Source organism: Sagittula sp. S175 (assembly GCF_049800975.1).
GTDB lineage: Bacteria > Pseudomonadota > Alphaproteobacteria > Rhodobacterales > Rhodobacteraceae > Sagittula.
The window spans coordinates 1-52,969 of sequence record NZ_JBNAGB010000022.1 but is presented as its reverse complement, the minus strand read 5'-3'; the positions used below and the strand labels follow the sequence as shown (position 1 = coordinate 52,969).

Below are 52,969 nucleotides of genomic sequence, written 5' to 3'. Positions count from 1 at the left end.
GGGGGTTTGATATATTAATTTTTAACAAAATCCCGGGGGGGGGGGGGGGGCCCCCCCCCCGGGGGGGGGGGGGCCCCCCCCCCCCCCCGGTCGCCTGAGCGCAGCTCAGGCGAAAAGCCTCTGGACCATCGCAAGCGCAAGAGAAAGTGACAGGCCCCGACGCTTACCGCCCGCCGAAGATGTCCCGCAAGACGTCTTCCAGCTTGTTGTTCCCCACGCGCGGCTGTTCGCGTTGCGGCTGGGGGGCTGGTTGCGGCACGGGTTGCATCTGTACCTGCGGTACGGGAACCGGCTCCGGCGCGGGGGGCGGGGCAGGGGCCACGGGTTCTTCCATGGGCAGGGGGCGCGGCGGGATCCCGTCCTGGACGCGGGTCATGACCTCGGCCCAGATCTCGGCGGGCAGACCGCCGCCGGTCACGCCTTTCAGCGGCGTGTTGTCGTCGTACCCCATCCAGACGCCGGTGACGTAATCGGCGGTGAACCCCACAAACCACGCGTCCCGTGCCTCCTGCGATGTGCCGGTCTTGCCCGCCACCTGCCAGCCGTCCAGCCGGGCGCGGGTGCCGGTGCCCTCGGACACGACCTTTTCCATCATCCAGGTCAGCTGCTTCGCCGCGCCCTCTTGGATCACCCGCTCGCCGATGCCCCCGCCCGAGCCCATCAGCGCGTCCTGATCGCCCTTCAGCCGCAATTCGCGCAGCCCGTAGGGGGTCACGGAGGAACCGCCGTTGAGGATCCCCGCATAGGCGCCGGTCATCTCCAGCAGCGTCGCCTCGGAGGTGCCCAGGGCCATGGCGGGCGTGTCGTGCAGGTCGCGGTAGATGCCGAAATCGCGCGCCACCTTCATCACGAGGTCGCGCCCAACCGATTCCGACACCTTCACCGCCGGGATGTTGAGCGAGCGTTTCAGCGCCTCGGTCAGGGTCACCCGGCCGGCGTATTTCTTGGTGTAGTTCTCGGGGCACCATTCGCCCGAGCCGGGGATGTTCATGCAGTAGGGCTCGTCCGCCACCGTGTCATAGGGCGAATAGCCCAACTCCAGCGCCGTGGCATAGATGAAGGGCTTGAAGGCCGAGCCGGTCTGCCGCACGGCCTGGGACGCACGGTTGAACAGGCCCGTCGCATCCACGTCGCGGCCGCCCACCATGGCGCGCACCGCGCCGTCGGCGGACATGACGATCACCGCGACCTCGGCCTTTGATCCCGAACTGACCTTCTCGTTGAAGATCTTCAGCACCGCGTCCTGCGTCGCCTTCTGGATGCGCGGGTCCAGCGTGGTCGAGATCACCACGTCCTCGGTCGTGTCGCGGGTGAAGAACTCCGGCCCCGACTGCATCACCCAGTCGGCAAAATACCCGCCGCCCAGCGATTTCGCCTGGCTCGACAGGGTGGCCGGATTGTCCCGGTACTGCTTTGCCTCGGCGGCGGACAGGTATCCCTGCTCCTCCATCAGCCGAAGCACCGTGGCCGACCGGTCCTGGCTGCGCTTCAGGTTCGACGTCGGCGCCAGCGTCGAGGGCGCGGTCAAAAGCCCTGCCATCATCGCCGCCTCGCCCGCGTTCAGCTGCGCCGCGTGCTTGCCGAAATAGCGCTGCGCCGCGGCCTCGGCCCCGTAGGCTCCGCCGCCCATGTAGGCGCGGTTGAGGTAGATCGAGAGGATCTCGTTCTTGGTGTACTTGACCTCCATCGCCATGGCGAAGATCGCTTCGTTGATCTTGCGCTCCAGCGAACTGCGGCGGCAGTCCTCGACGAAATCGGCTTCTTTCTCCCATTCCTTCGGGTCGAACATGCGCCCGAGGCACAGCAGTTTGGCCGTCTGCTGCGTGATGGTGGACCCGCCGTGGCCGGACAAGGGGCCGCGCCCTTCGCTCAGGTTGATGCGGATGGCCGAGGCGATGCCGCGCGGGCTGAGACCGAAATGGCCGTAGAAGCGCTTGTCCTCCGTGGCGACCACGGCGTTCTTCAGGTGCGGGCTGACCGAATCGGCGGTGATCGCGCCGCCGAACTGGTCGCCGCGCAGGGCAAAGACCCGGTTGTCACGATCGAGCAGCGTCACCGACCCGCGCGCGCGCCCGTCCATGTAGGCGCTCACGTCGGGCAGGGTCGATTCGACGTACAGAACCCAGGACCCGATCCCCAGCGCGAACAGCACCACGACCGTCAGCGTCAGCTTGAACACCAGCCCCAGCAGCCAGCCCACGAAGGCCGCAATATACCCCAGGGGGCCGCGCGGCCCCCTCGGCCCGCGCTTGCGCGGTGCTTTCTTCGGTTTCGGAGCCGCTTTTTTCGGCGCTGCTTGCGCGGGTTTGCCGGCATACCGCCGATCCGCCACCAGCCGACCGGGCTTGCGCGTGGAACTCATGGAACTCAGGCCTGCTCATGTTCTTCGTTGGGGGCGACTCTACCTGCTCCACGGAGGAATGTTGACCACTTCCAACCCGTCCTCGCGTTTTTGTTTTGCGCAAAATATGGGCAATGATTTTAGTTTGCACAAAAAACAGACTTTCAGCCTTCGCAAACCGCCCGCTTTTTCGCCAAAGTCTTCAATTTGGCCCCGCCACAGCGTCTTGCTGCAGGGGCAAATTGCGGGACGCTCTCCCGCCAAGACCGAAGGGGAACAAGGTGAAACTGATCATTGCAACGATCAAGCCGTTCAAGCTCGAAGAGGTGCGCGAAGCCCTCACGGGCATCGGCGTGCGCGGCATGATGGTGACGGAAATCAAGGGCTTCGGCTCTCAGTCCGGCCATACCGAAATCTACCGCGGCGCGGAATACGCCGTGAACTTCGTGCCGAAGATCAAGCTGGAAATCGTCGTCAGCGCGGCCATGGCCGAGCAGGTCGTCGAAACCATCAAGACCACGGCACAGACCGGCAAGATCGGCGATGGCAAGATCTTCGTTCTCGACGTGCAGCAGGCTGTTCGCGTGCGCACCGGCGAAACCGACGCAGACGCGCTGTAAGAGAGTCCAAAGGGGATACAACGCAATGAAACTGTTCAATTCCGTTGCCGCGGCTGCGGTGCTGGTGGCCCTGCCCACCCTGGGCCTGGCCCAGGAAGAGGCAGCCGAGGTCCTGCCGGCAGCCACCGAGATCGGCTACATCTTCAACACCTTCATGTTCCTGGTCTGCGGCTTCCTCGTGATGTGGATGGGCGCGGGCTTCTCGATGCTCGAAGCGGGCCTCGTGCGCCAGAAGAACGTGACCATGCAGTTGATGAAGAACATCGCGCTCTTCGCCATCGCTGCGATCATGTACTACCTCGTCGGCTATAACCTGATGTACCCGGGCGACGCCTGGACCGTGACCAACATCCTCGGCGCCTTCGGCACCGCGCAGATGGAACAGGTCGGCGGCTCGCCGGAAACCGACCTGACCTATGCCTCCGTCGGTTCCGACTTCTTCTTCCAGCTGATGTTCTGCGCCACCACCGCGTCGATCGTGTCCGGTACGCTGGCCGAGCGCATCAAGCTGTGGCCGTTCCTGATCTTCGTGGTCGTGCTGACCGCGTTCATCTACCCGATCCAGGCCTCCTGGAAGTGGGGCGGCGGTTTCCTGAACGAAATGGGTTTCCTCGACTTCGCTGGCTCGACCGTGGTGCACTCCGTGGGTGGCTGGGCCGCTCTGACCGGTGCCCTGATCCTCGGCCCGCGTATCGGCAAGTACAAGGACGGCCGCACCATCCCGATGCCGGGTTCGAACCTGACCCTCGCAACGCTTGGTACGTTCATCCTGTGGCTCGGCTGGTTCGGTTTCAACGGTGGCTCGCAGCTGTACATGAACACTGCTGGCAACGTGGCTGACATCTCCCGCATCTTCGCCAACACCAACACGGCGGCAGCAGGTGGCGCGATCACTGCCCTGATCCTGACGCAGATCATGTACAAGAAGCCGGACCTCACCATGGTGCTGAACGGCGCGCTGGCTGGCCTGGTGTCCATCACCGCCGAACCGCTGACCCCGTCGCTGGGCGCAGCAACCCTGATCGGCATGGTCGGTGGCGTGATCGTGGTCTTCGCCGTGCCCTTCCTGGACAAGCTGAAGATCGACGACGTGGTCGGCGCGATCCCGGTTCACCTGATGGCGGGCATCTGGGGCACCATCGCAGTGGTCTTCACCAACGGTGACGCAACCATCGGCGTGCAGCTCTACTCCATCCTGGTGGTCGGCATCTTCACCATCGTCTTCTCCGGCGTGGTCTGGTTCATCCTGAAGCTGGTCATGGGCATCCGTGTCGGCGAGGAAGAAGAAATCATGGGCCTCGACATGGCCGAGCTGGGCATGGAAGCCTACCCCGAGTTCTCCAAGGGCTGAGGACCTCCCCCTCAACCCAAAGGCACTGGCCCGGGCGCGAAAGCGCCCGGGTTTTGCGTTTGCCGGCCTGCGGCCTTGGGCGCGAAAGCGCCGGGGTTTTTGCATTTTCACAACCTGCGGCCTTTGGCGCGAAAGCGCCCCCGGCTCCGCTTGCCGTGTCAGGCTGCTTCGAAATCCGCCGGAGCCTGGTCAGCAGGCGCCTTTCCAAAGTCCACATTGACCGAGGTCGGCAAGTCCGTTGGCACTTCGTCGAAGTTCACCACCGCGTCGACGCCGTATTTGCCCCAGAACTTGCCCTTCAGCTCGACGGAGGCATAGTGCACCTGTTCATTGTTCCCTGTTACCTTCAGGTCCGGCTCCATGGCGCTCAACAGCTTGGCCGCGTCTACCGAGCTCAGTTCCTTTCCGTCAGCCACCACTTGCACCAGGACGTGCAAGATGAAGTCGGTCGTGATGTTGTCGTAATACTCCACGAACATCGTCGCTTGTTTGCGCTCGCCTTTGGACACGCTCATTTCTGCCGACACGCTGAAGGTCTGCGTGCTGTCCTCTGTCCAGTCCTGCTGGGCACCTGCGGTCAGCCCGATCTCGGTCGAAAGGGTCACGGTGCCGGAGACGTTGCCCTTTGCCTCTGCAAGGAAGGGGATGTCTATGCCACCCGAGGCCCCGACCGTCACGGATTCCGACATGGTCTGGGTGACAGAGATGCTTTGCGTCAGGCCCCAGTGGAACTGCGCGTTGTAGGACCGCACCAGCTCTGCCGTGGCGGTCCCATCTGCGCCTCCGTTCACCTTCATGACGGCAGAGGCAGTGTGCTTTGGCGTCGGTTTCCCGCCCTCTGTCTGTGGGTAGGTGATGCCGTTGTAGGTGTACTTCAGCTCGATATCGCCCGGCATGACGTAGAAATCGCCTTTATCCTCGTGCGTGTAGCCGCCGGTCGTCAGGTCGGTGTCGTTCTTCGTATACAGGTGCAGCCCCTGCGCGTTGCTGCCGCGATAGATCCGGACCAGTCCCGGCGCGGGCTGTGTCCAGACGTAGCCGAGGATGTCACGGGGCTTTTCCGGGTAGTAGCCGGATGCCGCGGCTTGGGCCACGTCGTCCTGAGACCAGCAGTAAAAATGTTGGCCGTCGCCGTTGACCAGCCTGTGAAGCGGTTCTGTGCCCTCGATCTTGTCCTTCATCACGGTGAAGGCCACGCCCTGCCCGATGCAGCCCACCTGCGGCGACGCGGCGGCATCGTATTCGGTTTTGTCTGTGGTGTAGAAGTTGTCGTTATCGTGGGGATTGGTGGTGTGGTAAACGTTGATCGGGCAGTTCATCTGAAAGCATCCTCCATTATCAGGTGACGGCGATCAGGCTGGCACGTTGACGCTGCGTCAACTTGAATAAACAATCATTGGATGTGTGCGGATCTCCAGATCATTTCATTTCAATGGCTTCCGCCGCGTCGATGGTGGAATTCCTGCCCTTCTGGCGCAGGCATTCGAACGCGATGCGAGTGAGACGAGCCAAATGATTCGCAATGGCGCTGTCGCCCTGGGTGAAATCACGCTGGACTGGTGAATAACCGGCCGGTTCATAACCCGTTTCCAGCCGGGACTCAGCTTTCAATCAGGTTGATGTGCTTGGGTAATGCAGCGCGCGTTGCGTTCATTCCGGCCTATTCCGTGTGTTCGCGCATCCCGATCCGGCATCTCAGGCGGACGTAACAACAGCACGGCCAGAAATGCCCGAGGCGTTCAGGGAGCGCGGGACGCCCTGGCGCGCGGCTTTCAGCGGTCAGATTCCCTCTCCAACCGCTGCCGTGCGATGGATTCGTTTTTCTCGGCCTTGCGGTCGGCGCTCAGGGCTGCTTCGACAAAGTCCAGGTGCCGCTCCACCGCCGCCCGCGCGCCCGCCGCATCGCGGGCTTGCAGCGCCGCGTTGATCTCGCGGTGCTGGTCGAGCAACTGTTCGCGGGTGTTGCGCTGCTTGAACATGATCTGGCGGTTGTAGAACACGCCCTCGCGCAGCAGCTGGTACATGGACCGCATCATGTGCAGCATGATGACGTTGTGGCTGGCCTCGATGATCGCAAGGTGGAAATCCGCGTCCAGCCGGGCTTCCTCCGAGGGATTCCGCTTGCCGTGGGCGGCCTCCATCTTGGCCATCAGGGCGTCGATGACCTTCAGGTCCGTCTCGGTGCCGTTCTGCGCGGCGCGTTCGGCGGCGAGGCCTTCCATGTCGCGGCGGAAGGACAGGTAGTCGAACACCGCCTCGTCGTGGTTGGCAAAGAGGCCGATCAGCGCCTCGGAAAAGGCGCTGCCCAGCACTTCGGTGACAAAGATCCCCGCGTTGGCGCGGCTTTCCAGCAGGCCGCGCGTCTGGAGTTCGGCCACCGCCTCGCGCAGGGACGGGCGCGAGACCCCCAGTTTGTCCGACAGCTCGCGTTCCGAGGGCAGGCGTTCGCCCGGGCGCAGGATGCCGCGCAGGATCAGCTTTTCGATCTGGCGCACGACGGCGGCAGAGAGCTTTTCCGGGTGGACCTTCTCGAAGGGCATGGGCGTCTCCTGTGGTCTGAACTTCTTACCAACCGGGGCGCGTCCTGCAAAGGCGGCTTGGTGTCGGATTGGTTAACAAAAACCTTATGCGGGGCCAAATACCGCCATATTCGGCGACAAATCTGGCGGGGACCAAAGTATCCCGAGGCCCCCATGCTCACCGCTCTGATCGCTTCCCTTCTGGGCGCCATGACGATGGCCGCCATCGCACAGCCCAGCGAGGACCCTGCCACGGACAACGAACCGGACGTTCCGCTGAAGCAGCCGGACGACCATGACGGCATGTCGTTTCAGGCGGGTGAATGGTCCGATCTGGTGACCGGAGAGACCTCCGACGACTGGCTGGCCGGTGGCCGCAGCTGCGACACGATCGAGGGACAGGAGGGCGATGACACGCTGTACGGCGAGCGCGGCCGCGACCTGCTGGAAGGCGGCGCGGGCGATGACCTGCTGGACGGTGGCGCGTGGCACGATGCGCTGGATGGCGGCGAGGGCGACGACCTGCTGATCGGCGGCACCGGCATGGACACGCTCGTCGGTGGCGAAGGCGACGACACGCTGTCAGGCGGCGAATGGGACGACCTTCTGATCGGGGGCGCGGGCTCTGATTCCCTCTCTGGCGATGGTGGCGATGACCTGCTGTATGGCCATACGGCAGGGCTGCCGGGGTCCGAGGACATGACGGCGCGGGCCTTTCACGAGTCGCTGGAAGAGGTCTACGACAATGCCGAAGCCTTTGAGGCACTGACAGAATCCGCGCGCCAGATCGCGGCGGAGGCCTTGTTCAACACGATGGTCGAGCGCTACCCCGGAGCGGTTCCCGGCGCCGACGGTGCGGATACGCTCGACGGTGGGGCGGGCGATGACACGCTCTACGGCGGCGCGGGCGATTTGCTGATCGGCGGAGACGGCAACGACGATTTCCACGTCGCCGAGTGGACCGCAGACCCCGAGAGCTACGGCACGATGATCGACGACTTTGGCGCGGGCGACGACGACCTCGTGGTCGAATACGATGCGTCCACGGGGGCACTGCCGCCGACCATTGATGTTATCACATTCCAGAACGGCGACCAGCAAGTGCTGGCGGACGGGCTGACCGTCGCGACGCTTTATGCGCCGCTGGTGCAGCTGACCGCCGCGGATGTCCTGGTGGTCGGGTTGATGGCCTGACGGCGGCGGGCAAAGGTCACCAGCGGGTCAGGGCGTCCTCGTCCTCGTCGCGGGCAGCAACCCAGCCCGCGTCCTGCCCCACGTGCTCCTTCTTCCAGAAGGGCGCGCGGCTTTTCAGGTAGTCCATCAGGTATTCCGCCGCCTCGAAGGCATCCTTGCGATGGCGCGCGGCGGTGGCGACCATCATGATCTGCTCGCCACGCTCCATCCGGCCAAAGCGGTGGATCACCAGCACGTCGCCAAGCGACCAGCGCTCGGAGGCCTCGGTCGCGATCTTCTCCAGCGCCTTCTCGGTCATGCCGGGGTAGTGTTCGATCTCCATGGCGGACAGGCCACCGTCCACGTCGCGCACCACGCCGGTAAAGGTGACGATGGCCCCCATGTCTTGCCGCCCGGCGGCAAAGCCGGCCGCCTCGGCGCCAAAGTCAAAGGGGGCTTCCTGAACGACGATCCGCATCTCAGCCGCCCGTCATCGGCGGGAAGAACGCCACTTCGCGCACGCCCGAAAGCGGCGCGTCAAAGTCCACGAGGTCCTGATCCACGGCAACCCGCAGCGCGCTCAGATCTTCAAAGGCGGCAGCGTAACGGTCCTCGCGGGCGCGCAGTTCATTGACGAGTTCCATGACCGTCGCCGCCTGCGTGTCCACGGTCTCTTTGGCCACGCCGATCCGCTCGCGCACCCATGCGAAATAGAGAACCTGCATCACGACTCCTCCTTCAGGTGGGGCAGCGCCTTGCGCAAATAGTCCACCCCTGTAATCAGCGTCAGCGCGGCGGCCAGCCATAGAAGCGCGATGCCCAGAGGGGCGGCCCAGATCATGCCGAAGTATTTCCAGCCGAGGCCTTGCGTATCCTCGATGGTGCCGCGCAGCACGCCTTCGATGATCTGTTCATCCATGCCGATGGACGACACTCCGAAATAGTGTTCGAAAACACCATGGCTGAACAACACGGCGATGGCGACCATCTGGAACGTGGTCTTCCACTTCGCCAGTTTCGTCACCTTCAGGGTGCCCGCCACGTCGCCAAGGAACTCGCGCAGCCCCGAGACAAAGACCTCGCGGAACAGGATCACCGTCGCGGGCAGCACCAGCCACGGGCTGTAGGAATTGTAGGCCACCAGCACCATCAGCGCGATCACGACCATGGCCTTGTCGGCGATGGGGTCGAGCATGGTGCCCAACTTGGTTGTCTGGTTCCACGCCCGCGCGAGGTGGCCGTCAAAGAAGTCGGTGATCGCCGCCGACATGAACAGCACCAGCGCCAGCCAGTCCGCCAGCGGGCGCGAGAAATACAGGAACATCACCGCCACACCAGGGGCGGCGAGCAAGCGCAGGGCTGTGAGGATATTGGGCACGGTCCACTTCATTGCCGCATTCCTAAACCTTTCGCGTGAAAGGGGGAAGAGGTGCCCGTTGACGCAGATGGATCAACGGGCAGCATGGCGCGGCGGGATAAGGGAAGGGTAAACGCGGCGGTCGGTCAGCAGTCCCAGAAGCCGAGGAAGGCGGCCTCGGGGCCCTGGGACAGGCTGAAATTCAGTCGGGCATTGGCGCGCAGGTTGGGGCCGGGCAGGTATTCCACCGACATGTTCAGGCCATCGGCGGCCCATTTGCCCGGCTCGGTGGACGACAGCGGAACCAGAACGCCGTTCAGCTGCATGGCACCCGGACCGTCAAGCGCGGTCGTATACAGCACGGGATCCGCCGCGCGGGTATAGCGGAAGGTGCAATCGGCGGTCTGGGCGAGGATCTCGGCGGCCTGTTCCCGGCTCAGCGGCATCGGGTCGAGCGTCGACAGCAGGGTGTTGGACAGGGCGGCCTGCAGGTTGCCGACCTGCGGAGCGGGATCGGTATATGCGGTCTCGACGCTGCGGCCCGCTTCGAGGTCGGCGATCAGGGCGCGCATCTCGGCGATTTCCTTTTGCTGCGCGAGGGCAATGCCCTCTGCCAGCCCGCTGACCCGCGCGTCCGAGAACTGCGCTCGCGTCGAGGTCATCACCGCAATCGAATGGTGCGGGATCATCGCCCGCATGTAGCTGGCATCCTGAACGGTGATCTGCGACCGGACGAGGAACAGCGTCACGACGGCCACGACCGCGCCGCCGATCATGATCCCGAGGTTCACGGTCCGCGACGGGTACATGCCCATCATGAAGGCCATCATCACCACGGCCATCACGCCGCCCATCAGCAGCGCCATGTAGGTGCGCGTCTCGCTGTAGAAGACATGCTCCAGCGCGTAGGTGTTGAGGTACATGAGGCCGAACATGATGACCGTCGAGGCGAGGATCATCGCAGCGAAGCGACCGTAATTCATGGCAATTCCCTTCGTATCTGTCGAAGGGCCAACGCGGCTGTGCGGCGGATGGTTGCCTATTGATCGCGCGCGCGGATGCGGTCGATCAGGCGGGCGCGGGCCTCGGGCAGGGCCTTGTCCCCCATCTGGGGGGCAAGCCGGTGTTCCATGAAGTAGCCCGTGGTGCCAAGGGCCATCACGATTTCCGCGTCGCTGGCAGAGCCTTGGCCCAGCAGCACCGGGGGCAGCGGCAGAAGGTGGTGAATCCAGTTCCCCGCGCCCTCGGCGGTGACGGCGCGCCCGGATTTCGGAGAGACATAGACCAGCCCCTCGCTCCGCCCGGTGACGGCGCATTCATGAAGCGCGAGGGCAAAGCCCATGTCCTCGAGCAGCGCCAGTTCCCAGCGCAGGTAGGCCAGCGGCCAGAGGTCCGGCTGGCCGAGCAGGTCGAGCAGTTGTTCGGAGCGTTGGTACAGGTCGCCATGCGGCACACGCTCGGGCAGGCAGAAGCGCAGCAGCGCCGTGACGGCGTTCAGCCCCGCCAGCGCCAGCCGGTCGCCCATGGCATTGGCGGCGCGCGAGCGCTGCGGCTCGACGGTGAAAGCGCCGATATGGTCCTCCAGCCGCGCGCGCCAGCGCAGGTCCAGCTGCGCGCCGGGTTGCAGGTGAGGGGCCATCTTGCGCGAGGTGCCACCGCGCAGGACACCCGCATGCCGGCCCCGTTCGGGGGTAAAGACGTCGAGGATCAGCGAGGTCTCGCCGTGCCTGCGCGTCGCCAACAAGATGCCCGTGTCCCGCCACTCCATTTGCGGACAATTGAACATTTCCCGCGGCCTGGACAAGGGTTTCTCAACCCCGGTGAGCCATAAGGGGGCGACCTTCAGAAAGGGGGCCTCATGACGCGAAGCGTTGTTGCCGTGTTGTTTTTCGTGCTGTCGCCGATATGGGTGGCTGCGCAGACGATTTCGTTCGAGCCGCGCGGCGGTCTGGTCCCGGCGGGGCAGCCGTTGATCGGAGGTGGAGCGCGGGCGATCATCGGAACGAAGAACGAGGGGCAGGCGCGGGTCTTGCAGGTGAGCCTCGATCCGTCGGGGGCCGATGCCAGCCTGTTTGCCGGGCGGGCGGCGGCCTCTTTCTTTGCGCCCTATCCGGCGCGGGAGGGGCGGCGTGTCGCGCTGCTGCCGATGCGCTCGGGCGACGGTGGGCCGGTTGCGCAACTGCGCGATCTGATCGCTTCGGCCGAGGCGGGGAAGATGCAGTACGACGCAGTGCAGTACGGGGCACGGATCAAGCCGTCGAAGCCGCCGACACAGATGACGATTGCCGAGATTTATCAATGGATTGACGACACACCGGGGCAACCGCACGCGATCGGTCGCTACCAGATCATCCCCAAGACCCTGCGGGGGCTCGTGCGCAAGGCGGGGCTGGATGTGAACACGCGCTATTCTCCGCAGGTGCAGGACCAGCTGGCGGATATCCTGCTGGAGGAAGCGGGGCTGACGGCGATGCGTGAGGGGGTGATGACGCGGACGGCCTTCATGAACAATATCGCGAAGATCTGGGCGGGCTTGCCGAATTCCTCGGGGCGGTCGCATTACCATGGTTACGCGGGCAACGCGGCCTCGATGAGCTGGGCGCATTTCGAGGCGCAGATGGCGCGGATATTCCCGGCGTGATTCAGGCCCGGGGGAGTCGGGGTGTAACCCCGACCTACGCCTGTGGCTGCGGGGTGCCTAGGCAAGACCGTCCTGATCGAGCAGGTGGCGACCCTGCCGGTCCTCGACCTCGATGACCCAGAGGTCCGGGTCGAAAGAACGTTGTTTCGCAATGGCTTCGTCGACATCGCGCTCTGCGCCGGAGGTGAGTTCCGCCCAGTGGCGCGCGCCGGTCATCAGGTCGAAACTGCGGGTGAAGGCGCGGGCCTGACCGTCGAGCGTGGCGAGTTTGACCAGTACGGCACCTGCGGTGTCGTCGCCGTGGGCGGTGACGAAGGCAGGGATGTCGTAGAGGCGCAGGCGGGCGAGGTAGGCGTCGACCCAGAAGCGGGCGGTGAGGCGGGGGGACATGGCGATTCCGGTGCGTCGGCGGGTCTGTCGGAGGGGGGGCTCTGCCCCCGGCGCCTGTGGCGCCTCCCCCGAGGGTATTTGGGAAACCAAAGAAGCAGGAGAGGGCGGGTTCAATGAAGGTCGGACCGCCCGGCCCCGGGGGGTGTCAGGCGTTGCCGTCCTTGAAATCGAGGCCCATTTCCGAGTAGCGCTCGGCCTCCTCCAGCCAATTCTCGCGGACCTTGACCTGAAGGAAGAGGTGGACTTTTCGTCCAAGGAATTCAGAGAGTTCCTCGCGCGCGGCCTTGGAGATCGCCTTGATCGTCTCGCCCTTGTGGCCGAGGATGATGCCCTTGTGGCCGTCGCGGGCGACGTAGATCACCTGGTCGATCCGGGCGGAGCCGTCGTCGCGTTCGGTCCAGTGTTCGGTTTCCACCGTCAGCTGGTAGGGCAGTTCCTGATGCAGGCGCAGGGTGAGTTTCTCGCGGGTCATTTCCGCCGCGATCATGCGCATGGGCAGGTCGGCGATCTGGTCCTCGGGGTAGAGCCATGGCCCTTCGGGGATTTCCTGCGCCAGCCAAGTGCGCAGATCGTCCACGCCATAGCCGCGTTCGGCGGAAATCATGAAGGTCTTCAGGAAGGTGAAGGACTCGTTGAGCGCTTTTGACAGGGCCAGCAGCTCTTCGGCCTTCACGCGGTCTATCTTGTTGATTGCAAGGGCGATTTTGCGGCCCTTGGGCAGGTCTTGCAGACCTTCGAGGATGCGCTTTACGCCGTCGGTGATGCCGCGGTGCGCCTCGACCAGAAGGACCACAACGTCGGCGTCCGATGCCCCGCCCCAGGCGGCGGCGACCATGGCGCGATCGAGACGTCGGCGCGGCTGGAACAGGCCGGGCGTATCGACGAAGATCAGCTGGCTGTCGCCTTCCATCGCGACGCCGCGGATGCGGGCGCGGGTGGTCTGAACCTTATGAGTTACAATGGAAACCTTCGCCCCGACCATGCGGTTCGTCAGGGTGGATTTGCCTGCGTTGGGCTCTCCGATCAGGGCGATGAATCCGGCGCGTGTGGTCATGTCTGGGGTATCTGGTCCTGGAGTTGAAGGCGTCCCCATAGCGGGTTTCGCATGGTTTCGCCATAGCACAAAGGCTTTGCCTTGTCCGGTGCGCGCCGTGCGGGGCGTTAACTCGGGCAGGTTTACCGATTTTTAAGGTGAGTCCCGGCCGGTTTGGGGGGCTTTTCCGGCCGGTTGTTAAGGGGTTTGGCGCGCGTGGGAGCGGGGTCGAATCGGGAACCTGGCCTAAATCGCGTGCGGGGCGCGGTCAGCGGAGACATCGGCGGAATTGCCGCTCACGTTCGCGTGAGGCGCTGCGATTTCCGGCGTCGCCCGTCGCGGATCAGGGACCACGTGCCGGACCCGACGATCAGCGCCGCGCCCGCGAGGGTCAGCGCGTCCGGGCGTTCGTCGAACAGCGTGTAGGCCAGCACCAGCGCCACCAGCAGCCGCGAATAGCGGAAGGGCGCGACGACCGAGACTTCGCCCGTGCGCATCGCCCATGTGATCGCGGTGTAGCCGATCACGCCCGCGATGGCCGTGCCGCAGATGAGCAGCGCCGCATGGGGCGTCGGCAGGCTGGGCGCGCCCGGTTCGAACAGCAGGATCACAAGCCCGGCAAAGGTCACCACGGCAAAGCCCAGCACGCCCAGTTGCGCGGCATGGACATGCATCGGCGCGGTGCGCGTGGCGAGGTCGCGGCCTGCGAAGCCGATCATGCCCAGCACGGCGAGGATCGCGTCGGCGCGGAAGGCCTCGGGCGTTGGGCGGATGATGAGCAGCACGCCGACGAAGCCCACGGCCATGGCGAGCCAGCGCATCGGGCCGATGCGCTCGCCCAGGATCAGTCCCGCGCCGAGCATCACGACAAGCGGTGCGGCCTGCAGGATGGCGGAGGTGGTGGAGAGCGGCGTGTAGGCAAGGCTGAGGGCAAAGAACAGGCGGCCGAGGATCTCGAACCCGGTGCGGATCAGCAGGCCACGTTTGAGGTATTCGGGGGTCCAGACGGGGACGCCCTGTTGGCGGGCGTAAAGCGCGTAGAGGATCATGGCGGACAGGCCGAACTGCACGGTGCCCATGCCGGGGGTGATGCCCCCCGTGGCGGTGGCGGCCTTGAAGAAGGCGTCCTCGATCCCGAAGCCCAGCATGGCGAGGATCATGAAGAGGGAGCCGCGGAGGTTGTCGGTCATGGGCCTGTCCGTGATGCGCGTGACAGGGGTGTCACGGCGCGGGCGGTAGGGCAAGGGGTTGTGGCGCGGCCGCGTTTCAGGTCTTGTCTTTGCAGCATTTTAAAGAGGTGAAGTTTTCCGTGGTCGTTTGGATCGTTGCCGTCATTGTCATGGTTCTTGTCGTTGCTGTTGCGGTGATCCTGACGCAACAGGCGGAGCGAAAGCAGCAGGATGAGGACGCCGTCCGCCGCCGAGCGGAAGCGGATCGTCTGAGGGCGTCGGGTCACGGTCGACCTGCCCCACGACGGCATGTGACGCTCGAAACGATGCCATTGGGACGGCCGGGGCGGGAGCGGACGGATCGCATCCAATCCCGGGCGGAGGAGATCCTGGCAGACAAGTTGGCAGGCCGGTCCCAGCCGGGCGAGCGACGCCATGTGCCGCTGGAGACGACGCCTCTGGGGAGTCCGGGGAAGTCGTGGGGGAGGGCGATCCGTCGGCCTGTGCGCCCGGCCCGGTGCGCAAGATCCTGAAGGGCAAGGCCTGGGTGATCGACGGGGATACGATCGATGTGGCAGGGGTGCGTTTGCGGCTGTTCGGGATCGACGCACCGGAGTTGGATCATCCGCATGGGCTGAATGCCAAGCGGGCGATGATGCGGCTGTGCAAGGGGCAGATCGTCAGTGCAGAGGTGGTGGACGAGGACGCGCATGGGCGGACGGTGGCGCGCTGCCTGCTGCCCGACGGGCGCGACCTCTCGGCGGAATTGGTGAAGCAGGGGCTGGCGCTGGATTGGCCGAAGTTCTCGGGCGGGTGCTATGCGGCCCTCGAGGTTGCCGACGTGCGGCGCAAGTTGTGGTTGGCGGCGGCGCGGCAGAAGGGGCACATGCACGTCTGGGCGCAGTTCGAGGCGCGCAAGGGGGCGCGTGCCTCGGAGGCGGGCGGGGCGAAATCCTGACAGGATTTCGGGCCGGAACCTTTGCAAGGTTCCGGCCGCAGCGCAGGCCTCAGGGGCGGCGCTGGAACACGATCACCAGCATCGCCAGCAGCGACGACCCCAGCATCAACAGCAGCGAGACGGCGTTGAGCAGGGGGGTGGAGCCTTCCTTGAGCCGGTCGAACATGGCGATGGTCAGCGGCGCATCCGACCCCACCAGCATCAGCGTGGTGTTGAAGTTCTCGAAGCTCATGAGGAAGGCCACGACCACCGCGCCGACCATGGCCGGGGCGAGGAAGGGCAGGGTGATCGTGCGTACCGCCGTCAGCCGGTCCGCGCCGAGGTTCAGCGCCGCGTCCTCCAGCGTGCGGTCGAACTTTTGCAGGCGGGCGGAGATCACCAGCGTGGCGATGGTGGTGATGAAGCTGAACTGACCCAGCACCACCAGCAGCAGGCCGGGGCGCAGGGCCTGGATGTCCACCTGCGCCATGTCCCACAGCCCGTTGGCCAGCGTCGAGGAGGCCACGAGGATCGAGATGCCCAGCACGATGCCGGGGATCACCAGCGGCAGCAGCATCAGGACGTACAGCAGCCCCTTGCCGCGAAAGTCGTAGCGGTTGAAGAGGAAGGCGTTGGTGGTGCCGACCCCCACCGACAGCACCGCCACGCAGAGCGCGACGAAGGCCGAGGTGCCGATGGCGCGCAGGATGCCGCGTTCGTGGAACACGCCGATCTGCGGGCGGGTGTCGCCGAAGAACCAGTTCCACGTAAAGCCTTCCCAAGGCAGCGAGGGGAACTGGCTGTCGTTGAAGGCGAAGACCGCGACCACGGTCAGCGGCAGGGCGAGGTAGACGAAGAACAGCGCGACATAGGCGCCGTAGGTCCAGCGGAAGGCGCGGGAGGAGGGGATCGTCGGGATCATCCCATGGTCTCCTTCAACGTGCGGCCTGTCAGTTTCAGCATCCCCCAGACGATCACGGAGGACAGCAGCAGCAGCAGGAAGCCGAAGGCCGCGCCGAGCTCCCAGTTCGAGCGCACGATGAACTGGTTGTAGATCATCTCGGTGAACCAGAGGCTGTCCTTGCCGCCGAGCATGGTGGGCGTCAGGTAGTTGCCCAGCGACAGCATGAAGACCACGATGCAGCCCGAGACGATGCCCGGCATGGCGTGGGGGATGATGATCTCGCGCAGCACCGACAGCCCGTTGCCGCCGAGGTCGTAGCCCGCCTCGATCACGCTGTCGTCGAGGCTTTGCAGCGTTGTCACCAGCGGCACCACCATGAACAGCATGGAGGTGTAGACGAGGCCGACCATCATGGTGGCGTCGGTGTAGAGCAGCTCGACCGGCTGGTCGGCGAGGCCGGTCCATTGCAGCAGGTTCGACACGAGGCCGGTTTCGCGCAGCAGGATCATCCAGCCGAAGGTGCGCACCAGTTCGGAGACGTAGAACGGGATCAGGCAGAGCATGAAGAGCACCTGTTGCAGGCGTCCCTTGGCCATCTTGGCGATGTAATAGGCGACCGGGAAGGCGATCAGCAGGGTGATGAGGGTGGCCAGCACGGACATGACGGCGGTGCGCGCAAAGGTGCGCAGGTACAGCGGTTCGGTCAGCGCTTTCTCGTAATGCGTCAGGCTGGGTTCGTAGACGCCAAAGCTGATGCGTTCGCGCAGCGAGATCAGCGCCATGTCGATATGCGGGATGAGGATGAGCAGGCCGAGCCACAACACCAGGGGCGTCAGCAGCAGGTAAAACGCGATGCGGGACTGGCTGCGCATCAGGTTGCCCCGAAACAGGTCGCCCCGAAACAGGTGGCCTGCCCCGCGCCCCAGCCGATGTGCACCGTGTCGCCGCGCTTGAGCGCCGCGAATTCGCCGGATTGGGGCAGGGTGACTTCGAGCGTTTCGCCCGCGTCGTCCTGCACCAGCACGCGCGAGGCCGCGCCGTTGAAGAGGATGCTGGTCACGGTGCCCTGCAGGCGGTTGTCGAAGGTGGACAGCGCCTCGGCCGAGGCGGCGAGGCGGATGGATTCGGGGCGGACGAAGATCTCGGCCTCTGCGCCCTCGGGCAGGGCGGCGCCCGTGGCGCGCATGGCGAGGCCGGTGTCGGTGCGCAACTGCACCTCGGTGCCGGAGGCGCGCTCGATGCGGCCTTTCCAGCGGTTCGATTCGCCGATGAACCCGGCGACGAAGGGCGTGTCGGGGCGGTAGTACAGGTCCTGACCCGTGCCGACCTGTTCGAAGCGGCCATGGTTCATGACGGCGATCTGGTCGGACATGACCAGCGCCTCGGACTGGTCGTGGGTGATGTAGACAAACGTGGTGTCAAAGGCGGCCTGAAGCGATTTCAGCTCGACCTTCATGTGTTCGCGCAGCTTCAGGTCCAGCGCGCCGAGCGGTTCGTCCAGCAGCAGAACGTCGGGTTCCAGCACCATGCAGCGGGCGATGGCCACGCGCTGCTTTTGCCCGCCCGACAGTTCATCGACCTTGCGTTTGCCGATCCCCGGCAGGCCGATCCGGTCGAGCGCCTCGTCGACCTTGCGCGCGATCTGATCCTTCGGCAGACCCCGCCGCCGCAGCCCGTAGCCGATGTTCTCGGCAATGGTCATCATGGGGAACAGGGCCAGATGCTGAAACACCATGTTCACCGGGCGCTTGTTCGGGGGCGTGTCCAGCACCGAGCCGCCCTTGATCCGGATATCGCCCGAGGTCGGGTCGAGGAAGCCCGCGATCATGCGCATGATCGTCGTCTTGCCGCAGCCGGAGGGGCCGAGGATGGAAAAGAAACTGCCCGGCGGCACCGAGAAGGACACGTTGTCGACGGCGGTGGTCTCGTCGAACCGTTTTACCAGATCGACGCATTCCAGATCAGGGGTCATGGGGAGTCCGTTTGAAGGGGGGCGGCCCCGACGCAGGGGGCCGCCCGGATGGTCAGTTCGCCGCCTGGACGCGGTCCAGCACTTCGCCTTCGATGGCTTCGAGGCCCGCGGGCACCGGCGGATACCACTTGATGTTGTCGATGGCCTCCTGCGGGAAGCTGGCCTGATACTTGGCCTTCAGGCCCTCTTCGGCAAAGGCGTCCGACCCGGCGGAGGCGGTGAAGTTGCCCGCCGCTTCGGTGATCTTGGCCGCGATTTCCGGCTGCATCACGAAGTTGATCCAGTCATAGGCCGCCTGATCGGCCTGCCCCTTGGCGGGCAGCACGAAGGTGTCGATCCAGCCCAGCGCACCGGAGGCGGGCGCGACAAAGGTGATGTCCTTGTTGTCGTCGTTCAGCTTCCAGCCGCCGGTGTCCCATGCCATCGACGCGGTCACTTCGCCCGAACGCACGAGGTTCATCAGCTCGTCGCCGCCCCCCCAGTAGGTTTTGACGTTGGCCTTGCACTCGGTCAGCTTGGCCTCGACCTTTTCCATGATTTCCTTGTACTTCGCCTCGTCGCCATAGGCGGCAAAGGGGTCTTCGCCCATGGCGAAGGCAAAGCCGATCAGCGTCGGGCGCTTCAGGCGGTAGGACACCTTGCCCGCCACTTCCGGCGCGCAGAGGTCGGTATAATCCTTGACGACCGCGCCTGCCTCGGCGGTGTTCATCACCAGCCCGGAGGTGCCCCAGACATGCGGCACGCCGTAGACGTCACCGTTCACAGTGGTGTTCTCCATCGTCGCCTTCAGCATCGACGGGATGAACAGGTCCTGGTTCAGCTTGGACACGTCGATCGGCTTGTAGATGCCGAATTCCATCTGCGGACCCATGACGCGGTCCTGGCTGGGCTGCGCGAGGTCGAAGCCGCCGCCGCCGGTGGCGCGCAGCTTGGCGATCATTTCCTCGTTGTTGGACTTGGTGACCTCGACCGTGTGGCCGGTTTGTTCCTCGAACATCTGCACCACGTCGTCGGGCGCGTAGCCGCCCCATGTCAGCAGGCGCAGCGTGTCGGCCTGCGCAACGGAGGCGAGGCCCGCCAGCAGGGTGGTAGCGAGCAGAACTGTTCTGGTCATGGAGTATCCTCTCTGTCGTGTTTTCTTGTTCCGGTCAGCATGCGCGCGTCGGACCAATTGGTCAAATTTTTCGTTCGACGCGAAACGCGTCCTTGTCTCCGGTTTGTGCGACGGCTCTGTGACAGGTGGGAAAAATGGCCGGGCGGTCAGCGGCCCAGAGGGATTTCGCGCGTGTGCTTGATGCGCCGGAGGGCGAAGACGGTCGAGGTGCCCGCCACGCAGTCCAGTTCCAGCAGGCGGCGCATGAGAATGGCCTCGAAATCGGCGATGTCGCGCACGACCATGTGCAGCATGTAATCCCAGTCGCCCGAGACGGAGTAGACCTCGAGAATCGACGGCTCGTCGTCCACCGCGCGCTGAAAGGCGGCGCGGGCCGCGGCGTCCTGCGATTTCATCCGCACCTGGCAGTAGACATCCATGCCGCGTCCGACGCGGGCCGGATCGACAAGGCGCACGGGCGGACCGATGACGCCCCGGTCCTCCAGCGCGCGGATGCGGCGCCAGACGGTCGCCGGAGAGGTGTTGGTGGCCTCTGCCAGCTCGGCCACGCTGGCCGAGGCGTCGCGTTGCAGGATCGAGAGAAGTTTGGCTTCGGTTTCCGATATGTGATGTGGGTCTGTCATCTTGTGTTCAAATATGAAGGGATTGGATCAAAGTTTGCCTCGCGTTGCGACAGGTTGAAAGCCCTTTTCACGCGCGCCGGGCCAAGATGAGGGCGGAGGACATGTTTTCCCGAGGAGCCCCGCCATGACCGACCAGACGCCCATTCTGCGCGACTATGCCCTGAGCGACCGCTACACGAAGACCGAAGGTCGCGTCTTTCTGACGGGGACGCAGGCGATTGTCCGCATCGCGCTGGATCAGGCGCGGCGCGACCGGGCGCGGGGGCTGGACACGCGGGGCTATGTCTCGGGCTATCGCGGCTCGCCCGTGGGCGGGATCGACCTGGAGATCGGGCGCAACGCACAGCTGGTGGAGGCGGCGGGCGTGACCTTCCTGCCTGCGGTGAACGAGGAATTCGGCGCGACGCAGATGATCGGCACGCAGCAGGTGGAAAGCGACCGGCACAAGACCTGTCAGGCGGTGTTCGGCCTGTGGTACGGCAAGGGGCCGGGGGTGGACCGGGCGGGCGACGCGCTGAAGCATGGCAACGCCTACGGGTCCTCGCCGCACGGGGGCGTTCTGGTGGTGGCGGGGGATGACCACGGCTGCGTGTCGTCGTCCATGTCGCACCAGTCGGACGTGGCCTTCATGAACTTCTTCATGCCGGTGCTGAACCCGGCGAATGTGGCGGAATTCCTGCCCTTCGCCGAGTGGGGCTACGCGCTTTCGCGGTTCTCGGGGATGTGGGTCGGGTTCAAGGCGATCTCGGAGACGGTCGAATCGGGCATGTCCTTTGACCTCGCGCCGGACCGGGCATTCGTGATGCCGGACTTCGACGCCCCCGCGGACGGGCTGCACTATCGCTGGCCCGACCTGCCCGGACCGCAGATCGAGGCGCGGCTGGAGCACAAGAAGGCCGCCGTGATGGCCTTTGCCCGCGCCAACCCGATCGACCGGGCGGAATGGGGGCACGCGGCGCGGTTCGGCATCGTCACCACCGGCAAGGCGCATCTGGACGTGCTGGAGGCGCTGCGGCTGCTGGGCATCGACCGGGCCGGGGCCGAGGCGCTGGGCATCGACCTGTACAAGGTCGGGATGGTCTGGCCGCTGGAACACGAGGGCGCGCTGGACTTTGCCCGGGAGAAGGACGAGCTGCTGGTCGTCGAGGAAAAGCGCGGCATCATCGAGAGCCAGCTGAAGGAGTATTTCTACGACTTCCCCGGTCACAAACCACGCCGCATGGTCGGCAAGCGCGACGAGGCGGGCAAGCGGCTGATCCCCTGGACCTCGGAGCTGGGGCCGGTGATGTTGGCGCGGCACATCGCGGACCGGCTGGCGGTCAATGGCATCGCGGACCTGAGGGCGCAGGCCGCCCATGTCACAGATGCGCCTGCGCCGATCTCGATCCCCGGCGCGACGCGGACGCCGTATTTCTGTTCGGGCTGCCCGCACAACACCTCGACCAAGGTCCCCGAGGGGTCACAGGCCTTTGCGGGCATCGGCTGTCACTTCATGGCAAGCTGGATGGGGCGCAACACCACGTCGCTGATCCAGATGGGCGGCGAGGGCGTCAACTGGGTGGCGCGGTCGCGGTTCAACGGCAACCGCCATGTGTTCCAGAACCTTGGCGAGGGGACCTATTACCATTCGGGCTCGCTGGCGGTGCGGCAGGCGATTGCCGCCGGGACCAACATCACCTTCAAGATCCTGTTCAACGATGCGGTGGCCATGACCGGCGGGCAGACGGTGGACGGGCCGATCTCGGTCGAGGCGATTGCGCGGTCGGTGCTGGCCGAGGGGGCGAAACGGGTCGTGATGGTGTCGGATCAGCCGGAGGGCCTGCCGAAGGTGGCGGGCGTGCAGGCGTTTCATCGCAGCGAGATGGACCGCGTGCAGCGCGAGCTGCGCGAGGTGCCGGGGACCACGGTGCTGATCTACCAGCAGACCTGCGCCACCGAGAAACGCCGCCTGCGCAAGCGCGGGCGCATGGAGGACCCAAAGCGGTTTGCGGTCATCAACCCGCTGGTCTGCGAGGGCTGCGGCGATTGCTCGGTCGAATCGAACTGCCTCAGCGTCGAGCCGCTGGAGACGGAGTTTGGCCGCAAGCGGAAGATCAACCTCAACACCTGCAACAAGGATTTCACCTGCCTGAACGGGTTCTGCCCCAGCTTCGTGACCGTCGAAGGGGCGACCCTGAAGAAGGGTGCGCAGCGCGGAGAGGCGGCGTTCGAGCGGCTGTCCAGAACCTTGCCCGCGCCTGCGAAGCCGTCGCTGGAGGCGCCCTGGGACATCGTGGTCACGGGGGTCGGTGGCACGGGTGTCGTCACGGTCGGGCAGCTGATCGCCATGGCGGCGAACCTCGAGGGCAAGGGCGCGTCGGTGCTGGATTTCATGGGCTTCGCCCAGAAATTCGGCCCGGTCATCAGCTATATCCGCATGGCGCGGGACGCGGCGCAGGTGAACCAGGTGCGGGTCGAACCGGCCAGCGCCGATGCGTTGATCGGCTGCGATATCGTCGTGTCGTCGTCGCCCAAGGCCTCGCAGACCTTTCACGCGGGGACGCGCGGGGTGGTCAATACGGCGGTGATGCCGACGGGCGACCTGGTGCAGAACCGCGATGCCGACCTGAACGCTGGCGCGCGGCTGGAGGCCGTGGCGGCGCATATGGGCGCGCTGACCGCGCTGGATGCCAACGCGCTGAGCGAGGCTTTGCTGGGCGACACGGTCTTTGCCAACGTGATGATGCTGGGGGCGGCGTGGCAGGCGGGGCTGGTGCCGCTGTCGCTGGAGGCGCTGATGCGGGCCATCGACCTGAACGGCGTGAAGCCGGACCTGAATCGGCGCGCCTTTGGCTGGGGCCGGATCGCGGCGCAGGATGCGGTGGCGGTGGCCGAGGCGGCGGGTCTGGTCGCGGCCCCGGTGCAGACGCTCGACGAGCGGATCGCGCGGCGGGTGGCCTTTCTGACGGACTATCAGGATGCGGCCTGGGCCGGGCGGTACCGCGACGCCATCGCCCGCGTCCGCGAGGCCGAGACCCGCGTGACAGGCGCCCCCGGTGCGCTGACCGAGGCAGCGGTGAAAGGCCTGTTCAAGCTCATGTCCTACAAGGACGAATACGAGGTCGCGCGGCTGCACACGGCGACCGGGTTCGTCGAGGGGCTGAAGGACCGCTTCGAGGGCGCGTTCACCGTGACGCACCACCTTGCGCCGCCGATGCTGCCGGGCAGGGATGCGCGGGGACGGCCCATGAAGCGTGCCTTTGGCCCGTGGATACGGCCCGTGATGGCGGTGCTGGCCAGGGGCAAGCGGCTGCGCGGCACGGCGTTCGACCCCTTTGGCCGGACGGCGGAGCGCCGGATGGAGCGGCAGTTGATCGCCGCCTATGGCGCGATGCTGGACCGGCTGGTGGCCGGGCTGACGGCGCAGAACGTTGCCGGGGCGGCCGAGGCCGCAGGGCGTGTGATGGAGGTGCGCGGCTTTGGCCCGGTCAAGGAACAGGCCGCGCGCGAGGCTTTGGCCGGGATGCGGGCCGTGGGGTGAGACCTTGAACCTCGGGGGCATTTCGCGGGATAGGGCGGGGGCCTGCCCCGTCCCGCTGCCCCGTCCCGCTGTCCGGTCACTCTGTCCGGTCCCGCCAAAGGAAGCCTGCTGATGTCCACGACAGATCACCTTGTTACGGAGTGTTCGAAATGCGCGGCCCTGTGCTGCCTGACGCTGGCCTTTGACAAGGGGCGGGACTTTGCCTTTGACAAGAATCCCGGCGAGCCGTGCCGGAACCTGTCGGGCCATGGCTGCACGATCCACGAGCGGCTGACGCAGGAGGGCATGGCGGGCTGTGTGGCCTATGATTGCCTTGGCGCGGGGAACCGCGTGGTGCAGGAGGTGTTCGGCGGGCGGTCGTGGCGCGACGATCCCCGGCTGACGCGCCCGATGACCGAAGCCTTCGCGGCCATGCGCGAACTGCACAAGCGTATCGACCTGCTGCGCGCCGCCGGGGCCTGCGACCTGCCTGCCGGTGACGACCAGACACGGCGAGAGCTGCTGGCCCTGCTGGAGCAGCGTCACTGGAGCGGCGCGGAACTGAACGATTTCGAGGTCGGCATGGCGCTGGAAATCGACATGTTCCTCTATCGGCTCAAGCCCCTGCTGCCCGCGGAATTCGAAGATTGGGCCTAGGGGCATCGCGCCGGGCGTGGCGCGATGCGGTTGTTCGGGCGAACGGGCTCAGGCCGGGGCCGTGAGCAGGACCTTGAGCGCGCCTTCCTCGGCGGCATTGCCGAAGACCTCGTAGGCCTGAAGGATGTCGTCCAGGTCAAAGCGATGGGTGATGAGCCGCGACGGGTCGATCTGCCCGGCCTGAACCGAGCGCATCAATTACTGCATCGTGTCGGTGTTCACCAGACCCATGGAAATCGAGATGTTGCGGATCCACAGCTTTTCCAGCGCGAGGTCCACCTTTGTCCCATGCACGCCGATGTTGGCGATGCGGCCCCCCGGCGCGATGATGTCCTGACACAGCTCGAAGGTCTTCGGGATGCCCACGGCCTCCATCGCCACGTCGACACCGACGCCGTCGGTCATGGCCATGATGGCCTCGGCGGCATTGCCTTCGGAGACGTCGATGGTGTCGCTTGCGCCGAACTGGCGGGCCATGGCGAGGCGCTTGGGGTCCATGTCCACCATGATGATGCGCGCGGGCGCATAGAACTGCGCGGTGAGCAGCGCGGCCATGCCGACCGGGCCCGCGCCGACGATGGCGACCGTGTCACCCGGAGTGACCTTGCCAGACAGGACGCCGATCTCGAAGCCGGTGGGCAGGATGTCCGACAGCATGACGAGCGCCTCTTCGTCCATGCCTTCGGGGATGCGGTGCAGGCTGAAGTCGCCATGCGGGATACGCACGTATTCCGCCTGCGTGCCGTCGATCATGTGGCCCAGCTGCCAGCCGCCGCCATCGGTGCAATGCGCGTGCATACCCTTGCGGCAGTTCCGGCAGGAGCCGCAGGCGGTGATGCAGGCGATCAGCACGCGGTCGCCGGGCTTGAAGCCGCGAATGGCGGGGCCGACCGCCTCGACCACGCCGACACCCTCGTGGCCCAGCGTGATCCCCGGCGCGACGGTGGGCACGTCGCCCTTTAGGATATGCAGGTCGGTGCCGCAGATGGTGGTGGCGGTGAGCTTTACGATGACGTCCGTGGCGTCCCGTAGGGTGGGCATGGGCTTGTCCACCCACTCCTTTTGTCCGACGCCGTTGTAGATCAGTGCCTTCATGTCCCGTCCTCCCTGGGGTGTGGTCGTGGCAGGCTAGGGGCGGGTCAGGGGCGCGGTCTTGAATGTTCCGGGGATCGGTTTTGAAGGTTCCTGACCGCTGTCGGTTTCGTTCAAAGCAGGGGAACGGATCGTTCAATACAGGGGCCGCGCGGCGTCGTTAGCCTTGTCCCTCAGCACCGGTGTCGCGATGAGGAGATCGCGCCGGTTGCGATGACACAAGACGGGAGAGAGAGATGACGCGCAAGATTGATGCCCTCGTGATCGGTGCCGGCGTGGCGGGGCTGTACCAGCTTCACCAGCTGCGCGAGATGGGGATGGATGTGCATGGGGTGGAGGCCGCCTCGGACGTGGGCGGGACGTGGTACTGGAACCGCTATCCCGGGGCCAAGTTCGACAGCGAGAGCTATATCTACCAGTACCTGTTCGACGAGAGCCTCTACACCGACTGGACATGGTCCGAGCGATTCCCGGCCCAGCCGGAGATCGAGCGCTGGATGCATTACGTGGCGGACCGGCTGGACCTGCGGAAGGACATCACCTTTTCGTCCAAGGTGACAAAGGCGGTTTACCGCGCGGCCGAAGGGCGCTGGACGGTCGAGACGGACAGCGGCGACACATATGACACGCAGTTCGTGATCGGCTGCACGGGGATGCTGTCGGCACCGCTCAAGGATCGCTTCAAGGGGCAGGAGACCTTCAAGGGCCAGATCGTCCACACGGGGCTGTACCCCAAGGAGGGGCTGGATCTGGAAGGCAAGCGCGTCGGCGTGATCGGCATCGGCGCGACGGGCATCCAGGTGATCCAGACCATCGCGCCCATCGTCGGCTCGATGACCGTCTTCGTGCGCACGCCGCAATACGTGTTGCCGATGAAGAACCCGAAATACGGCCCCGCCGAGGCCGCCGCCTACAAGGCGCGTCTGGGCGAGTTCCAGAAGACGCTGCCCAACAGCTTTACCGGGTTCGAGTACGATTTCGAACACGTCTGGGCCGACTGCACCCCGGAACAGCGCCGCGCGATCCTCGAAGAGATCCACGCCGATGGGTCGCTTAAGCTGTGGCTGGCCTCCTTTGGCGAGATGTTCTTTGACGAGGCGGTGAGCGAGGAGATCAGCCAGTTCGTCCGCGAGAAGATGGAGGCGCGGCTGAAAGACCCGAGGCTGATCGACATCCTCGTGCCGAAGGCGGGGGATTACGGTTTCGGCACCCACCGCGTGCCGTTGGAGATGAACTACCTGGAGGTCTACCGTCAGGACAACGTCGAGGCGGTGCCGGTGAAGGACAACCCGATTGCCGAGATCGTGCCCGAGGGCGTGAAGCTGGAGGACGGCACCGTCTATCCGCTGGACGTCATCATCATGGCGGTGGGCTTTGACGCCGGGTCGGGCGCGCTGGCGCGGATCGACATTCACGGCCGCGACGGCATGACGTTGAAGGGCGAGTGGGACAAGGACATCCGCACCACGCTTGGGGTGCAGAAATACGGCTTCCCCAACCTCTTCATGACCGGTGCGCCGCTCGCGCCCTCGGCGGCGCTGTGCAACATGACCACCTGCCTGCAACAGCAGACCGAGTGGATCACCGATTGCATCAAGGCCATGCGCGCCAAGGGGGCCACGGTGATCGAGCCGACCGCCGAGGGCGAGGACGCCTGGGTGAAGCATCACGACGAGACGGCCAATGCCACGCTGATCGCCAAGACGAACAGCTGGTACACCGGGTCGAACGTGCCCGGCAAACCGCGCCGCGTGCTGTCCTACACCGGCGGCGTCGGCACCTACCGGGCCAAGGCGCAGGAGATCGCCGACAAGGGCTACGAAGGCTTCGCCATGAGCCGCGCGCCGGAGATGGCCGAACCGGCGGAGTGAGTTGCCGGGTCTGAGTGGACTACGATGCCCGCCGTCGGGAGACGGCTTACAACGCCCGCCGTCGGAACACGGCGGGCGTTTCCCCGTAGGTGGCGCGGAACATCCGCGTCAGATGCGCCTGATCGGAGAAACCGCAGTCCAGCGCGATGGTCTTGATCGGCTCGGTGGTGGTGGCCAGCAGGCGGCGCGCGCGGTCGAGCCGTTGCGCGGTGACGAAGGCATAGGGCGGCTTGCCAAAGCTGCGGCGGAACTGGCGGGCGAACAGGCAGGGCGTGAGGCCCACCACATCCGCCATGACCTTGAGGTCCATGCCCGTGCCGAGATGCGCGTTGATATACTCGACGATGCGCCGCTCCTGCGCCAGGCTCAGCGCGCCTTCGGGGCGGGCAAGGGGCGTGCGCACCTCGGCGTAGCGGCGCAGCAGGTGGACCACCAGCCCGCGCGCCACGCTGTCGACGTAAAGCGCGCCGCCAAGGCCCTGCGCCTGCGCCTCGCCCGCGATCATCTGCATGGCCTGCGTCATCACCGGATCGTCGGTGCGCAGCACATCCGCCAGCGAGACCTCGGAGACCGTGCAGTCCAGCACCTCGCTGGCGACCTCGGCCACCAGCGCGCCGGAGAGGTAGACGTGGGTGACGTCGATCGGCTCTTTCCAGTTCCATGACACCTGCTGCGCCCGCGTCAGGAGCGAGGCGGCGCCGGGGCCAAGGGTTTCCTGCGTCCAGCGCCCGTCGAAACGCCGCTGCATCGGCGTCGAACCGGAACGGTATCCCACCAGCATGAAATCCTTCATGCCCGGCACGATCACGTCCTGCCCTTCGTAGTGGTAGGCGCGGCAGGCGACATTCTTCCAGCCCAGCCCGTCGCTGGCCAGCAGCACCCGCCCCGGCACCCAGTCGGGCAGTTGTTCGTAGTTGATGAACCCGGTCATCGCGCACCCTCCTCCCAAAGACATGCGGTGTACCCAAACGGGAACGGGGGCGACATCGCCGCCCCCGCCCAAGCACGATCAGCCGTTGCGGATCGCGTTGTAGACCGCCGTCTCGAAGTCGAGATAGCCGACAAAGGAGGTCGGGTCGCCAAAGGGGAGGATCTGCGTCGCCCAATAGCCCCCCACGCCTGCCGCGCGGTCGATCCAGTAGAAGGAGTTCGCCAGCCCCGCCCAGCCGATGGCCCCCGCCGGGCGGCCCGTGGGGGCCTCTTCGGTGTTGACCATGAAGGTGTAGGACCAGTCCTTGCCCAAGCCGGGGAAGAATTCCGCATCGTTGGACAGCGACGGGATCACGCCCGGCAACATGGTCACTTCCTGCGGCGGCACCAGCGCGCCCTTCACCGCCCAGTCCACCGTCTCGGGCTTCAACACGCGACCGTTCGGGCCGTCGCCGTCGTTCAGCCACATGCGGATGAACTTCATGTACTCGGGCACGGTGCCGTAAAGACCATGCCCGCCCATGTCGACCTCGGGGTTGTCGGGCAGGGCAAAACCGTCCATCGGCGTCAGGGACATATCCCCGCCGCGCGCGTGGATCGTGGCCGTGCGCGCCTTCATCGCGTCGGTGCGGGTAAAGGCGATCTCGTCCATGCCCAGCTGGTCGAACACGCGCTCGCGCATGACCTCGCCCAGCCGCTTGCCCCGGATGCCCTCGACCACCTGGCCGACCCAGTCGATGTTGCTGCCGTACTCCCACTTGGTGCCCGGATCGAACAGCAGCGGCGTCTCGATGGCGGCGCGGCTGCCGGAGACGACGGAGGGCTGTCCGTGCTCCTCGGCCATGCGCTTGTACATCTCGTTGAAGAAGTCATAGCCAAAGCCGCCGGTGTGCAGCATCAGCTGCCGCGTGGTGACGTCGGATTTCGGCGCGCGCAGGCGCGGGCTGCCGTCGGCGTCGAACCCTTCGAGCACCTGCAGGGTGCCGATGGCCGGGGCGTAGTCCTTTGCGGGCGCGTCCAGATCCAGCAGCCCCTCCTCGACGCATTGCAGGGCGGTGGTCCCGGCAATGGCCTTGGTGGTCGAGAAGATGGCAAAGACCGTGTCCTCGGTCATGGGATCGCCGCCCAGCCGCCGCTCGCCCGCAGCGCCCGAATAGATGTCGCTGTCGCGATCCGTGACCATCGCCACGACACCCGGCACGCGGTCCGGGCCTTCGGTGACGCCGCGCAGCACGCTGTCGAGCGCCGCGGCGAGGTCTTCTGTGTGAATGTCCTTCATGGTATCCTCCCTTGAACAGTGCATCTCAGGATGCACCCGCGACCGGAGGCTGACTGTCACCGACCGGCACCGCCTGTCCGGTTTCGGAAGCTGAATGGGCGGCGCAGGTTAGGGGCGCAGGTTACGGGCGCAGATTACGGACACAGGTTATGGGCGCGGCTTGCGGGCACGGGTCTGCGACGGGGTTTCGCCAAAGCGGTCCCGGTAGCGCCCCGCCAGCGCGCCGAAGTTGCTGAACCCCCAGTCGCTGGCAATCGCCGTGACCGTCAGCTCGTCCGGCAGGGATTCGAGATCGGCGCGGAACCCCTCCAGCCGCCGTGCCGCGAGGAAACTGCGTGGCGAGGTGCCACGGAATTTCTGGAACCCGCCCGACAGGGTGCGGGCGGTGACGCCGACGCGCCGCGCCACCTCGCCGATCGAGGGGGCGTCGCGGGCCTCGGCTTCCATGATCTCTTCGGCCTTGCGCACGTAACGCGGGGCGGCACAGCGCGCGCCGGTGTCCAGCGACAGCCCGGCGGCGGCGCTCCATTGGCGCAGCAGCTCGACGCAGAGGATTTCCTCGATATGCCGCGCCATGGCCGCGTCGGCAGACCCGTTGCGCGCCTGTCCCAGCGTGCGCGCGGCATAGTCCAGCAGCGACAGCCAGGGCGACCCCGGCCCGCCGAACTTGACCCGACTGGTCCACAGCGTGTCATCGGGGACAAAGCCGAACCAGCGCTCGGCGGTGTCGGCCATGACGTCATGCGGCACGGTCAGGTTCAGCTGCATGTGGTCAGGGTCGCCTTCGAGCCAGTAGTCCGTCCGCGAGCAATCCACCACGAAACTCTCGCCCGCCCCGGTCGAGACCGATCCGCCATCGGTCTGATGATCCAGCGCCCCGCGCAGCGTGTTCAGCACGATGATATTGCCGGCAGCCGGGTCAAAACCATCGAGATGGATGCCCGTCCCATAGGAAAAACGCGACATCACAACGCGCCCGGCACGGGCCGAGATCAGAGTGGCATCGGGCCGCGTGAACCGTTCCAGGGGCCGCACGCGGTAGGGCATGTAGACGGACCTGCAAAAAGCCTCCACCTCGTCCCAGTCCCGCGAATGCGTGCCCGGACCGTGAGGGATCACCGCGCCCGTGGCATCGCGAATCAAGGCATGCTCAAGCAAAATCCCGCTCCTCCTCGCGATTTCGTTGAGGCATCACGATAGCACACTTCTAAGGTGTGGTAACCGTGCCTAAGGTATGAGGTGCCAAGGCCGCGTCTGCGACTAGCCGAGACGGTCCAGCAGGGCCTTGGCGGCGGCTTGCTCGGCCTGCCGCTTGTTGCCCGCCGTGGCCCGCGCGGTCTCACCGGAATCCAGACGCGCCTCGATGGTAAAGACCGGAGCATGGTCGGGACCGGACCGCTCGACCTCGGCATAGGTGGGCGGCGGCATCTTGCGCGCCTGCGCCCACTCCTGAAGCGCGGTCTTTGCGTCCTTGGCGTCGTCCTCGACCCCGGCGATGCGGTCGGCCCAGAGCCGCAGGATCAGGTCGCGCGCCACCTCGAACCCGGCATCCAGGTAGACGGCGGCGATCAGCGCCTCCATGGCGTCGCCCAGCAGGGCCTGCTTGCGGCGTCCGCCGGACATCTGCTCGGAGCGGCCCAGCTTCAGCGCCTCTCCCACGCCCAGATCGCGGGCAATGTCGGCGCAGGTCTCCTTGCGCACCAGCGCGTTGTAGCGCGGCGCAAGCTGCCCCTCCGAGGCACCGCGATCATGCGCCAGAAGCGCTTCGGCCATGACCAGACCCAGCACGCGGTCCCCCAGGAACTCCAGCCGTTGATTGTCCTCGCGCCCGCTGCCGGACATCGAGGAATGCGTCAGCGCGCGGCGCAGGCGGGCCTTGTCCTGAAAGGTGTGACCCAGACGGTTTTCGAGCGCCTTGACCTCGGCGGAGAGTTTCATGCGGAGCCTCCATGGCAAAATGGGGCCTCCGTCCGGGAGCGTCCCGCCGGGATAGCCGATCCGGGGAACGATCCGGGGCGCGTGCCCGATGTTCATGACGCGGGTGTTTGCCAAGGAAATACCCGCCATGTCCAGCAGGTTTCTTGTCGCGGGCCTTGCCGGTGTACGACCGGGACACCGGCGTGCCGCCGCTGTGGCGCCCGGCCTTGCTTCTTTGGTTTCACAAATACCCTTGGGGGGTCCGGGGGGCAAAGCCCCCCATCATCGTGCACAGCACGATGAACTTTAACGTCTGGGGGCCTCTGGCCCCCCAAAGCGGTCGCCTGAGCGCTAGCTCAGGCGAAACCACACAGGGAACCGGATTACTCGATCGCCTTGAAGAAGCGGTCCTTGCGCCAGGTCCAGAAGAACAGCATCGAGCGGCCCGCCGAGGAGAACATGATGCGGTCGGCGCGACCGATCAGGTTTTCGTAAGGCACCATGCCGACGCCGCCGACCATCGAGCCGATGCGCGAATCCGACGAGTTGTCGCGGTTGTCACCCATGAAGAAATAATGGCCCTCGGGCACTTCGTAGACGCCTGTGTGATCCGACGGCTGGTCGCCGATGTTGAGGATGGAATGGGTCACGCCGCCGGGCAGGGTCTCTTGCAGGCGGGTCTTGGTGCAGATGCCGCCTTCGCCGACGGGGCCGTTTTCACAGCGCGGGCGCAGGCCTTGCGGGCCCTGCGGTTCCTGCAGTTCCTCGAAAGTGCCGTCGGGCTGCACGGTGACCGGCTCGCCGTTGAGATACAGGATGCCGTCACGCACCTGCACCTTGTCCCCGGGCAGGCCGATCAGGCGCTTGATGAAGTCGCGGCCCGAGGTCGGGTGGCGGAAGACCACGACGTCGCCGCGCTGCGGCTCGCCGCCCATCAGGCGGGTGTTGTCGCCGTCCGCCCAGCCACACAGGTCATGCGCGTCGATGTCCACGCCAAAGCGCGGGATGATGACCGAGGGGCAGGAGGCGTAGGAATAGCCGTAGGCCATCTTGTTCACAAAGAGGAAGTCGCCGATCAGCAGCGTGTCCTTCATCGACCCCGAGGGAATCCAGAACGGCTGGAACAGGAAGGTGCGGAAGACGCCTGCGATCAGAAGCGCGTAGACGATGGTCTTGATCGTCTCGACGATACCGCCCTTGTTCTCTTCGGTTGCCATTGAGATGCCCCTTGGTTTTTCCCAGCGCTTGATGCGCGGCGGGGCGGGGCGTGTCAAGGAGATGGGTCCGGGGCGGGCGTGTCCTGTCGGTGCCGATGAGGGTGGCGGACAGCGTCGGGCGCGGCGGGGTGTCGCCTTTTGGCGGTGACAACTTTGGCGGTAGTCTTGTGCGAGTGAATACGTGAAAGGTGTCGAGATGCCGGATGGTGCAGGACTGGAGCGGCAGACGCCGCGCCTCGTGGCGGCGCGGGAGGCGCTGGCCTACCACGATGTGCAGCGCGTCCGGCTGGCGCGCGACATGACCGCGCTGGAGGCATGGAACGCCGTGATGCTTGAACCCATGCCCTTGATCGGGTTGGCCTTTCGCATCAGGGACGCGGTGTCGGCGCGGTTCGGGGTAAAGCGGATCGGCGGCTTCACGGGCCGACAGAAGACGCAGGTGGCCGAGGGCGACATGCTGGATTTCTTTCGTGTCGAGGGTGTGACGGACCGCGAACTGGTGCTGACCGAGCGCGACCGGCATCTGGACGTCATGACGACCATCACCACCGATCCGCTGGCCGGAGGCGGCTGCGAGATGACCATCACCTCGTCGGTGGTGACGCACAACCTGTTCGGGCGGCTCTACATGATCCCGGTGGGGCTGGCACATCCCGTGATCGTGAAGCGGATGATGCGTGTCTTGTCCCGGAAGGGAGTCGGGGCATAGCCCCGACCTACGCCCCCTAGGTCGGGGGGATCAGGTCGGGGGGATCAGGTCGGCAAGCCAGTGGACAGCTGTCCGGGCCGCCGCCAGGGCCTCGGCTTCGGTGTCAAACCGCTGCGTGCCGTGAAAGCCGATGCTGTACCAGCCGCGCCCGTCTTCGGGATCGCGGCGGAATTCGTCAAAGCCGAAGCTGCCGTCGGGACGGCGGAAGATGTCGACGCAGATCGCCTCGCCGGGGAGGTTGATCGAGCGGAGGACGGTATTCTCATGCGCCATCGGGCGGGCCTTCGGCGCTGGGCGGGATAGGCCGGGCCTCGATCACCACGAAGGCCTGCGCCCAAGGGTGATCGTCGGTGAGGGTGACGTGGATGATGGCCTCGTGGCCCGGCGGGGTCATCTCGGCCAGCCGTTCGGCGGCCCAGCCGGTCACCTGCATGACGGGCTGTCCGGTGTGCAGGTTGCTGACCGCCATGTCCTTCCACGCGATGCCCATGCGCAGCCCGGTGCCAAGCGCCTTGGAGCACGCCTCCTTGGCCGCCCAGCGTTTCGCATAGGTGCCCGCCACATCGGCGCGGCGTTCGGCCTTGCGCTGCTCCACCTCGGTGAAGACGCGGTTGCGGAAGCGGTCGCCAAAGCGGTCCAGCGTGTTTTGGATGCGCTCGATGTTTGCCAGGTCTGTGCCGATGCCGAGGATCATGGGTCTGGGGTAGCGCCGGGCGTGGCGGCCTGCAAGCCCGCTGGCATCAGTCGAAGACGTAGGTTTCTATCTGGCCGGTGGACTGATTGAGGATGATCCGCATGGGAAAGACCGGATCGTCCTCGGTGCCGTTGACGTAGATCCCGGCGGGAATGTCGAAGATCAGCCCATCCTCGGGGTTGTAGTCGGCGAACAGCTCGTTGAAGTCGAGCCGCGAGAAGCCGCTGTTCCAGTTGCCGATCATGCGGCATTGGCGCAGGCCGAGTTCATCGTAGGGCGGCGACTGGATCATCAGCCAGGCCCAGCCACCGACCGGTTCGACCGTGTCGATCAGGGTCAGCCGCACGTTGCCATTGGCGAAGGTGCGCGTGTTCTCCTCCCAGGGTTCCGCGATATTGGCGGCGTTGGCCTGCCAGCCGGTGCAATCGGTGACGGTGGGCGCGATGCCGTCCTGCGCGAAGGCCGGGGCGGCGGCGAGAAGCGCGAGAAGCGCGGCGGGTCGGAACATGGCGGGAAACCTTTGTGGGGCGGTCGTCAATCGTCGGCCGCGGCGTAGACATCAATGATGCGATGCTCGCACAGGCCCCCGAAGGCGTCAAATCCCTCCGGGTCGGCGGACTGGAAATCCGGGATGTCGAGATCGGGGAAGGCGAAGTATTTCGAGACGACGACGCCGGGTTTCTGCGCGGCAAAGAGCACGCGGCGGATGCCTGCAAAGCGCATGGCGGAGAGGCACATCTCGCAGGGTTGGAGGGTTGTCAGCAAGGTGCAGCCCGTCAGGTCGGCATCGCCCAGGGCGCGGGTGGCGCGCGAGATGGCGACGATCTCGGCGTGGCGGGTGGGATCGTGGTCGAGGTGCACCTCGTTCAGGCCGCGTGCGATCACCGTGTCCCCGCGCATGATCGCCGCGGCGATGGCGGCGCGGCCGGGAGTGTCCTTCTCGGCCAGGGCGCGGTCGATGAGGTCATGCATGACGGCGGTTTCGAACGGGGTGGGCGACATGGGCGGTCCTCCGGTTGCACCCTGCCCAACGCGGCGCGGGCCCGGAGGTTGCAAGGGAGGGGGCGCTGCCCCCTCGGCCCTGACGGGCCTCACCCCCGAGGGTATTTGGATCAAGATGAAGCACAGCCGGAGGCACCGGATGCCGCTTCCTGCTTCTTCTTGGCGCAAATACCTCCGGGGGGTCCGGGGGGCTGGTCCCCCGGGTGGCACCGGTCAGGCGCGCGCTTCGTCCATCAGGCGGCGCATTTCCTGGATGGCAGGGGTGAGGCCGCGAAAGATCGCCTCGCCGATCAGGAAGTGACCGATGTTGAGTTCCATGACTTCCGGGAAGGCCGCGACGGGTTTGACCGTGTCGTAGGTCAGGCCGTGGCCTGCGTGGACCTCGAGCCCGAGGGAAAGGGCGTAGGCGGACATCTCGCGCATCTTCTCCAGCTCGGCGGCATGGGCGGTCATGTCGCCTTCGGCGTAGGTGTCACAGTAGCCGCCGGTGTGCAGTTCGATCACCTGCGCGCCGATGCGGTGGGCGGCGTCGATCTGGCGTTTGTCGGCGGCGATGAAGATGGACACGCGGCAGCCGGCGTCGCGCAGGGGGGCGATGAAATGGGCGAGGCGATTTTCGTCATTGGCCACTTCCAGCCCGCCTTCGGTGGTGCGCTCCTCGCGCTTTTCCGGGACGATGCAGACGGCGTGCGGCTTGTGGCGCAGGGCGATCTTTTGCATTTCGTCGGTGGCGGCCATCTCGAAGTTGAGCGGGACTGTCAGCGCCGCCATCAGGCCGTCGATGTCGGCGTCGGTGATGTGGCGGCGGTCTTCGCGCAGGTGGGCGGTGATGCCGTCGGCGCCCGCGTCCTCGGCCAGTTTCGCGGCGCGGATCGGGTCGGGATAGGCGCCGCCGCGGGCGTTGCGGACGGTGGCGACGTGGTCGATGTTGACGCCAAGGCGGAGGCGTCCTGCGTAGGTGGTCATGTCTGGTCTCCCGAAAGGCGGGCCGTGGATTTGATCAAACCCTAGGCGGCGCGGGCGGGAAAGAAAACGGCTGATGCGTATCGATACACTGGCCCGGGGCGGGGCAGGGTGTCGCGGCGGCCGGTCAGGGGGCGTTGCCCTCGGGCTTTTGCCCCTTCTGCGCCTTGGCCTCGGCCTTGGCGGCCTTTTGCGCCTTGAGCTCGGCCAGCTTGGCCTTGATCGCGCCCTTGCGGCGGTTCTGGAAGGCGGTGATGACCGGCAGCGAGATGTAGTAGCAGATCGTGGCGGTGATGATGCCCGGGATGATCCCGCCGATCATGTAGGGGTAGAACACCTCGTCGTAGAAGATCCGCAGGTTGGTCCAGTCCACCTGGTGACCCGTGACGACCGACCACAGGTTGTGCCAGAGGTCGTCCCCCGCCTTGAAGAATTTCGACACGAGGCTGCCGTGGTGTTCCTCGTGCGGGCCGCGGTGGTTGAGACCCAGCAGCCAGTAGCCGGTCTTCATCGCGGCGACGCCGATGGGCACGTAGGTCAGCGGGTTGCCAAAGAAGGTCGCGAGGATCGAGGCGAGGATATTGCCGCGCATCACCCAGGCGATGGCGGCGGCGGTGACGAAGTGCAGGCCGTAGAAGGGCGTGAAGGTGGTAAACACCCCGGCAAAGATGCCGCGTGCGATGCGGTGGGGCGGATCGGGCAGGCGGTTCAGGCGCAGGCGGATATAGCGCACGGCGCGGCCCCAGCCCCCCTTGGGCCAGAGCGCTTCGAGCACGATCCGCCAGATCGGTCGCCTGTCGCGTCGTTTGAACACTGCGCTTGCCTCTTATTCTGCCGCCTCCGGTGCGGCTTCCAGTCCCGGATCGCGGCGCCGCTCGACCGAGGCGACCATGCTTTCCGCCTCCAGCGTGGAGATGACGGAATGCAGGTGTTCGGCGTCGCGCAGATCAATATCCAACATGATGCGGTAAAAATCTGGTTTGCGGTCCACGAATGTCAGGTCCGAGATATTGGCCTTGCGCTCTCCGATCAATGTGCAAATCCGGCCAAGGGCCCCGGCGTCGTTGCCCAGCACCATTTCAAGCGACACGGTGTAAACCGCAGGGTGAGTGCCATCCGCCCAGTGCAGGTCCAGCCAGCGGGCGGGCATCTCCTCGTAGGCGGCCAGCGCCGAACAGTCGATGGCATGCACCGACACGCCCTTGCCGCGATGGGTGATGCCGACGATGCGTTCGCCCGGCAGGGGCTGGCAGCAGGAGGCCCGCTGGAACCCCTGACCGCCAAGGCCGACCACGGCGCGCTGCGCCTCGATCTCGTTCTCATGGGCGATCACGAGGTTGGGATAGACGGCCTCGACCACTTCGCGGGTGGTCAGTTCGGCGCTGCCCAGACGGGCGAGCAGGGTTTCGGCGTCCTCCAGCCGCAGGGTCTGGGCGGCCTTTTCCAGCACCTTGTCGGTGGCCTTCTTGCCGTGCGCCTCGAAGGCGGCGCGGGCCAGTTCCAGCCCCAGCTTGGCAAAGCGTTCCTTGTTGGCCTCGCGCAGGGCGCGGCGGATCGCGGTCTTGGCCTTGCCCGTCGTCGCGATGTCCAGCCATGTGGCCTGCGGCACCTGCCCCTCGGCGGTGATGATCTCGACACTTTGACCGTTTTTCAGGCGGGTCCAGAGCGGCACGCGGATGCCGTCGACCTTTGCGCCGACGCATTTCGAGCCGATTCGCGTGTGGATCTGGTAGGCGTAATCCAAGGGCGTCGCGCCCTTGGGCAGCTTGACCACGTCGCCCTTGGGCGTGAAGCAGAAGACCTTGTCGGAGTACATCTCCAGCTTGACCGCCTCCATGAAGGCGTCGTGGTCTTCTTCCTGGTCGAACTGTTCGGTCATCTGCGCGATCCACTTGGCCGGATCGACGGCAAAGCGGTTCGCGGCGGGGGCGCCGTCGCGGTAGGACCAATGCGCGGCGACGCCGGTTTCGGCGACCTCGTGCATCTCGCGCGTGCGGATCTGCACCTCGACGCGCTTGCCGTCGCGGCCCGAGACAGTGGTGTGGATCGAGCGGTAGCCGTTGGATTTCGGCTGGCTGATGTAGTCCTTGAACCGGCCCGGAATGGATTTCCAGCGCTGGTGGATCACGCCCAGCACGGCATAGGCGTCCGCCTCGTTGCGGGTGATGACGCGAAAGCCGTAGATGTCCGACAGGCGGGAGAAGCCGATCTTCTTCTCCTGCATCTTGCGCCAGATCGAATAGGGCTTTTTCGCGCGGCCATAGACCTGCGCGTCGATATTGGCCTTTTCCAGCTCGTTGCGCATGTCCGAGGTGATCCGGTGGATCACATCCCCGGTTTCCTTCTGCAGCGTGATGAAGCGGCGGATGATCGATTCGCGCCCCTGCGGGTTCAGCACCCGAAAGGCGAGGTCCTCAAGCTCCTCACGCATGGACTGCATGCCCATGCGACCGGCGAGCGGCGCGAAGATCTCCATCGTCTCGCGCGCCTTCTGGGTCTGCTTCTCGGGCTTCATCGCCTTGATCGTGCGCATGTTGTGCAGACGGTCGGCGAGTTTGACGAGGATGACCCGCAGGTCCTTGGACATGGCCATGAACAGCTTGCGGAAGTTCTCGGCCTGCTTGGTCTCGGAGCTGGAAAGCTGGAGGTTGGTCAGCTTGGTGACACCATCGACCAGCTCTGCGACCTCGGTGCCGAAGCGCTCGGCCACCTCGGAGTAGGTGGAGCGCGTGTCCTCGATCGTGTCGTGCAGCAGGGCGGTGATGATGGTGGCATCGTCCAGCTGCTGTTCCGTGAGGATCGCAGCGACGGCCACGGGATGCGTGAAATAGGGCTCGCCCGATTTGCGGAACTGCCCGTCATGCATCTGGCGGCCATACTCGTAGGCCGCCATGATCAGTTTTTCGTTGGTCTTCGGATTGTAGTTGCGAACAAGGGCAACGAGGTCTTCAGCCGCGATCATTCCGCCTTGGACCTCTCAACCCTGTTCCGGTCAACCCTGACCCTGAGCTTCCATCAGCGCGCGCAGCAGTTTCTCCTCGGACATGTCGTCCTCCTGCGGCTTGTCGGCCTCGGCACCCATGAGCAGCGCCATGGCGTCGTCCTCGGGTTCGTCGACCTCGATCTGGGTCTGGTTCGACTCGATCAGACGCTCGCGCAGCTCGTCGGTCGACTGGGTCTCCTCCGCGATTTCGCGCAGGGCGACGACGGGGTTCTTGTCGTTGTCGCGGTCCACGGTGATCGCGGCCCCGGAGGCGATTTCGCGCGCACGATGTGCGGCGAGCATCACCAGCTCGAACCGGTTCGGAACCTTGTCAACGCAGTCTTCTACCGTCACGCGGGCCATATGGACGCTCCAATCCTGATTTGGATTCCCAAAGAAGGGTTCTCCTACCCCTCCCATGCCGGATTTGCAAGCGCGGTCAAGTCACAAATCGTGGCGTCGGCGCGTCAGGTCACAGGGGCACGGGTTCGAGCCGAAGCGGCAGGGGCAGGCTGTCGCGCATTTGTGCGACAGTTTGCCGCAGTATCGGATGGGTCCATCCGGCGGCCACATCGGCCAGCGGAACCAGCACGAAGGCCCTTTCCTGAAGCCGGGGATGCGGCAGGATCAGCTGATCGGGCGCGCGGCTGATCTGGTCCTCGGGTGGAAGATCACGCCAGTCGGCCCAGGTCCGGGCGTCCGGCAGAACGGCGTCGTCCATGGCAACAAGATCCAGATCAAGCGTCCGGCTTCCCCACCGCTGCACCCGTTCGCGCCCGAAATCGCGCTCGATTTCATGCAACTTTTGCAAGAATTTACGCGGATCACTCGCGTTTTCGTGATCGCGCACCACGGCGCAGGCGTTGACGTAGTCCGGTCCGGTCCCGACCGGGAAACAGGGCGTCGCGTAAAACCGGCTGACGCGGCGCAGGGCAATGCCGCGATCCGTCATCGCCTGCAAAGCTGCGGCGAGGGTGTCCGACGGGCCGCCACGCTCCGACCCGAGGTTCGATCCAAGTGCAATCAGGAATTCTTGTGCCATTGCCCCGTCCAAGCTATCCTAAAGGTTACGCATCGCCGTCTTGCGATACGTACCTAAAGCATTAGTCTTACAAAATCTCGCGCGCCAGTCGTCCACTCACACTCACGGACAATGTCACTCACGCTGGCGGGTTCATTAAACGAAAGGACTTTTAATGTTTTACAAGGACGAACGGCTTGCGCTGTTCATCGATGGCTCCAACCTCTACGCGGCGGCCAAGGCACTCGGCTTCGACATCGACTACAAACTGCTGCGGCAGGAGTTCGCGCGTCGGGGCAAGATGGTGCGGGCCTTCTACTACACCGCGCTGCTGGAGAACGATGAATACTCGCCGATCCGCCCGCTGGTGGACTGGTTGCACTACAACGGCTTCACCATGGTGACGAAGCCCGCGAAGGAATACACCGACAGCCAGGGCCGCCGGAAGGTCAAGGGCAACATGGATATCGAACTGACGGTCGATGCCATGGAGCTGGCCCCGCGCGTCGATCATATCGTGCTGTTCTCCGGTGACGGCGATTTCCGCCCGCTGGTGGAATCGCTGCAGCGTCAGGGGGTTCGGGTTTCGGTGGTGTCCACCATCCGCAGCCAGCCGCCGATGATCGCCGACGAGCTGCGCCGCCAGGCCGACAACTTCATCGAGCTCGACGAGCTGCGCGAAGTCATCGGTCGCCCGCCGCGCGACGTGCAGGTGGAGCGCAACTTCGAGGTTGCCGCGAACAAGTAACGCCCCATGTGTCCGAAGGCGGGGATTGGGGCCGCGCCACCGGACCGGAAAGGGTTGTATCATGCTGACGGATTGGGCCGCCGACGGGTTTGCGTTGGGCGGCCTTTTCATTGCCGCCTTCGGGGCCGCCACGGTGCTGCCCTTCCAGTCGGAAATCGTCTTTGCCGGACTGCAGGCGCAGGGGCTGTGGCCGCTGTGGTGGTTGGTTGTGGTGGCCTCGGTTGGCAACACGCTGGGATCGGTGGTGAATTACGGCATGGGCGTCTGGGTGGAACACTACCGCCACCGACGCTGGTTCCCGGCCTCCGAGGCGCAACTGGATCGTGCCCAGCGCTGGTACGCCCGCTGGGGCGTCTGGACACTGCTGTTGTCCTGGGCGCCCTTGGGGGATGCGATCACTTTGGCTGCGGGCATCATGCGGACGCCCTTGTGGCTGTTCGTGGCGCTGGTGGGCTTTGCCAAGACCGTCCGCTACATCGTCTTTGCCTGGCTGGCGGCGGGTTTCATCGGCTGAAAAAAAGGGTTCGCCGTCGCTTCGGTCAGGCGACGGGTTTGTGGGTGTTTCGCCTTCGCTTCGCTCAGGCGACCGGCGCTCGGCTGACGCCTCGCGCCGTCGGAGGCTCTGCCTCCGAACCTCCGCGGTATTTGTGTCAAGATGAAGATAAAAGAGCTTCCTTCTCCTTCATCTTGATCCAAATACCGCGGGGTCTGGGGCGGAGCCCCAGCCGGTCGCCTGAGCGCAGCGAAGGCGAAACCGCAACTGGCGGTCCCTAAAGTTCATTTGACGAGGCTGAAACACAGATCCTCCACCGCGCGAGCCATGGCGCCACCGTCGCAGACCGGGGCTTGGTCCAGCAGCGGGCGCATGCCGTGGCGGAGGGCCTTCAGGCGCGCCGGGGTGTCCGGATCATTGCCCATGTCGATGGCCATGGCGACCATGGCGGCGCGCGAGGGGCAGACGAACTCGCTTAGGTGGGTGTTCATCACCAGCGAGGCCGAGGTGCGCGAGGCCCAGCGGTCGCCGTCGAAGGTCAGGAGCGGCACGCCCTGCCACAGTGCTTCGACCGTCGTGGTGCCGCCGTTATAGGGGAAGGCATCGAGCGCCAGGTCCATCTGGTCATAGTTCCTGAGGTAGTCGTAGTGGTCCGCGCCGCCCTTCAGGGTCAGCCGGTCGCGGGCGATGCCGCGTTCGGCAAAGCGTTCGGCCAGCCAGTCGCGGTTCTCGCCGCTGTCCAGCGTTCGGTTGGCGAGGAACAGGCGGCTGTCGGGGACGCCGTGCAGCATCTCGGCCCAGCTGTCGATCACCTGCGGGGTGATCTTGTACATCACGCACAGGCTGCCGAAGGTGAAAAACCCGTTCTTCAGGCAGGGCGGGTCGACGACCGGCGGCGCGCGATGCGCCACGGTGAAGGTGAGGTAGGAGAGCGGCAGGCGGTGGACCTCTTCGGTGTAGCCGCTGTCCTCGCCGGGTTTCACGGCGTGCCGGTCGCCGATGATGCCGTGAAAGCCGGGCAGGCCGGAGGGGCCGAAGTGGTTCTGCCAGGCGAGCGTCACGGGGGCGGGGGCCTTGGTAAACACGCCCAGCCGGTCCGGCGTGGAATAGGCGTTGATGTCGATCAGCACGTCCAGTTCGGTCTCGCAGATCAGCTGCGCCAGCGCGGTATTGTCCAGCGCGGCGGTGTTGTGGATCACGTCCGTTTCATGCGCCTCGTAGCCGATCATCTCGGCCCCCGGAGCGCTGTCGGAAAACAGGTGGACCTCGACCCGGGCACGGTCGTGATTGTTCACCAGCGCCCAGGTGGGGCGCATGTAGTTGGGCTTTTCCAGCCAGCTGGAGACATAGCCGATGCGCAGCCTGTCGCGCGTGGTGCGGGGGCGCGGCGTGCAGGTCATGCGGTTGGCCACCGGGCTCGCGGCCAGCTTCGCGGCAAAGGTCGTGCGCGCCGCGAGGATCTGCGCGGGCGTCTGGCCGGGCGCGTTGGGCGCCAGTGTCGCCACCGCCAGCCAGGCCGACAGGTTGTCCGTCGCCTCGGCGGCGATGCGGTGCTGGGCGAGCGCCTCGTCCACCAGCCCCAGCTTGAACAGGCTGCGGCCCATCTGGTGACGCACTTCCGGGGTGTCGTCGACCGCGAGGCTTTGCTCGTAGCATTTCAGCGCCTGGACGTATTCGTCCTGCCGCTCCATCGCCGCGCCGATCTGTGCCCAGACCCGGCCGGACACATCCCCCAGAGCGATCCGCCGGTTCCATGTACCAAAGGCGTTCATCACCTGACCGGCGGCCCATTGCGCAGTGGCCAGCGCCTCCAGCGCCTGTGGGTCGGCGGGGCGCTGGCGGGCCTCGTGTTCCAGCAGGGCCAGGCCGGTCAGCTTCGGCTTTGGCGTCAGGCCCAGCCCTCCGCCAAGGCGCAGGGCGGCCGTGAAATCACGGGCGTCGAAATCGGTCATCAAAGGTCTCTTGGTCGAAAGAAAATCGGGTAACGTAGGGTCAGTCTGCGGGCAGAACCCCCTTCGATCAAGCATGGATTTCCATCCCCATCATCGCCTTCACTGGACGCGCGGCGGGGGAGCGACTACGTGGGGCGTGAAGGAGACCGTGACATGCCCCAGCCTCTCGACCTGTATCTTGCCGCGCCGCGCGGGTTCTGCGCCGGTGTCGATCGCGCCATCAAGATCGTGGAAATGGCGTTGGAGAAATGGGGCGCGCCGGTCTACGTGCGCCACGAGATCGTGCACAACAAATACGTGGTGGACGATCTGCGGGCCAAGGGCGCGGTCTTTGTCGAGGAACTGGAAGAATGCCCGGATGACCGTCCGGTGATCTTCTCCGCCCATGGCGTGCCGAAATCGGTGCCGCAGGCCGCTCAGGCGCGCGAGATGATCTACGTGGACGCCACCTGTCCCTTGGTGTCGAAGGTGCATATCGAGGCGGCGCGCCACGCGGAAAACGGCCTTCAGATGATCATGATCGGCCATGCGGGCCACCCGGAAACGGTCGGCACCATGGGGCAGTTGCCCGAGGGCGAGGTGCTGCTGGTCGAGACTCCCGGCGACGTGGCCCATGTGCAGGTGCGCGATCCCGAACGGCTGGCCTTTGTCACGCAGACCACGCTGTCGGTGGATGATACGGCGGATATCGTGGCGGCGCTTCAGGCGCGCTTTCCGGCCATCGTCGGCCCGCACAAGGAAGACATCTGTTACGCCACCACCAACCGTCAGGAAGCGGTCAAGGCCATCGCGCCGAAGATCGACGCGCTGCTGGTGGTCGGCGCGCCGAACTCGTCGAATTCGCGCCGTCTGGTCGAGGTCGGGCGCAAGGCGGGCTGTTCCTATGCCCAGCTTGTGCAGCGGGCCGAGGACATCGACTGGCGCGCTCTGGAGGGCATCCGCGCCATCGGCATCACCGCCGGGGCCAGCGCGCCCGAGGTGCTGATCGAGGAGGTCACGCAGGCCTTCCGCGACCGTTATGACGTCACCGAGACGGTGGTCGAAACGGCGCAGGAAAACGTTGAATTCAAGGTGCCGCGCGTGCTGCGGGAGCCGGTGGAGGCGCGGGCCTGATGCCGCGTCCCTTTGACCCCGCCGAGGTGCTGGCACGTCCGCTGATGGCCTTCCTCGGCAGCGCGACCGATGACGGTGCGCCGCGCATTGCGCCGGTCTGGTTCCTTTGGGAGGACGGGGCGCTGTGGATGCCGGGCACGGCGGGCGGCAGTTCGGTGGCGCGGATCGCGCATGACCCGCGCGTTTCGGTCGAGATCGTGGATTACGACAATCCGGGCGGCGTGCTGCGGCATCTCGGGCTGCGGGGCCGCGCCAGTGTCGAGCCGATGGAGACGGATCGCTTTGCCCGGCTTCTGGCGCGCTACCTTGGCGAAGAGGACAGCTGGAACCCGTGGTTCATCGACCGGATCGCGCGTCTGGACGACCCGGCGGGGCGGCTGATCCGGCTCGACCCGGACAGTATCTTTACCAACGATGTCAGCTATTTCCGCACCGGGCCGGTGTTGGCGACCCACGCGGGCTACCCGGTGACGCCGGCCTGAGCGCCCCGTCGGCAGAGCAACCCGTCGGCGGGTTTCCGTCACTCGCTAAAATCCCGCGAAGTCGTGACTTGCACCGGGGTGCTCTCGCGGTAGGCTTTGGGGGACGCGAACCATGCGGGACAGTTTCATGCGCCTTACGACACTGGTCATCCTGATCGGAACCCTCGTTGCCTCTGCCGCGGCCTTTGCCCATTCCGGCGTGGCCAATCCGGCCGTGTTGCAGCGGATGGAGGCGATGAAACAGATCGGTGACCAGATGAAGGTGCTGGGGAGCATGGCCAAAGGGCAGGTGGCGTTCGACGCCGGGGCGGCGCAGGCGGCGGTGGACGCCATCGCGGCGCAGGCTGCGCAGGTCCCGGACCTGTTCCGCGAACCGGTCACCGACCCGAAGTCCGAGGCCTTGCCCTCGATCTGGGAATCTTACGGCGATTTCACCCTGAAGGCCGAGGCGTTGCAGGTCGCGGCCAACGCGCAGATTTCGGCAGAGCGTGATCTGGCTCCGACCGTGGCTGCGCTGGGCGCGGCCTGCAAGGCCTGCCACAGCCATTACAAGGATTGACCTGATGCGCGCATTGCCCCTCGCGGCCTGCCTGTTGGCGGGCGCGGTGCCCGCCTTGGCGGGCCACGAGCTCGACGGGCGTGACATCGCGCGTGGCGCCGAGGTCTACACCGAGCATTGCGCCGCCTGCCATGGCGCCGCGCTGCAGGGCCAGCCCGATTGGCAGGTGCCGCTGGCGGATGGCTCGCTGCCCGCACCGCCGCATGACGACACCGGGCACACCTGGCATCATTCGAACGTGCAGAATTTCGACTACGTCAAACACGGCGGCGCGGCGATCGTGAAGCGGCTCGGGATCAAGAATTTCAACAGTGCGATGCCCGGATTTGGCGAGGCGCTTTCAGATAAAGACATCTGGAACGTGTTGGCCTACATTCGCAGCGAATGGCCGGAGGAGATTCAGGATCTGCATACCTCCCGCAACCCGCCACACGAGTAGTTTCATGATCAGCCTGCAGTTTCTCCTGACCGCCTTCGTCGTCGTTCTCGCCCCCGGAACCGGGGTTCTGTATACGCTGGCGATCGGGTTGGGGCAGGGCAGGCGGGCGGCTGTGGCGGCGGCATTGGGGGGCACCATCGGGATCGTGCCGCATCTGGCAGCGGCGGTGCTGGGGGTGGCGGCGATCCTGCACACCTCGGCCCTGCTGTTCACCGTCGTGAAGACGGCGGGCGTGGTGTACCTGCTGTGGCTGGCATGGCAGTCGCTGCGCTCTGGCGGGGCCCTGTCGGTGAATGCCGACCGTGCGCCGGAACATTGGGCGCGCACGGCGCGGCGTGGGGCGCTGATCAACATCCTGAACCCGAAACTGTCGCTGTTCTTCCTCGCGCTGCTGCCGCCCTTCCTGTCCGGGAACGCGGCGACGGCCACCGCCGAGATGCTGCTGCTGGGCGCGATCTTCATGGCGATGACCTTTGTGGTCTTTGTCCTGTACGGGGTCTTTGCCGCCTTTGCCCGCGACCGGCTGTTGGCCTCGCAACGGCTGATGCGCTGGCTGAACCGGTCCTTTGCGGCGCTGTTTGCCGCGCTGGCGGCGCGGCTGGCGCTGGAACGCGCCTGAAGGCGCGTCCCCGAGGCGGGACTTTTCCTGCGCTGCCGTCGCGCTAGACTGCGGGGCATGACAGGAGGACCGCCATGACGACGATACCGAAGGCGCCGCTGATCCTCGGGCTGGCCGGGGTTCTGCCCTTTGCATGGGGCGCGCTGACCCTGCTGGTGCCGGGGGCGCAGGATTGGGGCATCGCCGTGCTGGGGCCGCGCTTCGTCGGGCCTTACGTGCAGCTGTTTTACGGCGCGGTGATCCTGGCCTTCATGTCCGGGGTGCTCTGGGGCTTTGCCACCCGCGCGCCCGAGGGGCGGGCTGCGACCGGATACGCGCTGTCGGTGCTCCCGGCCCTTTGGGCGTTCTTCATGACCGGGGGCGGAGAACAGGCTGCCGGGCTGAGCCTGATCGCCGGGTTCTCGGGGCTGCTGGTGCTGGATGCCCTGTTCGCGCGCTGGGGGCTGGCGCCGCCCTGGTGGCTGGCGCTGCGCGTGTTGCTGACGGGGCTGGTGATCCTGTGCCTCGCCGTGGGGGTGCTCTCATGAGCGCGGATCGCGAGACGCTGGAGGTCTATGACGCGCGGGCGGCGGAGTATGCGCAGGCCTTTGGCAAGGACCATTCGAATGATCCTGCGCTGCGTGCCTTCGTCGCTGGATTGCCCAAAGGCGGGCGGGTTCTGGACCTGGGCTGCGGGCCGGGGTCTTGGGCGCGGGCCATGCTTTCGGCGGGGCTGGAGGTCGAGGCCGTGGACGCCTCGGCTTCCATGGTGGCCGAGGCCGCGAAGGTGCCGGGGCTGTCCGTGCGGCAGGCGCGTTTTGACGACATCGACGCTGAGGCGCGCTATGACGGCATCTGGGCGAACTTCTCGCTGCTGCATGCCCCGCGCGACGCCATGCCGGGGCATCTGGCGGCACAGCATCGGGCGCTGAAACCCGGCGGGCTGCTGCATGTGGGGTTGAAAGAGGGCGAGGGTTCGCGGCGCGACACGCTGGGGCGGTTCTACATTTACTGGACCGTGTCCGAGCTGACGGCGCTGCTGGAGGATCTGGGCATGACGGTCTTCGACCTGCGCCAAGGTGCGGACAAGGGGCTTGACGGCGCGGTCGCGCCTTGGTTCACCCTGACCGCTCGCAAGCCCTGACAGGAGACCCCCATGCCCGATCTTTACGCCTATACCGACGGAGCCTGTTCCGGAAACCCGGGGCCGGGCGGCTGGGGCGTTCTGCTGCGGGCGATGGACGGCGACACGGTGGTGAAAGAGCGCACGCTGAACGGCGGCGAGAAGGTCACCACCAACAACCAGATGGAACTGATGGCGGCGATCTCGGCGCTGGAATCGCTGTCGCGGCCGTCGAAGATCACCGTGGTAACGGACTCGCAATACGTGAAGAACGGCGTGACGGGCTGGATCTTTGGCTGGAAGAAGAACGGCTGGAAGACGGCGGCGAAGAAGCCGGTGAAGAACGTCGAGCTGTGGCAAAGGCTGGACGCCGCACAGGCGCAGCATGACGTGAAATGGGAATGGGTGAAGGGCCACGCCGGTCATCCCGAAAACGAAAAGGCCGACGAACTGGCCCGCGAAGGCATGGCCCCGTTTAAGTAGCCAGCATTTTTCCCCGAAAAATCGCAGCTGGTGGGCAATCATGTCTTTCCGCAGGAAAGGCATAGCCCACTCGGTCGTGCTGGAGTGCCACGGACGCGCATTTTCCCCGAAAAAATGCTGGCTGTGGGGTGAGCGCCCGGACCGCGTCAGCGGCGAAGTGTCCGGGGGACACTTCGGGGTGCGAACGGGCGAAGCCCCGGTTGTCTTTCCGCAGGAAAGGCATAGCCCGTTCGGTCGTGTCCGGGCGCGCAGGCTTTTCGTTGAAAAGCCTGACTGCGTGAAGTCTTTTCATCGAAAAGACTTCGGCGGCGCGCTAAGGAGGGGTATGAGCGTTCTTTCCCTCCTCGATTACACCTCTGTCATCGTCTTCGCCCTGACCGGCGCGCTGGTGGCGTCGCGGGCGCAGCTGGACATCGTGGGGTTTGCCTTTCTCGCCTGCCTGACGGGGCTGGGTGGTGGCACCTTGCGCGACCTGCTGCTGGACCGCGCGCCGATCTGGATGGGCGATCCCACCTACCTTGCGCTGGGCTGTGCTGCGGCCGTTGTGGTGTTCTTCACCGCGCATCTGTTCGAAAGCCGCTATCGGGCGATCCTCTGGCTCGACGCGCTGGCCCTGCCGGTGGCCGTGGCGGCGGGGGCCGGGGTCGCAGCGAGCCTTGAATTGCCCTGGCCGATCATCGTCGTCATGGGCATCGTCACCGGCTGCGGCGGCGGGCTGATGCGTGACGTGGTGGCCAACGAGGTGCCGCTGGTGCTGAAGCAGGGCGAGTTGTACGTCACCTGCGCGCTGGCGGGGTCGGGCGCGCTGGCGCTGGCGGCGTGGCAGGGCTTGCCCGCGCCGCTCCCTGCGCTGGCCTGCGCCGGGGTGACATTCGCGCTGCGGGCGGGCAGCATCGGGTTCGGCTGGCGGCTGCCCGTCTACAAGGGGCGTCCGCCGCGGTACAAACCCTGAATGGGGGCCTAAGTGGAGCGGGCCTTAGTTGAGCCGACCGTCCGCCAGACCCTTCTTGCACAGCTCCGGTCCCTCGGGACGTTGCGAATAGGCGGTGACACCGCAGGTCTTGCAGCGAAAGCTGCGCAGCGATCCGCGCGCCTCGCCCTCGGCCACCCATTTGCAGGCCTTGCGGGCGGGTTTCCCCGCGCCGCCGCCCAAAGACCCACCCACAGAGCCACCGCGCGAGCGGTAGGACCAGAAGGCCAGCGCCGCGATGACGAGGATGGCCAGCAGGACCGTGGTCATTGCAGGTCCCCAAAGGCCTTTTGCAGCCGCGCCACCGCCTCGACCACCCGCGCGCGGGGCGTGGCAAAGTTGAAGCGCAGGAAGCTGTCGCCGCCCAGCCCGAAGGTCGGCCCGTGGTTGGCCGCGATACGCGCGCCATCCTCGACCCGTTTCGTGAACTCCTCTCGTGTCATCCCGGTGCCGGAGAAGTCGACCCATGCGAGGTAGGTCGACTGCATCTCCATGCTTTTCAGCCCCGGAATGGCGTTCACGCCCTCGTCGAACAGGCGGCGGTTGCCGTCGAGGTAGTCCACCAGCGCATCGACCCAGGCGGCGCCTTCGGGGCTGTAGGCCGCTTCGGCCATGAACAGGCCGAAGGAGTTGGGCGATATCCCCAGCGCCGCCATTTTACCTGCGAATTTCGCGCGCAAGGTCTCGTCCGGAATGATGACATTGCCGGAATGTGATCCGGCGATGTTGAAGGTCTTGGTGGTCGCCGTCATCATCACCAGCCGCTCGGCCACGCCCTCGATCAGCGCCATGGGGGTATGCGTGTGGCCGGGCATCACGAGGTCGTGGTGAATCTCGTCTGAGACCAGCACCAGGTCGTGACGTTTGCAGAAGGCCGCGACGCCCTCCAGTTCGTCGCGCGTCCAGACGCGGCCACCGGGATTGTGCGGCGAACACAGGATCAACATGGTTTCGCGCCCGGTCATTTGCGCGTCCCAGGCGTCGAAATCCATCCGGTAGACGCCATCGGTCAGCGCCAGCGGGCATTCCACCACTTCGCGCCCGGCCGCTTTGATGACGCGGGCAAAGGCGTGGTAGACCGGCGTCATCAGCACGACGGCATCACCGGGCGCGGTAAAGCTTTCGATGCACATCGACGTGCCGTTCACCAGCCCGTGCGTGGTAAAGATCCACTCGGGCCGGATCTGCCAGCCGTGGCGCGTGTCCATCCACCAGCGGATCGCCTCGCGGTAGGGGGCGTCATCGCCGTAGTAGCCGTAGACCCCGTGGTCGGCCATCTTCTGCACGGCGGCCTGTACGCAGGCGGGCGGGCGAAAGTCCATGTCGGCCACCCACATCGCCAGCCCGTCCGAGGCGGGCACGCCGTAGAGCGTCTCCATCATGTCCCACTTGACCGAATGGGTGCCGAAGCGGTCGATGTCCTCGTCGAAGTCTGGCGTCGGGTGGGTCATGGGGCTCTCCTGTGGTAATGCCAGAGTCCTCCCCAAAGCCGCGCCCGGGCGCAAGGCGAAAAGTGCCTTTTCCCGGTTACAGCCCCGCCTTGTAGAGCAGCCAGGCCTGCGCGCTGACCACACCCAGCATCCCGCCCGCCACGGCGGCAAAGCCCACCTGCGTGCCGCTGAGGTCCATGATGCCCGACAGGTCCAGCACGCCGCCCAGCGTGGCAAGCTGCATGGCGAACATGCCGCCCAGCCGGTCGGCATTGTCCTGCACGGCGGTCTCGCGGGCGGTTGGCTTGCGCTTCAGCGTGCGGGCGAGGCCGGACAGGCCGATGGCAAATCCCGGCAGCATGATGAGCAGGCCGACCCAGGGCACCAGCGGCTGCGAGTAGAGCATGAAGATCCCGGCAAGGATGATCCAGCCGCCGGTTGCGAGGAAGGCGGGGCTGATCCATGCCCGGTCGGTCCAGACGTCGCCATAGGCGATGGTGCCGCCGACGGCGGTGGGGGCGGCAGCCGGCGCCTCGGATGCCGTGGCGTTCCAGAAGATCGCCGCGACTCCGGTGGCGATCAGCGGCGTGATGATCCAGCTCGCCTGCAATCCCGTCATGGCCGAGGCAATCCAGCCCAGCATTCCGGCCGCCACACCCAGCGCTACGATCTGCGACAGTACGCGTCCCATGGTATCCCCCGATTCCAGACTATCCATAAGTGGTAGGCGAGTCGCGGCAAGCGGGCAATTGTCAGGTTGTTACCACCACTGGTAGTTGCGTTGCCACCGACCACCAAGTGATGCGTTTTTGGGCGCTTTGTATCCACAGGTTTCGGTGGGGAAAGGCGCGTTGTGCTGGCCAGATTTAGCCCGGAATTTGGCCCGGATTGCGCCGCTTCACAGGCCTGATGACCATGAGGTCCCGGGACAGTTGCGATTCCCTTCGCGCGCGCCTAAATCGGGGCGCATGAAGCGACCGATCCTGATCCACCCCGACCCGCGCCTGAAAAAGGTCTGTGACGCCGTGCCCGACCTGTCGGACGAGCTGCGCGTCCTGGCGGATGACATGCTGGAAACCATGTATGACGCGCCGGGCATCGGTCTGGCCGCGCCGCAGATCGGCGTGCTGCAACGGCTGATCGTGCTGGATTGCGCGAAACCGGATCAGGGCGACGAGCCGCGCCCGCTGGTTATGTTCAACCCGCAGATCATCGCCTCGTCGGACGAACGCAACGTTTACGAGGAAGGCTGCCTTTCGATCCCCGAGCAATACGCCGAGGTCGAGCGCCCCAAGGTCGTGGATGTCGCATGGATGGACGTGAACGGGAACCTTCAGACAGAGACCTTTGACGGGCTCTGGGCCACCTGCGTGCAGCACGAGATCGACCACCTCGACGGCAAGCTTTTCATCGACTACCTCAAGCCGCTGAAGCGCCAGATGATTACCCGCAAGATGGTCAAGCTGAAGAAAGAACGCGCGCGGGAGCAGTTTTGAGCGTCCTGCCGATCCTGACATGGCCCGATGCGCGGCTGGCGACGGTCTGCGATCCCGTGGCCGACCCGGACGCCGTGGCGCAACTGGTCGCCGACATGTTCGACACGATGTACGACGCGCCCGGTCGCGGGCTGGCGGCGCCGCAGGTGGGCGTGCTGGCGCGGCTGTTTGTCATGGACGCCGGGTGGAAAACCGGGGCGCGCACGCCGCTGGTCTGCCTGAACCCGGTGGTAACGCCCCTGGCCGATGAGGTCGAGCCGGGCGTCGAAGGCTGCCTGTCCATGCCTGCGGTCGAGGTCACCGTGCCCCGCCCGGCGCGTGTGCGGCTGGCGTGGACGGACCTGTCCGGCGCGCGCCACAGCGCCGATCTGGAAGGGGCCGAGGCGCGCATCGCGCAGCATGAAACCGACCATCTGGACGGGCTGATGCACTTCAACCGCGTGGATGCGGCGACCCGCGCCGAGATCCTGCGCCAATGGGAGGCTAGAGCATGACCGTCCGCCCCTTTGTCCCCTGGCCCGACAAGCGTCTGCGTACCCCTGCCGAGCCGGTGGCCGAGATCACCGACGAGATCCGCACCCTCTGGGACGACATGATCGAGACCATGGAGGCCATGCCCGGCGTCGGACTCGCGGCGCCTCAGATCGGCGTGATGCTGCGGCTGGCGGTTGTGGATGCCTCCGAGACCTACGGGCAGGCGATCCGCATGGCCAACCCCGAGATCCTGCATGCCTCGGTCCAGCTGCGCGAGCACGACGAAGGCAGCCCCAACCTGCCCGGCGTCTGGGCCAAGCTGTCCCGCCCGCGCGCGGTGACGGTGGCCTATCTCGACGAGACCGGCACGCGGGTGGAGAAGGATCTGGTCGGCCTCTGGGCGACCTCGGTGCAGCACCAGATCGACCATCTGAACGGCAAGATGTATTTCGACCGGCTGTCAAAGGTGAAACGCGACATGCTGATCCGCAAGGCGCGCAAGCGCTGAGTCGTCACGTCTGAACGGTTTCGCTTTGGCTGGGCCGAGGCGTGGTTGACGCGGTGTTTCGCTTTGGCTGCGCCAAAGCGCTGTTGATGAAGTGTTTCGCTTTGGCTGTGCCAAAGCGATCGG

The 52,969-nt window shown here is 65.8% G+C and carries 60 protein-coding genes; 23 read left to right on the top strand and 37 right to left on the bottom strand.

Annotated features, from left to right (window positions below; translation table 11 throughout):
* Window positions 1-163: 163 nt before the first annotated feature.
* Complete coding sequence (locus ACP16H_RS21040) at window positions 164-2,362, bottom strand: transglycosylase domain-containing protein (RefSeq protein WP_425074201.1); 2,199 nt, start codon at window positions 2,360-2,362, stop codon at window positions 164-166.
* A gap of 260 nt (window positions 2,363-2,622) precedes the next feature.
* On the opposite strand from ACP16H_RS21040, the gene ACP16H_RS21035 reads away from it, so the two are divergent.
* Window positions 2,623-2,961, top strand: coding sequence for a P-II family nitrogen regulator (locus ACP16H_RS21035; RefSeq protein ID WP_107978485.1), 339 nt, complete (start codon window positions 2,623-2,625; stop codon window positions 2,959-2,961).
* A gap of 25 nt (window positions 2,962-2,986) precedes the next feature.
* A complete protein-coding gene (locus ACP16H_RS21030) occupies window positions 2,987-4,312 on the top strand; it encodes an ammonium transporter (protein ID WP_425074200.1) in 1,326 nt (441 codons plus the stop codon).
* 158 nt (window positions 4,313-4,470) lie between these two features.
* On the opposite strand, the gene ACP16H_RS21025 is transcribed toward ACP16H_RS21030, so the two are convergent.
* The 3 genes from ACP16H_RS21025 to ACP16H_RS21015 all read right to left on the bottom strand — a co-directional run bounded on the left by ACP16H_RS21025 (window position 4,471) and on the right by ACP16H_RS21015 (window position 6,852).
* A complete protein-coding gene (locus ACP16H_RS21025) occupies window positions 4,471-5,631 on the bottom strand; it encodes a hypothetical protein (protein ID WP_425074199.1) in 1,161 nt (386 codons plus the stop codon).
* 100 nt (window positions 5,632-5,731) lie between these two features.
* On the bottom strand, window positions 5,732-5,923 hold the full coding sequence (locus ACP16H_RS21020) for a hypothetical protein (protein WP_425074198.1): 192 nt from the start codon (window positions 5,921-5,923) through the stop codon (window positions 5,732-5,734).
* 161 nt (window positions 5,924-6,084) lie between these two features.
* Complete coding sequence (locus ACP16H_RS21015) at window positions 6,085-6,852, bottom strand: FadR/GntR family transcriptional regulator (RefSeq protein ID WP_425074197.1); 768 nt, start codon at window positions 6,850-6,852, stop codon at window positions 6,085-6,087.
* A gap of 153 nt (window positions 6,853-7,005) precedes the next feature.
* Between ACP16H_RS21015 and ACP16H_RS21010 the strand changes: the two genes are divergently transcribed.
* Entirely contained in the window at window positions 7,006-8,025 is a 1,020-nt protein-coding gene (locus ACP16H_RS21010) for a calcium-binding protein (RefSeq protein ID WP_425074196.1), read from the top strand.
* Window positions 8,026-8,041: 16 nt separating this feature from the next.
* On the opposite strand, the gene ACP16H_RS21005 is transcribed toward ACP16H_RS21010, so the two are convergent.
* From ACP16H_RS21005 to recO, 5 genes are all read right to left on the bottom strand, one after another.
* Entirely contained in the window at window positions 8,042-8,482 is a 441-nt protein-coding gene (locus ACP16H_RS21005) for a molybdenum cofactor biosynthesis protein MoaE (RefSeq protein WP_425074195.1), read from the bottom strand.
* Between the two features lies 1 nt (window position 8,483).
* Complete coding sequence (moaD, locus tag ACP16H_RS21000) at window positions 8,484-8,729, bottom strand: molybdopterin converting factor subunit 1 (protein ID WP_425074194.1); 246 nt, start codon at window positions 8,727-8,729, stop codon at window positions 8,484-8,486.
* Window positions 8,729-9,394, bottom strand: a complete 666-nt coding sequence (gene pgsA, locus ACP16H_RS20995) for a CDP-diacylglycerol--glycerol-3-phosphate 3-phosphatidyltransferase (protein ID WP_425074193.1) — start codon at window positions 9,392-9,394, stop codon at window positions 8,729-8,731. Before pgsA ends, moaD begins: the two co-directional genes overlap by 1 nt.
* A gap of 113 nt (window positions 9,395-9,507) precedes the next feature.
* Window positions 9,508-10,344: a DUF305 domain-containing protein gene (locus tag ACP16H_RS20990; RefSeq protein ID WP_425074192.1), complete on the bottom strand. Its 837-nt coding sequence runs from the start codon at window positions 10,342-10,344 to the stop codon at window positions 9,508-9,510.
* 56 nt (window positions 10,345-10,400) lie between these two features.
* On the bottom strand, window positions 10,401-11,129 hold the full coding sequence (recO, locus tag ACP16H_RS20985; RefSeq protein WP_425074235.1) for a DNA repair protein RecO: 729 nt from the start codon (window positions 11,127-11,129) through the stop codon (window positions 10,401-10,403).
* A gap of 90 nt (window positions 11,130-11,219) precedes the next feature.
* Between recO and ACP16H_RS20980 the strand changes: the two genes are divergently transcribed.
* Window positions 11,220-12,002 carry a hypothetical protein gene (locus ACP16H_RS20980; protein ID WP_425074191.1) on the top strand — a complete coding sequence of 261 codons (783 nt, stop codon included), beginning with the start codon at window positions 11,220-11,222 and terminating at the stop codon, window positions 12,000-12,002.
* A 57-nt stretch (window positions 12,003-12,059) separates the two neighbouring features.
* On the opposite strand, the gene ACP16H_RS20975 is transcribed toward ACP16H_RS20980, so the two are convergent.
* The 3 genes from ACP16H_RS20975 to ACP16H_RS20965 form a co-directional block, all read right to left on the bottom strand.
* A complete protein-coding gene (locus tag ACP16H_RS20975) occupies window positions 12,060-12,392 on the bottom strand; it encodes a DUF1491 family protein (RefSeq protein ID WP_425074190.1) in 333 nt (110 codons plus the stop codon).
* A 145-nt stretch (window positions 12,393-12,537) separates the two neighbouring features.
* Window positions 12,538-13,446: a GTPase Era gene (gene era, locus ACP16H_RS20970; protein WP_425074189.1), complete on the bottom strand. Its 909-nt coding sequence runs from the start codon at window positions 13,444-13,446 to the stop codon at window positions 12,538-12,540.
* A gap of 275 nt (window positions 13,447-13,721) precedes the next feature.
* The gene (locus ACP16H_RS20965; RefSeq protein ID WP_425074188.1) at window positions 13,722-14,615 is read right to left on the bottom strand and encodes a DMT family transporter; all 894 of its coding nucleotides are present in this window, start codon (window positions 14,613-14,615) and stop codon (window positions 13,722-13,724) included.
* Window positions 14,616-15,072: 457 nt separating this feature from the next.
* Between ACP16H_RS20965 and ACP16H_RS20960 the strand changes: the two genes are divergently transcribed.
* Complete coding sequence (locus ACP16H_RS20960; RefSeq protein ID WP_425074187.1) at window positions 15,073-15,552, top strand: thermonuclease family protein; 480 nt, start codon at window positions 15,073-15,075, stop codon at window positions 15,550-15,552.
* Between the two features lie 49 nt (window positions 15,553-15,601).
* Here ACP16H_RS20960 and ACP16H_RS20955 read toward each other — a convergent pair whose 3' ends face one another.
* From ACP16H_RS20955 to ACP16H_RS20935, 5 genes are all read right to left on the bottom strand, one after another.
* The gene (locus ACP16H_RS20955) at window positions 15,602-16,453 is read right to left on the bottom strand and encodes an ABC transporter permease (RefSeq protein ID WP_425074186.1); all 852 of its coding nucleotides are present in this window, start codon (window positions 16,451-16,453) and stop codon (window positions 15,602-15,604) included.
* Entirely contained in the window at window positions 16,450-17,307 is an 858-nt protein-coding gene (locus ACP16H_RS20950; protein ID WP_425074185.1) for an ABC transporter permease, read from the bottom strand. The genes ACP16H_RS20955 and ACP16H_RS20950 overlap by 4 nt, the downstream gene beginning before the upstream one ends.
* Window positions 17,307-18,407, bottom strand: a complete 1,101-nt coding sequence (locus tag ACP16H_RS20945; protein WP_425074184.1) for an ABC transporter ATP-binding protein — start codon at window positions 18,405-18,407, stop codon at window positions 17,307-17,309. The genes ACP16H_RS20950 and ACP16H_RS20945 overlap by 1 nt, the downstream gene beginning before the upstream one ends.
* Before the next feature lie 52 nt (window positions 18,408-18,459).
* Entirely contained in the window at window positions 18,460-19,521 is a 1,062-nt protein-coding gene (locus ACP16H_RS20940) for an extracellular solute-binding protein (protein ID WP_425074183.1), read from the bottom strand.
* A gap of 146 nt (window positions 19,522-19,667) precedes the next feature.
* Window positions 19,668-20,144: an Lrp/AsnC family transcriptional regulator gene (locus tag ACP16H_RS20935; protein WP_425074182.1), complete on the bottom strand. Its 477-nt coding sequence runs from the start codon at window positions 20,142-20,144 to the stop codon at window positions 19,668-19,670.
* Between the two features lie 124 nt (window positions 20,145-20,268).
* Here ACP16H_RS20935 and ACP16H_RS20930 point away from each other — a divergent pair, with 124 nt between their 5' ends.
* Window positions 20,269-23,664 carry an indolepyruvate ferredoxin oxidoreductase family protein gene (locus ACP16H_RS20930; protein ID WP_425074181.1) on the top strand — a complete coding sequence of 1,132 codons (3,396 nt, stop codon included), beginning with the start codon at window positions 20,269-20,271 and terminating at the stop codon, window positions 23,662-23,664.
* A gap of 111 nt (window positions 23,665-23,775) precedes the next feature.
* Window positions 23,776-24,300, top strand: a complete 525-nt coding sequence (locus ACP16H_RS20925; protein ID WP_425074180.1) for a hypothetical protein — start codon at window positions 23,776-23,778, stop codon at window positions 24,298-24,300.
* A gap of 48 nt (window positions 24,301-24,348) precedes the next feature.
* Here ACP16H_RS20925 and ACP16H_RS20920 read toward each other — a convergent pair whose 3' ends face one another.
* Both ACP16H_RS20920 and ACP16H_RS20915 read right to left on the bottom strand, forming a co-directional pair.
* Window positions 24,349-24,495 carry a hypothetical protein gene (locus tag ACP16H_RS20920; protein ID WP_425074179.1) on the bottom strand — a complete coding sequence of 49 codons (147 nt, stop codon included), beginning with the start codon at window positions 24,493-24,495 and terminating at the stop codon, window positions 24,349-24,351.
* Window positions 24,496-24,498: 3 nt separating this feature from the next.
* The gene (locus tag ACP16H_RS20915) at window positions 24,499-25,395 is read right to left on the bottom strand and encodes a zinc-dependent alcohol dehydrogenase family protein (protein ID WP_425074178.1); all 897 of its coding nucleotides are present in this window, start codon (window positions 25,393-25,395) and stop codon (window positions 24,499-24,501) included.
* Window positions 25,396-25,628: 233 nt separating this feature from the next.
* On the opposite strand from ACP16H_RS20915, the gene ACP16H_RS20910 reads away from it, so the two are divergent.
* Complete coding sequence (locus tag ACP16H_RS20910; protein WP_425074177.1) at window positions 25,629-27,263, top strand: flavin-containing monooxygenase; 1,635 nt, start codon at window positions 25,629-25,631, stop codon at window positions 27,261-27,263.
* Window positions 27,264-27,309: 46 nt separating this feature from the next.
* Here ACP16H_RS20910 and ACP16H_RS20905 read toward each other — a convergent pair whose 3' ends face one another.
* The 5 genes from ACP16H_RS20905 to lepB all read right to left on the bottom strand — a co-directional run bounded on the left by ACP16H_RS20905 (window position 27,310) and on the right by lepB (window position 32,606).
* Window positions 27,310-28,194: a helix-turn-helix domain-containing protein gene (locus tag ACP16H_RS20905; protein WP_425074176.1), complete on the bottom strand. Its 885-nt coding sequence runs from the start codon at window positions 28,192-28,194 to the stop codon at window positions 27,310-27,312.
* 78 nt (window positions 28,195-28,272) lie between these two features.
* Entirely contained in the window at window positions 28,273-29,472 is a 1,200-nt protein-coding gene (locus tag ACP16H_RS20900) for a serine hydrolase domain-containing protein (protein ID WP_425074175.1), read from the bottom strand.
* 147 nt (window positions 29,473-29,619) lie between these two features.
* On the bottom strand, window positions 29,620-30,630 hold the full coding sequence (locus ACP16H_RS20895) for an AraC family transcriptional regulator (protein ID WP_425074174.1): 1,011 nt from the start codon (window positions 30,628-30,630) through the stop codon (window positions 29,620-29,622).
* 102 nt (window positions 30,631-30,732) lie between these two features.
* Window positions 30,733-31,410: a ribonuclease III gene (gene rnc / locus ACP16H_RS20890; RefSeq protein WP_425074173.1), complete on the bottom strand. Its 678-nt coding sequence runs from the start codon at window positions 31,408-31,410 to the stop codon at window positions 30,733-30,735.
* A 362-nt stretch (window positions 31,411-31,772) separates the two neighbouring features.
* Window positions 31,773-32,606 (bottom strand): signal peptidase I, encoded by an 834-nt coding sequence (lepB, locus tag ACP16H_RS20885; protein WP_425074172.1) that lies wholly within the window; start codon window positions 32,604-32,606, stop codon window positions 31,773-31,775.
* Between the two features lie 196 nt (window positions 32,607-32,802).
* On the opposite strand from lepB, the gene ACP16H_RS20880 reads away from it, so the two are divergent.
* Window positions 32,803-33,315 (top strand): DUF2867 domain-containing protein, encoded by a 513-nt coding sequence (locus ACP16H_RS20880; protein ID WP_425074171.1) that lies wholly within the window; start codon window positions 32,803-32,805, stop codon window positions 33,313-33,315.
* Between the two features lie 30 nt (window positions 33,316-33,345).
* Here ACP16H_RS20880 and ACP16H_RS20875 read toward each other — a convergent pair whose 3' ends face one another.
* From ACP16H_RS20875 to folK, 9 genes are all read right to left on the bottom strand, one after another.
* Window positions 33,346-33,588 (bottom strand): hypothetical protein, encoded by a 243-nt coding sequence (locus ACP16H_RS20875; protein ID WP_425074170.1) that lies wholly within the window; start codon window positions 33,586-33,588, stop codon window positions 33,346-33,348.
* Window positions 33,578-34,009 carry a holo-ACP synthase gene (gene acpS / locus ACP16H_RS20870; RefSeq protein ID WP_425074169.1) on the bottom strand — a complete coding sequence of 144 codons (432 nt, stop codon included), beginning with the start codon at window positions 34,007-34,009 and terminating at the stop codon, window positions 33,578-33,580. The genes ACP16H_RS20875 and acpS overlap by 11 nt, the downstream gene beginning before the upstream one ends.
* Before the next feature lie 46 nt (window positions 34,010-34,055).
* A complete protein-coding gene (locus tag ACP16H_RS20865; RefSeq protein WP_425074168.1) occupies window positions 34,056-34,517 on the bottom strand; it encodes a hypothetical protein in 462 nt (153 codons plus the stop codon).
* A 26-nt stretch (window positions 34,518-34,543) separates the two neighbouring features.
* A complete protein-coding gene (locus tag ACP16H_RS20860; protein ID WP_425074167.1) occupies window positions 34,544-35,011 on the bottom strand; it encodes a deaminase in 468 nt (155 codons plus the stop codon).
* Window positions 35,012-35,224: 213 nt separating this feature from the next.
* On the bottom strand, window positions 35,225-35,977 hold the full coding sequence (locus ACP16H_RS20855) for a pyridoxine 5'-phosphate synthase (protein ID WP_425074166.1): 753 nt from the start codon (window positions 35,975-35,977) through the stop codon (window positions 35,225-35,227).
* Window positions 35,978-36,101: 124 nt separating this feature from the next.
* On the bottom strand, window positions 36,102-36,788 hold the full coding sequence (locus ACP16H_RS20850) for a DUF2062 domain-containing protein (protein WP_425074165.1): 687 nt from the start codon (window positions 36,786-36,788) through the stop codon (window positions 36,102-36,104).
* A 12-nt stretch (window positions 36,789-36,800) separates the two neighbouring features.
* Window positions 36,801-38,936, bottom strand: coding sequence for a RelA/SpoT family protein (locus ACP16H_RS20845; RefSeq protein ID WP_425074164.1), 2,136 nt, complete (start codon window positions 38,934-38,936; stop codon window positions 36,801-36,803).
* A gap of 30 nt (window positions 38,937-38,966) precedes the next feature.
* Entirely contained in the window at window positions 38,967-39,320 is a 354-nt protein-coding gene (gene rpoZ / locus ACP16H_RS20840; RefSeq protein ID WP_425074163.1) for a DNA-directed RNA polymerase subunit omega, read from the bottom strand.
* A gap of 109 nt (window positions 39,321-39,429) precedes the next feature.
* Window positions 39,430-39,999: a 2-amino-4-hydroxy-6-hydroxymethyldihydropteridine diphosphokinase gene (folK, locus tag ACP16H_RS20835; RefSeq protein ID WP_425074162.1), complete on the bottom strand. Its 570-nt coding sequence runs from the start codon at window positions 39,997-39,999 to the stop codon at window positions 39,430-39,432.
* A gap of 154 nt (window positions 40,000-40,153) precedes the next feature.
* Between folK and ACP16H_RS20830 the strand changes: the two genes are divergently transcribed.
* Both ACP16H_RS20830 and ACP16H_RS20825 read left to right on the top strand, forming a co-directional pair.
* The gene (locus ACP16H_RS20830) at window positions 40,154-40,726 is read left to right on the top strand and encodes an NYN domain-containing protein (RefSeq protein WP_425074161.1); all 573 of its coding nucleotides are present in this window, start codon (window positions 40,154-40,156) and stop codon (window positions 40,724-40,726) included.
* Between the two features lie 61 nt (window positions 40,727-40,787).
* A complete protein-coding gene (locus ACP16H_RS20825) occupies window positions 40,788-41,240 on the top strand; it encodes a YqaA family protein (RefSeq protein ID WP_425074160.1) in 453 nt (150 codons plus the stop codon).
* Window positions 41,241-41,503: 263 nt separating this feature from the next.
* Here the strand turns inward: ACP16H_RS20825 and ACP16H_RS20820 are convergent, their stop codons facing one another.
* A complete protein-coding gene (locus tag ACP16H_RS20820; RefSeq protein WP_425074159.1) occupies window positions 41,504-43,171 on the bottom strand; it encodes a hypothetical protein in 1,668 nt (555 codons plus the stop codon).
* A 153-nt stretch (window positions 43,172-43,324) separates the two neighbouring features.
* On the opposite strand from ACP16H_RS20820, the gene ispH reads away from it, so the two are divergent.
* The 9 genes from ispH (at window position 43,325) to ACP16H_RS20775 (ending at window position 48,920) form a co-directional block, all read left to right on the top strand.
* Entirely contained in the window at window positions 43,325-44,284 is a 960-nt protein-coding gene (gene ispH, locus ACP16H_RS20815; protein WP_425074158.1) for a 4-hydroxy-3-methylbut-2-enyl diphosphate reductase, read from the top strand.
* The gene (locus ACP16H_RS20810; protein WP_425074157.1) at window positions 44,284-44,766 is read left to right on the top strand and encodes a pyridoxamine 5'-phosphate oxidase family protein; all 483 of its coding nucleotides are present in this window, start codon (window positions 44,284-44,286) and stop codon (window positions 44,764-44,766) included. The genes ispH and ACP16H_RS20810 overlap by 1 nt, the downstream gene beginning before the upstream one ends.
* A gap of 127 nt (window positions 44,767-44,893) precedes the next feature.
* Window positions 44,894-45,325 (top strand): c-type cytochrome, encoded by a 432-nt coding sequence (locus ACP16H_RS20805; protein ID WP_425074156.1) that lies wholly within the window; start codon window positions 44,894-44,896, stop codon window positions 45,323-45,325.
* A gap of 4 nt (window positions 45,326-45,329) precedes the next feature.
* Complete coding sequence (locus ACP16H_RS20800; RefSeq protein WP_425074155.1) at window positions 45,330-45,764, top strand: c-type cytochrome; 435 nt, start codon at window positions 45,330-45,332, stop codon at window positions 45,762-45,764.
* Window positions 45,765-45,768: 4 nt separating this feature from the next.
* Entirely contained in the window at window positions 45,769-46,383 is a 615-nt protein-coding gene (locus ACP16H_RS20795; protein WP_425074154.1) for a LysE family translocator, read from the top strand.
* A gap of 74 nt (window positions 46,384-46,457) precedes the next feature.
* Window positions 46,458-46,910: a DUF3429 domain-containing protein gene (locus ACP16H_RS20790; RefSeq protein ID WP_425074153.1), complete on the top strand. Its 453-nt coding sequence runs from the start codon at window positions 46,458-46,460 to the stop codon at window positions 46,908-46,910.
* Entirely contained in the window at window positions 46,907-47,506 is a 600-nt protein-coding gene (locus ACP16H_RS20785) for a class I SAM-dependent methyltransferase (protein WP_425074152.1), read from the top strand. Before ACP16H_RS20790 ends, ACP16H_RS20785 begins: the two co-directional genes overlap by 4 nt.
* 12 nt (window positions 47,507-47,518) lie before the next feature.
* Window positions 47,519-47,968: a ribonuclease HI gene (gene rnhA / locus ACP16H_RS20780; protein WP_425074151.1), complete on the top strand. Its 450-nt coding sequence runs from the start codon at window positions 47,519-47,521 to the stop codon at window positions 47,966-47,968.
* Window positions 47,969-48,293: 325 nt separating this feature from the next.
* Window positions 48,294-48,920 (top strand): trimeric intracellular cation channel family protein, encoded by a 627-nt coding sequence (locus ACP16H_RS20775; RefSeq protein WP_425074150.1) that lies wholly within the window; start codon window positions 48,294-48,296, stop codon window positions 48,918-48,920.
* 24 nt (window positions 48,921-48,944) lie between these two features.
* Here the strand turns inward: ACP16H_RS20775 and ACP16H_RS20770 are convergent, their stop codons facing one another.
* From ACP16H_RS20770 to ACP16H_RS20760, 3 genes are all read right to left on the bottom strand, one after another.
* Window positions 48,945-49,208, bottom strand: a complete 264-nt coding sequence (locus tag ACP16H_RS20770) for a hypothetical protein (protein WP_425074149.1) — start codon at window positions 49,206-49,208, stop codon at window positions 48,945-48,947.
* A complete protein-coding gene (locus tag ACP16H_RS20765; protein WP_425074148.1) occupies window positions 49,205-50,389 on the bottom strand; it encodes a MalY/PatB family protein in 1,185 nt (394 codons plus the stop codon). Before ACP16H_RS20765 ends, ACP16H_RS20770 begins: the two co-directional genes overlap by 4 nt.
* Before the next feature lie 76 nt (window positions 50,390-50,465).
* A complete protein-coding gene (locus ACP16H_RS20760; protein ID WP_425074147.1) occupies window positions 50,466-51,059 on the bottom strand; it encodes a hypothetical protein in 594 nt (197 codons plus the stop codon).
* Between the two features lie 277 nt (window positions 51,060-51,336).
* Here ACP16H_RS20760 and def (ACP16H_RS20755) point away from each other — a divergent pair, with 277 nt between their 5' ends.
* Genes def (ACP16H_RS20755) through def (ACP16H_RS20745) form a run of 3 tightly spaced genes read left to right on the top strand, consistent with a single transcriptional unit; the run spans window position 51,337 to window position 52,846 of the window.
* Complete coding sequence (def, locus tag ACP16H_RS20755; RefSeq protein ID WP_425074146.1) at window positions 51,337-51,864, top strand: peptide deformylase; 528 nt, start codon at window positions 51,337-51,339, stop codon at window positions 51,862-51,864.
* Window positions 51,861-52,358, top strand: coding sequence for a peptide deformylase (gene def / locus ACP16H_RS20750; RefSeq protein WP_425074145.1), 498 nt, complete (start codon window positions 51,861-51,863; stop codon window positions 52,356-52,358). Before def (ACP16H_RS20755) ends, def (ACP16H_RS20750) begins: the two co-directional genes overlap by 4 nt.
* Window positions 52,355-52,846 (top strand): peptide deformylase, encoded by a 492-nt coding sequence (gene def / locus ACP16H_RS20745; protein WP_425074144.1) that lies wholly within the window; start codon window positions 52,355-52,357, stop codon window positions 52,844-52,846. The genes def (ACP16H_RS20750) and def (ACP16H_RS20745) overlap by 4 nt, the downstream gene beginning before the upstream one ends.
* The last annotated feature ends 123 nt before the right edge of the window (window positions 52,847-52,969 follow it).

Excerpts from the sequence above, each read along its gene's own strand:
- ACP16H_RS21040 (WP_425074201.1), bottom strand. The coding sequence starts at position 2,362 with ATGAGTTCCACGCGCAAGCCCGGTCGGCTGGTGGCGGATCGGCGGTAT.
- ACP16H_RS21030 (WP_425074200.1), top strand. The coding sequence starts at position 2,987 with ATGAAACTGTTCAATTCCGTTGCCGCGGCTGCGGTGCTGGTGGCCCTG.
- ACP16H_RS21025 (WP_425074199.1), bottom strand. The coding sequence starts at position 5,631 with ATGAACTGCCCGATCAACGTTTACCACACCACCAATCCCCACGATAAC.
- ACP16H_RS21015 (WP_425074197.1), bottom strand. The coding sequence starts at position 6,852 with ATGCCCTTCGAGAAGGTCCACCCGGAAAAGCTCTCTGCCGCCGTCGTG.
- ACP16H_RS21010 (WP_425074196.1), top strand. The coding sequence starts at position 7,006 with ATGCTCACCGCTCTGATCGCTTCCCTTCTGGGCGCCATGACGATGGCC.
- ACP16H_RS21005 (WP_425074195.1), bottom strand. The coding sequence starts at position 8,482 with ATGCGGATCGTCGTTCAGGAAGCCCCCTTTGACTTTGGCGCCGAGGCG.
- moaD (WP_425074194.1), bottom strand. The coding sequence starts at position 8,729 with ATGCAGGTTCTCTATTTCGCATGGGTGCGCGAGCGGATCGGCGTGGCC.
- pgsA (WP_425074193.1), bottom strand. The coding sequence starts at position 9,394 with ATGAAGTGGACCGTGCCCAATATCCTCACAGCCCTGCGCTTGCTCGCC.
- ACP16H_RS20990 (WP_425074192.1), bottom strand. The coding sequence starts at position 10,344 with ATGAATTACGGTCGCTTCGCTGCGATGATCCTCGCCTCGACGGTCATC.
- recO (WP_425074235.1), bottom strand. The coding sequence starts at position 11,129 with ATGGAGTGGCGGGACACGGGCATCTTGTTGGCGACGCGCAGGCACGGC.
- ACP16H_RS20980 (WP_425074191.1), top strand. The coding sequence starts at position 11,220 with ATGACGCGAAGCGTTGTTGCCGTGTTGTTTTTCGTGCTGTCGCCGATA.
- ACP16H_RS20975 (WP_425074190.1), bottom strand. The coding sequence starts at position 12,392 with ATGTCCCCCCGCCTCACCGCCCGCTTCTGGGTCGACGCCTACCTCGCC.
- era (WP_425074189.1), bottom strand. The coding sequence starts at position 13,446 with ATGACCACACGCGCCGGATTCATCGCCCTGATCGGAGAGCCCAACGCA.
- ACP16H_RS20965 (WP_425074188.1), bottom strand. The coding sequence starts at position 14,615 with ATGACCGACAACCTCCGCGGCTCCCTCTTCATGATCCTCGCCATGCTG.
- ACP16H_RS20955 (WP_425074186.1), bottom strand. The coding sequence starts at position 16,453 with ATGATCCCGACGATCCCCTCCTCCCGCGCCTTCCGCTGGACCTACGGC.
- ACP16H_RS20950 (WP_425074185.1), bottom strand. The coding sequence starts at position 17,307 with ATGCGCAGCCAGTCCCGCATCGCGTTTTACCTGCTGCTGACGCCCCTG.
- ACP16H_RS20945 (WP_425074184.1), bottom strand. The coding sequence starts at position 18,407 with ATGACCCCTGATCTGGAATGCGTCGATCTGGTAAAACGGTTCGACGAG.
- ACP16H_RS20940 (WP_425074183.1), bottom strand. The coding sequence starts at position 19,521 with ATGACCAGAACAGTTCTGCTCGCTACCACCCTGCTGGCGGGCCTCGCC.
- ACP16H_RS20935 (WP_425074182.1), bottom strand. The coding sequence starts at position 20,144 with ATGACAGACCCACATCACATATCGGAAACCGAAGCCAAACTTCTCTCG.
- ACP16H_RS20930 (WP_425074181.1), top strand. The coding sequence starts at position 20,269 with ATGACCGACCAGACGCCCATTCTGCGCGACTATGCCCTGAGCGACCGC.
- ACP16H_RS20925 (WP_425074180.1), top strand. The coding sequence starts at position 23,776 with ATGTCCACGACAGATCACCTTGTTACGGAGTGTTCGAAATGCGCGGCC.
- ACP16H_RS20920 (WP_425074179.1), bottom strand. The coding sequence starts at position 24,495 with ATGCGCTCGGTTCAGGCCGGGCAGATCGACCCGTCGCGGCTCATCACC.
- ACP16H_RS20915 (WP_425074178.1), bottom strand. The coding sequence starts at position 25,395 with ATGAAGGCACTGATCTACAACGGCGTCGGACAAAAGGAGTGGGTGGAC.
- ACP16H_RS20910 (WP_425074177.1), top strand. The coding sequence starts at position 25,629 with ATGACGCGCAAGATTGATGCCCTCGTGATCGGTGCCGGCGTGGCGGGG.
- ACP16H_RS20905 (WP_425074176.1), bottom strand. The coding sequence starts at position 28,194 with ATGACCGGGTTCATCAACTACGAACAACTGCCCGACTGGGTGCCGGGG.
- ACP16H_RS20900 (WP_425074175.1), bottom strand. The coding sequence starts at position 29,472 with ATGAAGGACATTCACACAGAAGACCTCGCCGCGGCGCTCGACAGCGTG.
- rnc (WP_425074173.1), bottom strand. The coding sequence starts at position 31,410 with ATGAAACTCTCCGCCGAGGTCAAGGCGCTCGAAAACCGTCTGGGTCAC.
- lepB (WP_425074172.1), bottom strand. The coding sequence starts at position 32,606 with ATGGCAACCGAAGAGAACAAGGGCGGTATCGTCGAGACGATCAAGACC.
- ACP16H_RS20880 (WP_425074171.1), top strand. The coding sequence starts at position 32,803 with ATGCCGGATGGTGCAGGACTGGAGCGGCAGACGCCGCGCCTCGTGGCG.
- ACP16H_RS20875 (WP_425074170.1), bottom strand. The coding sequence starts at position 33,588 with ATGGCGCATGAGAATACCGTCCTCCGCTCGATCAACCTCCCCGGCGAG.
- acpS (WP_425074169.1), bottom strand. The coding sequence starts at position 34,009 with ATGATCCTCGGCATCGGCACAGACCTGGCAAACATCGAGCGCATCCAA.
- ACP16H_RS20865 (WP_425074168.1), bottom strand. The coding sequence starts at position 34,517 with ATGTTCCGACCCGCCGCGCTTCTCGCGCTTCTCGCCGCCGCCCCGGCC.
- ACP16H_RS20860 (WP_425074167.1), bottom strand. The coding sequence starts at position 35,011 with ATGTCGCCCACCCCGTTCGAAACCGCCGTCATGCATGACCTCATCGAC.
- ACP16H_RS20855 (WP_425074166.1), bottom strand. The coding sequence starts at position 35,977 with ATGACCACCTACGCAGGACGCCTCCGCCTTGGCGTCAACATCGACCAC.
- ACP16H_RS20845 (WP_425074164.1), bottom strand. The coding sequence starts at position 38,936 with ATGATCGCGGCTGAAGACCTCGTTGCCCTTGTTCGCAACTACAATCCG.
- rpoZ (WP_425074163.1), bottom strand. The coding sequence starts at position 39,320 with ATGGCCCGCGTGACGGTAGAAGACTGCGTTGACAAGGTTCCGAACCGG.
- folK (WP_425074162.1), bottom strand. The coding sequence starts at position 39,999 with ATGGCACAAGAATTCCTGATTGCACTTGGATCGAACCTCGGGTCGGAG.
- ACP16H_RS20830 (WP_425074161.1), top strand. The coding sequence starts at position 40,154 with ATGTTTTACAAGGACGAACGGCTTGCGCTGTTCATCGATGGCTCCAAC.
- ACP16H_RS20825 (WP_425074160.1), top strand. The coding sequence starts at position 40,788 with ATGCTGACGGATTGGGCCGCCGACGGGTTTGCGTTGGGCGGCCTTTTC.
- ACP16H_RS20820 (WP_425074159.1), bottom strand. The coding sequence starts at position 43,171 with ATGACCGATTTCGACGCCCGTGATTTCACGGCCGCCCTGCGCCTTGGC.
- ispH (WP_425074158.1), top strand. The coding sequence starts at position 43,325 with ATGCCCCAGCCTCTCGACCTGTATCTTGCCGCGCCGCGCGGGTTCTGC.
- ACP16H_RS20810 (WP_425074157.1), top strand. The coding sequence starts at position 44,284 with ATGCCGCGTCCCTTTGACCCCGCCGAGGTGCTGGCACGTCCGCTGATG.
- ACP16H_RS20805 (WP_425074156.1), top strand. The coding sequence starts at position 44,894 with ATGCGCCTTACGACACTGGTCATCCTGATCGGAACCCTCGTTGCCTCT.
- ACP16H_RS20800 (WP_425074155.1), top strand. The coding sequence starts at position 45,330 with ATGCGCGCATTGCCCCTCGCGGCCTGCCTGTTGGCGGGCGCGGTGCCC.
- ACP16H_RS20795 (WP_425074154.1), top strand. The coding sequence starts at position 45,769 with ATGATCAGCCTGCAGTTTCTCCTGACCGCCTTCGTCGTCGTTCTCGCC.
- ACP16H_RS20790 (WP_425074153.1), top strand. The coding sequence starts at position 46,458 with ATGACGACGATACCGAAGGCGCCGCTGATCCTCGGGCTGGCCGGGGTT.
- ACP16H_RS20785 (WP_425074152.1), top strand. The coding sequence starts at position 46,907 with ATGAGCGCGGATCGCGAGACGCTGGAGGTCTATGACGCGCGGGCGGCG.
- rnhA (WP_425074151.1), top strand. The coding sequence starts at position 47,519 with ATGCCCGATCTTTACGCCTATACCGACGGAGCCTGTTCCGGAAACCCG.
- ACP16H_RS20775 (WP_425074150.1), top strand. The coding sequence starts at position 48,294 with ATGAGCGTTCTTTCCCTCCTCGATTACACCTCTGTCATCGTCTTCGCC.
- ACP16H_RS20770 (WP_425074149.1), bottom strand. The coding sequence starts at position 49,208 with ATGACCACGGTCCTGCTGGCCATCCTCGTCATCGCGGCGCTGGCCTTC.
- ACP16H_RS20765 (WP_425074148.1), bottom strand. The coding sequence starts at position 50,389 with ATGACCCACCCGACGCCAGACTTCGACGAGGACATCGACCGCTTCGGC.
- ACP16H_RS20760 (WP_425074147.1), bottom strand. The coding sequence starts at position 51,059 with ATGGGACGCGTACTGTCGCAGATCGTAGCGCTGGGTGTGGCGGCCGGA.
- def (WP_425074146.1), top strand. The coding sequence starts at position 51,337 with ATGAAGCGACCGATCCTGATCCACCCCGACCCGCGCCTGAAAAAGGTC.
- def (WP_425074144.1), top strand. The coding sequence starts at position 52,355 with ATGACCGTCCGCCCCTTTGTCCCCTGGCCCGACAAGCGTCTGCGTACC.